48 protein-coding genes, 1 tRNA gene and 1 other RNA gene (2 of these 50 running past the window's edge) are annotated in these 57,671 nt (G+C 59.4%); 25 read left to right on the top strand and 25 right to left on the bottom strand.

Features of this window, described 5'->3' with window-relative positions; translation table 11 throughout:
- Nucleotides 1-330, top strand: partial view of a S9 family peptidase gene (locus DWU98_RS00945; protein WP_230474607.1) — the 3' portion only. It extends 1,632 nt beyond the left edge of the window; the window shows 330 of its 1,962 coding nt (coding positions 1,633-1,962); its start codon lies off the left edge, out of view; its stop codon occupies nt 328-330.
- Between the two features lie 109 nt (nt 331-439).
- On the opposite strand, the gene DWU98_RS00940 is transcribed toward DWU98_RS00945, so the two are convergent.
- A complete protein-coding gene (locus DWU98_RS00940; protein WP_115493604.1) occupies nt 440-1,552 on the bottom strand; it encodes a transglycosylase SLT domain-containing protein in 1,113 nt (370 codons plus the stop codon).
- A gap of 494 nt (nt 1,553-2,046) precedes the next feature.
- Between DWU98_RS00940 and DWU98_RS00935 the strand changes: the two genes are divergently transcribed.
- Nucleotides 2,047-2,757 carry a hypothetical protein gene (locus DWU98_RS00935; RefSeq protein ID WP_147293170.1) on the top strand — a complete coding sequence of 237 codons (711 nt, stop codon included), beginning with the start codon at nt 2,047-2,049 and terminating at the stop codon, nt 2,755-2,757.
- A 151-nt stretch (nt 2,758-2,908) separates the two neighbouring features.
- Here the strand turns inward: DWU98_RS00935 and DWU98_RS00930 are convergent.
- The 7 genes from DWU98_RS00930 to grxD all read right to left on the bottom strand — a co-directional run bounded on the left by DWU98_RS00930 (nt 2,909) and on the right by grxD (nt 11,283).
- Nucleotides 2,909-2,985 (bottom strand) — tRNA-Asn (locus tag DWU98_RS00930).
- A gap of 70 nt (nt 2,986-3,055) precedes the next feature.
- Nucleotides 3,056-4,456 (bottom strand): nucleotide 5'-monophosphate nucleosidase PpnN, encoded by a 1,401-nt coding sequence (gene ppnN, locus DWU98_RS00925; protein ID WP_115493602.1) that lies wholly within the window; start codon nt 4,454-4,456, stop codon nt 3,056-3,058.
- Nucleotides 4,457-4,667: 211 nt separating this feature from the next.
- On the bottom strand, nt 4,668-7,145 hold the full coding sequence (locus DWU98_RS00920) for a TonB-dependent receptor (protein ID WP_115493601.1): 2,478 nt from the start codon (nt 7,143-7,145) through the stop codon (nt 4,668-4,670).
- A 478-nt stretch (nt 7,146-7,623) separates the two neighbouring features.
- Nucleotides 7,624-9,336 (bottom strand): bifunctional ornithine lipid synthase OlsF, encoded by a 1,713-nt coding sequence (gene olsF / locus DWU98_RS00915; protein ID WP_115493600.1) that lies wholly within the window; start codon nt 9,334-9,336, stop codon nt 7,624-7,626.
- A gap of 200 nt (nt 9,337-9,536) precedes the next feature.
- Nucleotides 9,537-10,133: a YhgN family NAAT transporter gene (locus DWU98_RS00910; RefSeq protein ID WP_115494121.1), complete on the bottom strand. Its 597-nt coding sequence runs from the start codon at nt 10,131-10,133 to the stop codon at nt 9,537-9,539.
- A 53-nt stretch (nt 10,134-10,186) separates the two neighbouring features.
- Complete coding sequence (locus DWU98_RS00905; protein WP_115493599.1) at nt 10,187-10,960, bottom strand: SDR family NAD(P)-dependent oxidoreductase; 774 nt, start codon at nt 10,958-10,960, stop codon at nt 10,187-10,189.
- On the bottom strand, nt 10,957-11,283 hold the full coding sequence (gene grxD, locus DWU98_RS00900; RefSeq protein ID WP_115493598.1) for a Grx4 family monothiol glutaredoxin: 327 nt from the start codon (nt 11,281-11,283) through the stop codon (nt 10,957-10,959). Before grxD ends, DWU98_RS00905 begins: the two co-directional genes overlap by 4 nt.
- 105 nt (nt 11,284-11,388) lie before the next feature.
- Here grxD and DWU98_RS00895 point away from each other — a divergent pair, with 105 nt between their 5' ends.
- A complete protein-coding gene (locus tag DWU98_RS00895) occupies nt 11,389-11,970 on the top strand; it encodes a superoxide dismutase (RefSeq protein ID WP_115493597.1) in 582 nt (193 codons plus the stop codon).
- A gap of 85 nt (nt 11,971-12,055) precedes the next feature.
- On the opposite strand, the gene DWU98_RS00890 is transcribed toward DWU98_RS00895, so the two are convergent.
- Complete coding sequence (locus DWU98_RS00890) at nt 12,056-13,198, bottom strand: 5-(carboxyamino)imidazole ribonucleotide synthase (protein WP_425480201.1); 1,143 nt, start codon at nt 13,196-13,198, stop codon at nt 12,056-12,058.
- An 8-nt stretch (nt 13,199-13,206) separates the two neighbouring features.
- Nucleotides 13,207-13,710, bottom strand: a complete 504-nt coding sequence (gene purE, locus DWU98_RS00885; RefSeq protein ID WP_115493595.1) for a 5-(carboxyamino)imidazole ribonucleotide mutase — start codon at nt 13,708-13,710, stop codon at nt 13,207-13,209.
- A gap of 68 nt (nt 13,711-13,778) precedes the next feature.
- On the opposite strand from purE, the gene DWU98_RS00880 reads away from it, so the two are divergent.
- The 4 genes from DWU98_RS00880 (at nt 13,779) to DWU98_RS00865 (ending at nt 18,093) form a co-directional block, all read left to right on the top strand.
- Nucleotides 13,779-14,051, top strand: coding sequence for a Trm112 family protein (locus DWU98_RS00880; RefSeq protein WP_115493594.1), 273 nt, complete (start codon nt 13,779-13,781; stop codon nt 14,049-14,051).
- Between the two features lie 205 nt (nt 14,052-14,256).
- Nucleotides 14,257-16,566, top strand: a complete 2,310-nt coding sequence (locus tag DWU98_RS00875; RefSeq protein WP_115493593.1) for a DUF1631 domain-containing protein — start codon at nt 14,257-14,259, stop codon at nt 16,564-16,566.
- 214 nt (nt 16,567-16,780) lie between these two features.
- Nucleotides 16,781-17,644 carry a carboxylating nicotinate-nucleotide diphosphorylase gene (gene nadC / locus DWU98_RS00870; RefSeq protein ID WP_115493592.1) on the top strand — a complete coding sequence of 288 codons (864 nt, stop codon included), beginning with the start codon at nt 16,781-16,783 and terminating at the stop codon, nt 17,642-17,644.
- Between the two features lie 41 nt (nt 17,645-17,685).
- Entirely contained in the window at nt 17,686-18,093 is a 408-nt protein-coding gene (locus DWU98_RS00865; RefSeq protein ID WP_115493591.1) for a DUF3301 domain-containing protein, read from the top strand.
- Between the two features lie 141 nt (nt 18,094-18,234).
- Here DWU98_RS00865 and DWU98_RS00860 read toward each other — a convergent pair whose 3' ends face one another.
- Nucleotides 18,235-18,657, bottom strand: a complete 423-nt coding sequence (locus DWU98_RS00860) for a ClpXP protease specificity-enhancing factor (protein WP_115493590.1) — start codon at nt 18,655-18,657, stop codon at nt 18,235-18,237.
- A 209-nt stretch (nt 18,658-18,866) separates the two neighbouring features.
- On the bottom strand, nt 18,867-19,493 hold the full coding sequence (locus DWU98_RS00855; protein WP_115493589.1) for a glutathione S-transferase N-terminal domain-containing protein: 627 nt from the start codon (nt 19,491-19,493) through the stop codon (nt 18,867-18,869).
- A 132-nt stretch (nt 19,494-19,625) separates the two neighbouring features.
- On the opposite strand from DWU98_RS00855, the gene DWU98_RS00850 reads away from it, so the two are divergent.
- Nucleotides 19,626-19,703, top strand: a non-coding RNA gene (locus DWU98_RS00850) — sX9 sRNA.
- Between the two features lie 4 nt (nt 19,704-19,707).
- On the opposite strand, the gene DWU98_RS00845 is transcribed toward DWU98_RS00850, so the two are convergent.
- The 3 genes from DWU98_RS00845 to petA are packed head-to-tail and all read right to left on the bottom strand — an operon-like array spanning nt 19,708 to nt 22,353.
- Entirely contained in the window at nt 19,708-20,451 is a 744-nt protein-coding gene (locus DWU98_RS00845) for a cytochrome c1 (RefSeq protein ID WP_196239447.1), read from the bottom strand.
- Nucleotides 20,444-21,748, bottom strand: a complete 1,305-nt coding sequence (locus DWU98_RS00840; RefSeq protein WP_115493588.1) for a cytochrome b — start codon at nt 21,746-21,748, stop codon at nt 20,444-20,446. The genes DWU98_RS00845 and DWU98_RS00840 overlap by 8 nt, the downstream gene beginning before the upstream one ends.
- Nucleotides 21,748-22,353 (bottom strand): ubiquinol-cytochrome c reductase iron-sulfur subunit, encoded by a 606-nt coding sequence (petA, locus tag DWU98_RS00835; protein WP_115493587.1) that lies wholly within the window; start codon nt 22,351-22,353, stop codon nt 21,748-21,750. Before petA ends, DWU98_RS00840 begins: the two co-directional genes overlap by 1 nt.
- 235 nt (nt 22,354-22,588) lie before the next feature.
- On the opposite strand from petA, the gene DWU98_RS00830 reads away from it, so the two are divergent.
- Nucleotides 22,589-23,806, top strand: coding sequence for a S1C family serine protease (locus DWU98_RS00830; protein WP_115493586.1), 1,218 nt, complete (start codon nt 22,589-22,591; stop codon nt 23,804-23,806).
- A gap of 126 nt (nt 23,807-23,932) precedes the next feature.
- Here the strand turns inward: DWU98_RS00830 and DWU98_RS00825 are convergent, their stop codons facing one another.
- From DWU98_RS00825 to DWU98_RS00790, 8 genes are all read right to left on the bottom strand, one after another.
- Nucleotides 23,933-25,078 carry a lytic transglycosylase domain-containing protein gene (locus tag DWU98_RS00825; protein WP_230474606.1) on the bottom strand — a complete coding sequence of 382 codons (1,146 nt, stop codon included), beginning with the start codon at nt 25,076-25,078 and terminating at the stop codon, nt 23,933-23,935.
- Between the two features lie 66 nt (nt 25,079-25,144).
- Nucleotides 25,145-25,981, bottom strand: coding sequence for a uroporphyrinogen-III synthase (locus tag DWU98_RS00820; protein WP_115493584.1), 837 nt, complete (start codon nt 25,979-25,981; stop codon nt 25,145-25,147).
- Entirely contained in the window at nt 25,974-27,362 is a 1,389-nt protein-coding gene (gene cysG / locus DWU98_RS00815; protein ID WP_115493583.1) for a siroheme synthase CysG, read from the bottom strand. Before cysG ends, DWU98_RS00820 begins: the two co-directional genes overlap by 8 nt.
- Nucleotides 27,355-30,063 (bottom strand): nitrate reductase, encoded by a 2,709-nt coding sequence (locus DWU98_RS00810; protein ID WP_115493582.1) that lies wholly within the window; start codon nt 30,061-30,063, stop codon nt 27,355-27,357. Before DWU98_RS00810 ends, cysG begins: the two co-directional genes overlap by 8 nt.
- Nucleotides 30,060-31,289 (bottom strand): NAD(P)/FAD-dependent oxidoreductase, encoded by a 1,230-nt coding sequence (locus DWU98_RS00805; RefSeq protein ID WP_115493581.1) that lies wholly within the window; start codon nt 31,287-31,289, stop codon nt 30,060-30,062. Before DWU98_RS00805 ends, DWU98_RS00810 begins: the two co-directional genes overlap by 4 nt.
- A complete protein-coding gene (gene nirD, locus DWU98_RS00800; protein WP_115493580.1) occupies nt 31,286-31,636 on the bottom strand; it encodes a nitrite reductase small subunit NirD in 351 nt (116 codons plus the stop codon). Before nirD ends, DWU98_RS00805 begins: the two co-directional genes overlap by 4 nt.
- Nucleotides 31,637-31,639: 3 nt before the next feature.
- Nucleotides 31,640-34,204 carry a nitrite reductase large subunit NirB gene (gene nirB, locus DWU98_RS00795; RefSeq protein ID WP_329955393.1) on the bottom strand — a complete coding sequence of 855 codons (2,565 nt, stop codon included), beginning with the start codon at nt 34,202-34,204 and terminating at the stop codon, nt 31,640-31,642.
- Nucleotides 34,205-34,220: 16 nt separating this feature from the next.
- The gene (locus DWU98_RS00790; protein WP_115493578.1) at nt 34,221-35,558 is read right to left on the bottom strand and encodes an MFS transporter; all 1,338 of its coding nucleotides are present in this window, start codon (nt 35,556-35,558) and stop codon (nt 34,221-34,223) included.
- A 433-nt stretch (nt 35,559-35,991) separates the two neighbouring features.
- Here DWU98_RS00790 and miaB point away from each other — a divergent pair, with 433 nt between their 5' ends.
- The 7 genes from miaB (at nt 35,992) to DWU98_RS00755 (ending at nt 42,630) form a co-directional block, all read left to right on the top strand.
- Nucleotides 35,992-37,335 (top strand): tRNA (N6-isopentenyl adenosine(37)-C2)-methylthiotransferase MiaB, encoded by a 1,344-nt coding sequence (gene miaB / locus DWU98_RS00785; protein ID WP_115494119.1) that lies wholly within the window; start codon nt 35,992-35,994, stop codon nt 37,333-37,335.
- Nucleotides 37,336-37,450: 115 nt separating this feature from the next.
- Nucleotides 37,451-37,960, top strand: a complete 510-nt coding sequence (locus DWU98_RS00780; protein WP_115493577.1) for a GNAT family N-acetyltransferase — start codon at nt 37,451-37,453, stop codon at nt 37,958-37,960.
- Nucleotides 37,957-38,976, top strand: a complete 1,020-nt coding sequence (locus DWU98_RS00775) for a PhoH family protein (protein ID WP_115493576.1) — start codon at nt 37,957-37,959, stop codon at nt 38,974-38,976. Before DWU98_RS00780 ends, DWU98_RS00775 begins: the two co-directional genes overlap by 4 nt.
- Before the next feature lie 4 nt (nt 38,977-38,980).
- Nucleotides 38,981-39,448: an rRNA maturation RNase YbeY gene (gene ybeY / locus DWU98_RS00770; RefSeq protein WP_115493575.1), complete on the top strand. Its 468-nt coding sequence runs from the start codon at nt 38,981-38,983 to the stop codon at nt 39,446-39,448.
- Nucleotides 39,449-39,654: 206 nt separating this feature from the next.
- Nucleotides 39,655-40,494 carry a CorC family transporter gene (locus DWU98_RS00765; protein WP_115493574.1) on the top strand — a complete coding sequence of 280 codons (840 nt, stop codon included), beginning with the start codon at nt 39,655-39,657 and terminating at the stop codon, nt 40,492-40,494.
- A gap of 110 nt (nt 40,495-40,604) precedes the next feature.
- Entirely contained in the window at nt 40,605-41,336 is a 732-nt protein-coding gene (locus DWU98_RS00760) for an FkbM family methyltransferase (RefSeq protein WP_115493573.1), read from the top strand.
- A 61-nt stretch (nt 41,337-41,397) separates the two neighbouring features.
- The gene (locus DWU98_RS00755) at nt 41,398-42,630 is read left to right on the top strand and encodes a lipoprotein N-acyltransferase Lnb domain-containing protein (protein WP_115493572.1); all 1,233 of its coding nucleotides are present in this window, start codon (nt 41,398-41,400) and stop codon (nt 42,628-42,630) included.
- Here DWU98_RS00755 and DWU98_RS00750 read toward each other — a convergent pair.
- Nucleotides 42,619-44,622, bottom strand: coding sequence for an acyltransferase family protein (locus tag DWU98_RS00750; RefSeq protein ID WP_115493571.1), 2,004 nt, complete (start codon nt 44,620-44,622; stop codon nt 42,619-42,621). The genes DWU98_RS00755 and DWU98_RS00750 overlap by 12 nt on opposite strands.
- Nucleotides 44,623-44,767: 145 nt before the next feature.
- Here DWU98_RS00750 and corA point away from each other — a divergent pair, with 145 nt between their 5' ends.
- Entirely contained in the window at nt 44,768-45,736 is a 969-nt protein-coding gene (corA, locus tag DWU98_RS00745; RefSeq protein ID WP_115493570.1) for a magnesium/cobalt transporter CorA, read from the top strand.
- 125 nt (nt 45,737-45,861) lie between these two features.
- Complete coding sequence (locus DWU98_RS00740) at nt 45,862-47,544, top strand: tetratricopeptide repeat protein (protein ID WP_147293169.1); 1,683 nt, start codon at nt 45,862-45,864, stop codon at nt 47,542-47,544.
- A 59-nt stretch (nt 47,545-47,603) separates the two neighbouring features.
- Here the strand turns inward: DWU98_RS00740 and DWU98_RS00735 are convergent, their stop codons facing one another.
- Nucleotides 47,604-49,733: a S9 family peptidase gene (locus DWU98_RS00735; RefSeq protein ID WP_115493568.1), complete on the bottom strand. Its 2,130-nt coding sequence runs from the start codon at nt 49,731-49,733 to the stop codon at nt 47,604-47,606.
- 179 nt (nt 49,734-49,912) lie between these two features.
- On the opposite strand from DWU98_RS00735, the gene DWU98_RS00730 reads away from it, so the two are divergent.
- The 7 genes from DWU98_RS00730 to asnB all read left to right on the top strand — a co-directional run.
- Complete coding sequence (locus DWU98_RS00730) at nt 49,913-50,347, top strand: pilin (RefSeq protein WP_115493567.1); 435 nt, start codon at nt 49,913-49,915, stop codon at nt 50,345-50,347.
- Between the two features lie 315 nt (nt 50,348-50,662).
- Nucleotides 50,663-51,097, top strand: coding sequence for a pilin (locus DWU98_RS00725; RefSeq protein WP_115493566.1), 435 nt, complete (start codon nt 50,663-50,665; stop codon nt 51,095-51,097).
- Between the two features lie 86 nt (nt 51,098-51,183).
- On the top strand, nt 51,184-53,121 hold the full coding sequence (locus DWU98_RS00720) for a tetratricopeptide repeat protein (protein WP_115493565.1): 1,938 nt from the start codon (nt 51,184-51,186) through the stop codon (nt 53,119-53,121).
- A gap of 117 nt (nt 53,122-53,238) precedes the next feature.
- Nucleotides 53,239-55,176: a hypothetical protein gene (locus DWU98_RS00715; protein WP_115493564.1), complete on the top strand. Its 1,938-nt coding sequence runs from the start codon at nt 53,239-53,241 to the stop codon at nt 55,174-55,176.
- Nucleotides 55,177-55,181: 5 nt separating this feature from the next.
- A complete protein-coding gene (locus tag DWU98_RS00710; RefSeq protein ID WP_158544917.1) occupies nt 55,182-56,438 on the top strand; it encodes a lipopolysaccharide biosynthesis protein in 1,257 nt (418 codons plus the stop codon).
- Nucleotides 56,439-56,566: 128 nt separating this feature from the next.
- Nucleotides 56,567-57,550, top strand: coding sequence for a class I SAM-dependent methyltransferase (locus DWU98_RS00705; RefSeq protein ID WP_115493562.1), 984 nt, complete (start codon nt 56,567-56,569; stop codon nt 57,548-57,550).
- Nucleotides 57,538-57,671: the 5' end (the start) of an asparagine synthase (glutamine-hydrolyzing) gene (gene asnB, locus DWU98_RS00700; RefSeq protein ID WP_115493561.1), read on the top strand. It continues 1,801 nt past the right edge of the window; the window shows 134 of its 1,935 coding nt (coding positions 1-134); its start codon is at nt 57,538-57,540; its stop codon lies beyond the right edge, outside the window. Before DWU98_RS00705 ends, asnB begins: the two co-directional genes overlap by 13 nt.

Here is a 57,671-nt window from a genome sequence, read left to right as displayed (position 1 = left end):
TCGATCAAAGACGGTGACTTCGGCAAAAACTATCTGAAAGATGCCATCGGTACCGATCCGGCCGTACTCGATGCCAACTCACCCGACAAACTCGCCGACAAGATCACCGTGCCCGTGTTTTTGATTCACGGCGAAGACGACGAACGCGTTCCGCTCGCGCAAGTCAAGGCCATGCGCGCTGCACTGGACGCCGCACATAAGCCGTATGAGTGGCTTACCAAACCCGGCGAAGGACATGGTTTCTACAACGAGCAGAATCTCGTTGAAATGTATAACCGGATACAGGCGTTCCTGGAAAAAAACATCGGGCCCGGTGTGCAGCCCAATTGAAGCGATAGACCTCGAAGCTCAGTGATTTCACCGTCGTCCCGGCGAAAGCCGGGGCGACGATACGACGGATACTCATCAAGCCCTTTCCGAAGAAGGGCGCGCGCCGATCTCAGCCACCTTCGTGCATAGAAGACGATTTCTCCGACTCCAACGCCACCGCATGCGACGGTGAGCGCCCCATCGCCGTCTTCAACTCGCGATACACACTCAACACCAGCTGACCATAACCGCGCGCCAATGTTTGATCGTGACTGTGGTAGTAACCCACGCGCAGCACCGGGTCGCTTGTTTCACTCATGGCCTTGCGCAGCAAGCGCGTTCCCACTTCGATATTGCGCACCGGGTTGAGCAGTGCAACCGGATCAGGCTCGATATCGCGATGCATGGGGTAGTACACCTGCATGATACCTACGTCCTGCACCGGCACAGCCATCAGGTTAGCCAGCTCGATCGCATGCTCCGTTTCCGCACGCGTGCCGCTATGCAGGTGTCCATTGATACGAACGATCCATGGGCTCGGCGCCACTGAACCATCCGGTTGCACACCGCGCGTTTCCACCAGCGCCACCGCGTAAATAAGCACAGGGTCGATGCGATAACGCGCACCCGCCTTCGCCCAGAGGCTGGCAGGCGAGGTGATATCCAGATTCAAACCATTCGCATGACTGCTCAACGGTTGGGCTACCACCACGATAGTGCCATCATCCGACAGTCCTAGCGCCGTGTTCTCCGTCTTCGGCACGGATGCCGTTGCACGCTGCACCGGCTTGCTCGCGACAGGAAGTGTCGGCAACGCAGGCGGCTGCTCGGCCGGATGCGCCATCGCAACCGCAGGCGCGCTAACCGCGTGCGCAACAACGTGCACCGCCGGCTGCGCATGCCATGCATGCACACCCGCCATCACGATCGCCGCACCTGCAAGCAGGCCTGCAGCCATCACAGGAGCACGAGGTGATTGCGCGCGCTGCGTCATCGCGCGCAGCAACGTCGAAGGATCAAACGGAAGTTTTATGTGCCACGACGCGCGCGCTTGCGGACCCACGACACCCGCAACATGAGGGATCGCACTGGAGACCCGATGCCGCTGCGTGATTCGCCGATGCCTGGCCCACCCACGCGGATCGACCAGCAACACCCTTTCCCCCGCGCCCCCCGCACGCCGTTCCCGGAATGCGGCCGGCGCACTCAGATAGACCCGTTGCGTCACTTCTGGCCGCTTCATACGCCCCGCCCACCCACCACCGTACCGCCCCAAAGCGCGGGAGGTCCTGAAATAGAGCCTGGCACGGCAAGCGTTTGCAGCAACAGCACCTGTCGTCACCCGTTCATCGCCGGTCGGCGGAGCCCGCTAGACAAGCATAAATTGGGCCGCGAGCCAAGCGGCGGGGCGCCTTCGGTCATCGGCGATTAGAAAAATCACCCTTCTCTTTGAGGTTGATCCCGCCCTCTCATGCAAGCGCGATGTCTAGCCGCCCGGAAGGTGGATGTATCAAGGAAGGTTCAGTCGCCTTCCAGGTCATTCGGGCAAGTGACCCGGATTTCGATGACTTCGTCGACATCAACGTCGTCAGGGCACATGGCGTTTATGTCATTCCATGAAACTTGGTGCCAATGATTCACATCACGCCCATTTCAAACGCATAGCCACTACTGCCACCATGGCAGACGTAAAACGGTCGAAATACTCCAAAAAGTAGACATGGAGGATGCCGGGTCATGAACGCATCGCAAATGCTGCTGCCACCGATTAGCTGCGTTATCGATTGGCCCGGGACTGTAAGCGTAATCAGAGATATTGTCGTTACGGTCGGAACCGTTGCCGCCGTCATTATCATTTGGCGCGGCTTCATGCGTTGGCGAAAAATAGAACAAGGTAAAGCCAATTCCGACCTGGGTCGCCGCGTGCTTACGGCAGCATTCAAAACGCGGGACTGGATAAAGGATGCCCGCCGCCCCTTCATCCTCTTTGGCGAACGCCCAGAAAGCTACGATACGGCCACACTGCGTCAAAAACGCATGGCTGAGCTACGGCGCTACGCGGCTCGATTCAAACCTGTCCGCGACTGTTGCATTGAACTCGAATCGCTTCGTTGTGAGTGCGAAGCCATTTGGGAAGAGGGCATTGTCGGCCTCATCAGCGAGCTTATGATTTGCTGCCGCAAACTCGAACACGCCATGGAAATGAGCGTCCGCGTCATGGGGATTCCCAGCCTTGGGCTGGAACAAACTGACGAAGCGTTTGCTTACATCGTTGTCGACAATGGCGCCCAATTGAAGGCAGACGGCACCCGCAGCGATGAAAACAGATTCACCGCGGAAGTCAGGGCCGTGGTCGACAAAATCGAAACGTATGTGCGGGAAAAATTACGGAAAGAAATCACTCCGCGCCCCTCTTCCGAAGCGCCAGCCAATGAAACGCACCGATAGCCAAATCGGGGACAGGCACGCTTACCTGCAACCCGGCAGGTAGCGTCCTTCCCTATTCCAGGGCCGGCCATTTTGACGCGCCACGTGGAGCGTAGGCGAGCCAACTGTCAGGCAGCAAAAAGGCCCTGCATCGCTGCAGAGCCTCGAAATTTGGCGCCCGAAGTTGGACTCGAACCAACGACCCCCTGATTAACAGTCAAGTGCTCTAACCGGCTGAGCTATTCGGGCGGGGAGCTGCATAGTGTGCGGAATGGCCCCTTGGCTGTCAAGCCAGCCGGGACCGAATTCCGCCCGCTATTCAGTTCGTTAGCACGCGATAACACGGCACATAAGCGCTGCCGCCAGGGAGTTTCATGCGGTGTTGTTGGACGAAGGCCTGCAGCAGGCGGTCGAGGGCGCGCATGATCTGCGGTTCGCCGTCGATTTCGAACGGGCCGTATTTCTCGATGGCGTGAACGCCTTCGTCCTTCACGTTGCCGGCAACGATGCCCGAGAAGGCGCGGCGCAGGTCGGCGGCCAGTTCGTGGCGCGGGCGGTCGCGGTGGATGGCCAGCGCGCGCATGGCTTGGTGGGTGGGAATGAACGGCTGCTGGAAGGTCAACGGAATACTCAGCGACCAGTTGAAGAAGAACGCATCCTTGTTGTCCAGGCGGTGGTTGCGCACTTTATCCACACCACGCACGGCGGCATGCGCCACGGCGATGGGGTCGTCCACGATGATCTTGTAGTGCTGGGCCACATCCTCGCCCAGCGCCAAGCGCAGGAAGGTATCGATCTGTTCGAAGTACGCGGCCGATTGTTTCGGTCCGGTGAAGATCAGCGGGAACGGGATGCCGGCATTGTCCGGATGCAGCAGGATACCGAGCAGATACAGAATCTCTTCGGCCGTGCCGACGCCGCCAGGGAACACCACGATGCCGTGACCCATGCGCACGAAGGCTTCCAGACGCTTTTCGATGTCCGGCATGATCACCAGCTGATTCACGATCGGATTCGGCGATTCGGCCGCTATGATGCCCGGCTCGGTAACGCCGATGTAGCGATTTTTGCGACGACGCTGCTTGGCATGCGCAATTGTCGCGCCCTTCATCGGGCCTTTCATGGCGCCTGGGCCGCATCCGGTGCAGATGTCCATGCTACGCAGGCCGAGTTGGTAGCCTACGGATTTGGTGTATTCGTATTCGTCGCGCGAGATCGAATGGCCGCCCCAGCACACGATGAGGTTGGGATCGATCTGCGGTTTGAGAATGCGCGCGTTGCGTAGAATTTCGAACACCGCATGCGTAATGCCCACCGTTCCATCCAGATCAAACGCACCCTGCTCCAACTGCGTGGACACGTAGACGATATCGCGCACCACGGCGACCAACAGTTCGTTGATACCGCGAATGATGTGGCCGTCGACGAAGGCTTTGGCCGGTGCATGGGAAAGTTCGATCTTGATGCCGCGATCCTGCTGCAGCACTTGGATGTCGAAATTCGGATACTGCTCGAACATGCCGCGCGGATCGTCACCGACATCGCCTGAGGTAAGCACCGCCAGTGCACAGCGGCGCAGCAGGCTATGCAGACCGGAGCCGCTGGCGTCGCGCAGGCGCGCTACTTCGTTGCGGGAAAGAATGTCCAGGCCTCCAGCGGGCGAAACGCGCGCGCTTACCGTGGCTGGCTTACCTGTCTTGTCGATCTGCGTGTCGTTCATTCCAATCATTCTCCTGGCCGCTACTGCATGGCGGCGAAACGCCTGTACCGCGCAGGCGGCCGCCTAGCATCTCGCTTCCGGGGGCGTGCGGTCAATGCGCGCGAAAAACACGGGCGCCCCATAAAAAAGCTCCCCGCAGCGGACCGCGAAGAGCTCTTGGAGGTTCATCCTATCTCGCACCACCAAAAGTGGTGCGAGATAGCCGATCCGCTTAGCGGAACGACACGCCGAACGTCACCATGTACGTACGCGGCTGCAGCAGGCCGTAGTACGCCGTGCTGTTGTACAAGTTCAGCGCCTTGCCGACTGCCGCGCTGGACAGGACCGGCGCGGAGCTCACGTACGTGAACGCGCGATGGTTGGCGAGGTTGTCGATGTTGAGCTTCAGGTACGGGCTGGTGAGGAAGCTGTTCCAATCGGAGAAGCGATAGCCCGCGCTGAAGTTGAACGTGGTGAAGCCGCCCACCGACTCGGTGTTCATGTAGTCGCCGTACAGCGAGCTGGTGGCACGCGCGTTGATCGTCGCCCAGTAGTGCGTGTTGTCGTAGCTCACGCTGAGGTTGCCGATGTTGCGCGCGGTGTCCGGCATGGTCTTGCCGTCGGTCGGGTAGATGCCCGGGCCATCGCCGGTGTTGCTGTCGTACGGACCGCCGTCCAGATCGCCGCGGATCTTCGCCTGGGTGTAGGTGTAGGAGGTGTACACGTTCCAGTCTTTGGCGAACTTCCAGCTCAACTCACCGTTGAAGCCGCGCATATCCATGTGCGGGATCGTGGTGTAGAGCTCATCGTTGTTAGTCGGGTTGTAGCCCACTTCCTGCTTGTTGAAGTAGTTGCTGTTGTACAGGTCGGCGCTGGCGGAGATCGCGTCTCCGTAGTAGCGCCAACCCAGGTCCGTGTTCCACGACATTTCCGGCGCGGAGTTGTTCACGCCAGCCAGCGCGTCGAGGATCGCCGCCGTGTTGGACGGTACGCGGAAGGTCTTGCCGGTGCCGAGGTAGAACTGGTTGCGCTCATCCAACTGGAACTTGATGCCGGCCATCGGCAGGAACTTGTGCCAGTTGTTGTTGAAGGTCGCAAACGTCTGCGTGGTGGAACCCGGATAGTCGTAGCTGAAACCCGTGCGCGTGGCATACAGGTAGCTCACGCCGCCGACGAAGGTCCAGTAGTCGTTCGGCGTCCAGTTGTCGGTGACGAAACCTTTCTTCAGGTCGGTCGTGGTGTATTCCTCGTAGAACTTCTGCGTGGCGCCACCGGTCGGGTAGACCAGGAACGAGGAATTGCCCCATACGTCGCCCGGGATGCCCGTGTTCGGATCCACCAGGCCGTACGATTCGTTCTGGCTCTTGCGCGAACGCTCGTACCAGAAGCCGTACTCCAAGCTGTTGTCCATGCCGAAGTCTTGATTGAACTTCACCAGCACACCGGGACGATAGGTATAGGCTTCGGAATAGGAGTACACCGTGCCGCCGGAGAAATCGGTCTTGGTGCTGTTGGTCACCGAGCCGTTGCCGTTCAGATCGATATTGGCATACAGATACTTGTTGATCGGCGAATCGCTTTCCTGCGCCAGCGCACCACCGCCGCCACCGCCGCTACCCCACCACAAGTACGGGATCACCGTCGCGTGGATGCTGTCGCTCAGCTTGAACTCGCCATCCATGCTGAACATGTAGCTGGAGTACGGGTTGGTGTGCAACGCGTAGAAATTCTCGTCATTGGTTGCCGCCGTCTTGAGCGCAGAACCCTTCAGGCCGCTGAGCGGAATCCACGTGCTGTTGTAGTTGTAGAAGTAGCCCAACTGCTGCGCCTGGGTCTTGGAGAGCGAATCGTATTCGAGATTGCTCTGACGGCTGTATTGCAGCGACGCGCTGATGGAGTTGTTGTCGTCGATGGTCCACACCGACTTGCCATCCACCTTGGTCACGCGCAGGTCGCCCGCGCCGCGCCACATGTTGGCGCTGTTGTCGGAGAACGACACCCACGAACGCACCGGGCCCATGTCGCCGCTGTTCAGACGCACGAAGGTGCGGCGATAGTCGTTGTTGCCGATGGTCTGCGTGAAGTCCACGCCGGCCTGGTGGGACGGATCGATCGTCGCCCAGCCGATGTGACCGCCGCTGGCGCCGGAATCGGGCATGTCGATGTCGGGGATGCCCTGCAACACCGTGATGTCGCCCATGTTTTCGGAATCGCCGTACTCGGTGGCGTACACCGTATAGCTACCCGTATCGGTAATCGGCGCACCGTTCACCGTCATGCCGATGTCCGAGGAGTCGTAACCGCGCATGCTGTAGTGGCCGTTGGCCAGGCCGGTGACGTCGTCCGTCGCGGCATTCACGCCCGGAATGGAGCCGATCATCTGCGTGAAGTTGCTGCCCGGGCTGGCCTTTTCGATGGCGTCGCGGGTAATGGTCGATACCGCCTTCGGCGCGGTCTGCACCGACATCAATCCGCCGCCCAGCGACAGCGACTGGCCTTGCACCGTCACCTGCGACATCTGCTTCACGTCACGCTGCGTGGCGTTGGACGTGGTGGTGTTGGAGGTGCTGGATGCGTTGACGCGCTGCTGAACGGTTGAAGTGCCTTGGCTTGCCTGGGTCTGATCGTTGCCACTGGTTTGCGCCATCGCAACACCCGTGGAAATACAACAGGCCATGGCGATGGCCGCGGAAAGATGCGTTCGTTTCATGAAGAGCCCCGTAGTCCGGTTATAGATTTTTGAAATTTCTCTGGTACCGCTTTTTATGGCCGCCCGAACCTCTGGCGACACACGACATCAGCCAGCCCTCCTGGCCGTTTGCGACGCGGCGATCCTTCGACACAAAAAAGGCTTGAGCTCAGGTACTGCGTGAGCTGCTTGGCCTTTCTGGGAACCCTAGTTTTTTTGACCTGCATTGAGGCGGAGCGAAGGCTTCGGCCTCTTCTGATACAGCCTGGACAAAACACATGCGAAGCGACTGGTCCTTACCCTCACCCTGGTCATTGGCCTACTTCAGGCAAGGGGAAAGTTGTCATGTATCCTTAGCGATACCTTAGCACAATCCCACATAAGCTTTACATAAATTTTACAAAAATATCTCATTTGTGGAGAGGAGCAAGCGCTCACTTTCCACACAATGTGGCCCCCTTCCTTGCTTGGCAGGGAAGGGGCGAAGGGGGAATCGGGCTCAGGCGCCTTTGCCGAGATAACGCGCCCGCTTGGCGGGTTTGAGGCGGGAAAGATCGAGCATTACCAAGCCATCGACGCATCCGGAGAAACCGGGGTCTTCGCCAAAATCCAGGAACTGCACGCCTTCGGGTTCGACCAGATCCACGTACTGGCGATAGAGCACCGGCAGGCTCACACCCAGCGCATCCAGATGATTGCGCAACTTGCCCAATCCGCTGGCCGGGTCCAGGCCTTCCAGCTCACGGCGCACCCCTTCGAGTACGTCTTGGGACACCTTGAACGGCTGCCGTGCACACGCCAGGCCCGGCGCGCCAAAGTAATGCTGATGCGCCGCGGCAATCCATTCGCGTGCCTGTCGCGGCAGATGCACCGACATGCTCACGGGGCCGAACAGATAGTGCAGTTCCGGGTGGCGCTGGAGATAAAGGCCAATGCCCTGCCATAGCTGGTCCAACGCGCGCGAGCGCCAGTACGCCGGCGCGATAAAGCTGCGCCCCAATTCCAAGCCTTCCGCCAGACGCGATTCCAATGCAGGTGAATAGGTGAACAGGCTGGCGGTATACAACCCGCGCATGCCGCGCTCTGCAATCAGACGTCCGCCGTGGCCCAGACGATAGGAGCCAACGATGCGTACGGCCTTCGGATCCCACAGCACGAGATGTTCGTAGTGCGCGTCATACGCATCCAGATCGCGACGGGTATTGGTGCCCTCGCCAACTTTGCGGAACGTGAGTTCGCGCAAGCGGCCAATCTCTCGCAACGCCGCGCCATCGGTTTGTCCGCGCAATACGATGATTTGCTTGCCGTCCGACAAATCGGCAAGTTTCTCGCTCTGTGCCAGCTCCATCGCCACACGATCGGCCGGCTCCGGATGCGCCAGCGCCACCTGTCCGCCGAAAATCAAGCCGCGACGACGGCTGATGCGATACACGTGCCGACGCATCAGATCCGCCGCGCGTTGCGCGTTGTTGCCGCTGCGCTTGGCCATTTCGTCCGCACTCACCAGCGCGCCAACACTGAAGCCAATACGGCTAACTTGCGTGGCGACTGCTTCGCGCGGCAACATCGCCGTACTGAGCGGCTTGGCCAACATGGACAGTCCGTAGAAGATGGCCGAATTGCGCGCCGCGACGTGAATGGGCAGCACCGGCACCTTGCTGCGCATCGCGAGCCGCGCGAAACCATCCGCCCAGCGACCGTCGCGCACTCCGACCGGGCCCATGCGGGAAACCTCGCCAGCCGGAAAAATAATCAGTGCCTCACCACGATCAAGCGCGCGATAAATATTGCGCATACGCGAAGCCGCGCCACCACCGAATACATCGACTGGCAGCAGCAAAGGACCGAGTTGCGGAACGGCCGCCAGCCAGTCATTGCCGAGAATGCGCACGTCCTTGCGTACCGAACCGACCAGGTCCAGCAAGGCCATTGCATCGAGCATACCCAGTGGATGATTGGCAGCGACCAGTACGCCACCTTCGACGGGAATATGTTCCCGCTCGCGCTGTACGACGTGATAGCTGCAGCCCAGCAGATCCAGGACCTGCTCGACGAAGTCGAACCCCTTGGTGTCGGCAAGCCGATCCAGAACCCGATTGAACCCTGCTTCATCCGCCAGCCGGCCTAACATGCCGGCAACGGGTCTACGAATCATTGGATGCTGCGCAAGCCATGGCAGACGTTCGGTAAGGGCCTGTTCTACGTGAAGCATGACCGCCTCCCTTGGTTTTGATCCGTGTCGCCGATCTTTCACGCATGTTGCCGATCAAGTGTGACAACTGCGAGAAATCACGCGATCAAACTCACCCGAAGCGCAAGAATACACGACGATGGAACGAGGAGGCTTAAGAGCGTGTTCAAAGCGAACCATGACTCCCTTCCCGTACACGGAAAAGGAATCACGCCGTGAGGTCATACGGCCAAATGCAAGTACGCCGCAATGCCACCGAGAAACATCTGCACCGACAGGGCGATCAGCAACATGCCCATCACCCGCTCCAGCGCGGTGAGTACGCTCTCGCCCAGCCAGCGAAACAGATATGTGGAGCTGAGCAGGATCACGGCCGTTGCCAGCCACGCACACAGCAGTGCAATGGCCCAGTCCGCTGTGCGGCCCGGTTGCGTATTGGTGAGCAGCAATAAGGCGGCCATCGCCGAAGGGCCCGCTACACCGGGAATGGCCATGGGTACGATGAAAGGCTCGCCTTCGCCAGATTGCCCGAAGATGCCGCCTTCGACCGGTGGAAACACCATGCGAATGCCGATCAGGAACAGCACGATGCCGCCAGCGATGCTGATGGATTCCTCGCGCAGTTGCAGCAGCTTCAAGATCAACTGACCGCCCATTAGGAAGATCAGCAACACGCCCAGCGCGATCAGCAACTCGCGCACCATCACGGCACGGCGGCGTTTGGGCGGCACACCTTTGAGCAAGCTGAGGAAGATGGGAATGTTGCCGAGCGGATCCATGATGAGAAACAGCAGGATCGCCGCCGACAAGGTGGTCATCTGCGTTTCCATCCGTTCCCCTTCTGGTTAGTCGCGCAGCGTACTGCGCAGGATCATGCCACGCGCAAATCGAGTACACCGCCGCGCGCAGCAGTGGCCTGGTTGCTCAATAGATACACCACCGCGTTGGCCGTGGCGTCGGGCAGCGGATGCTGCAAGGTGTCTTCGCCGAAATACGCGGTGCGGCGCAAGGTGGTGCGCATCGGTGCCGGCAGCAAGGCATGCACGCGCAGCGCATCGTCATCGTGTTCTTCATGAAGAATCGTCACGAAGCGTTCCAGCGCTGCTTTCGATACGCCGTAGGCGCCCCAGTGGGCGCGCTGCACGAGCTCGGGGTTGTCCAGCACGAATACCACCGCGCTGTCGGGCGCAGCGGTGAGCAACGGCAAGCAGGCCTGGGTCAGCGCGAACGGCGCGGACACATTGACATGCAGGCTGCGCAGCCATGCATCGGGTTTGTGGGTGGATACCGGCATCAGACCGGCAAAGCTCGCCGCGGTGTGCACAATGCCATCGAGCCGTCCGAGGTCGCGCTGCAGACCTTCGGCGAGGGATTCGTAATCGCGCGGCGTCGCCGTTTCCATATCGAGCGGATGGATCACCGGTTCCGGCAAACCTGCTTCGACCATCGCATCGTAAAGCTGCTCCAACTGCCGTTTGCGCTTGCCGGTAATGACCACCGTTGCGCCGGCGCACGCCGCGGCGCGCGCGGTTGCACTGCCCAACCCACCGTAGGCGCCGGTGACAAGTACCACGCGGCCTTCCAACTCATTGGTGGTGGGTGTCCAGCTCGTGGGCAGTCGGTGCAGCGGCAGGTTCAAGCTCATGCGTGGCTTTCTCCGGCCACATCATTGGCCATGCGCGCCAGCTCACCGGAGACTTTGAGATCTTCCACGATGTCGCAGCCACCGATCAGCTCGCCCTGGATGAAAAGCTGCGGGAACGTGGGCCAGTTGGCGTAGTGCGGCAGCGCGGCCCGCATTTCCGGATCGGCCAGCACGTTCACCGCATGGAAGGTCGCGCCGGCATCGTCCAGCGCCTGCGCCGCGCGCGCGGAGAAGCCGCACATCGGGAACTGTGGCGCGCCCTTCATGAAGAGCACCATGGGGTGCTGCGCCAGCACCGCCTTGATTCGTTCGTTGACGTCCATAACTTCGGTTTCATCACTACAATGCAGCCAGCTTAGTAGTGTACCAGCCGTCCCGGCGCCCGGCCGGGCTCCCGTCATCCTTAGCCAAACGCCCAGGAGTTACCCATGGCGATCGAACTTCCCCCGCTGCCCTATGAAAAGAACGCGCTGGAGCCGAACATTTCGGCCGAAACGCTGGAGTTTCATCACGATAAGCACCACCAGGCTTACGTGACCAATCTCAATAACCTCATCAAGGGCACCGAGTTCGAGAACGCCTCGCTGGAAGACATCGTCAAGAAGTCCTCCGGCGGCGTGTTCAACAATGCAGCGCAGACCTGGAACCACACGTTCTATTGGCACTCCATGCGCTCGCCGAAGAAGGACAACGTCCCCGCCGGCAAGCTGTCGGACGCCATCAACAAGGCGTTCGGTTCCTTCGACAAGTTCAAGGAAGAGTTCGGCAAGTCGGCCGTGAGCAATTTCGGCTCGGGCTGGACCTGGCTGGTACAGCGTCCGGATGGCTCGCTGGGCATCGTCAACACCTCCAACGCCGCCACCCCCATCACCGGCAGCGACAAGCCGCTGTTCACCATCGACGTGTGGGAGCACGCGTACTACATCGACTATCGCAATGCGCGTCCGAAGTACGTGGAATCGTTCTGGGATCTGGTGAACTGGGATTTCGCAGCGAAGAATCTGGGTTGATTGTTGCTCTTATGCCCTCTCCCCTTCGGGGAGAGGGTTAGGTGAGGGGTCAACCTCGCCGTGATCTGCCTTATGGATTTTTGAGTTAGCCCGATAGTGCGCCAATACCGGGCGCCGCCTGCTCTTCCCGCTTCAACGCACGCGCAATATCACCGACGCGCTCAGCCAACACGTTCGCATCCTGAGCACACACCGTCGCATGTCCCACCTTGCGCCCGGGACGCGATTGCTTGCCGTAGTCATGCCAATGACCATCCACGGTGCTCAATACCGGTGTCGCGTCCGGCAACTCGCCGATCCAGTTGAACATCGCCGAAAAGCCGCGCGCCGAGGTATCACCGAGCGGCAAACCAAGCACCGCGCGCACGTGGTTTTCGAATTGGCTGGTCACGGCACCTTCGATAGTCCAATGACCTGAGTTATGCACGCGCGGCGCCATCTCGTTACCAAGCAACTGACCATCCTTGACGAACAACTCCAGCGCGAACACGCCCACGTAATCCAGACGTTCGGCCAGCGTGCGCGCCAAGGCTTCGGCGCGCGATTGCAACGCACCCACGTCCGGCGCTGGCGCAAGGCTCAAGCTGAGCACGCCTTCGGTATGCCAATTCTGCGTGAGTGGCCATATGCGGAAATCGCCATCGCGTGTGCGTACCGCCAACACGGAAAGCTCGCGTTCGAACGGCACGAAAGCCTCAAGGATCAGGCCATGTGCATTGGCGCCCAGCGCATTCCATGCCGCATCCGCATCGGAAAGCTGCTTGATGCGAAATTGTCCTTTGCCGTCGTAGCCGAGGCGGCGCGTTTTCAGAATGGATGGCGCACCGATGGTGGCGAGTGCACGATCGAGACCTTCGCGCGTGTCGACCGGCTCGAACGCCGGCGTCTGCAAACCGCATTCGCGAAACAGTGTTTTTTCGGCGAGGCGATCCTGCGCCACCGCCAGCGCGCGCGGATTGGGAAACACGGCGGCGCGCTCGGCCAGCCAGTGCGCGGTATCGGCCGGGACGTTTTCGAAATCGAAGGTGACCACATCCACGTCAGCGGCGAATTTTTCCAGCGCGGCGAAATCGGTCCAGTCGGCGATGCGCAGCGGCGCCACCTGGCCAGCGCAAGCGTCGGCGGCCGTGTCCACCACCAACACCTTCACACCTAGCGGCGCGGCAGCCAACGCCAGCATGCGGGCCAACTGGCCGCCGCCGAGGATGCCCAGTACGGGTTGTTTCACGCGTGCGCTCACGAACGGGGGTCCGGGTTATCCAGCACGGTCTGGGTCTGGCGGCTGCGATAGGCATCCAGCGCCTTGGCCAACGCCGGATCGTGCAGCGCGAGCACGGCGGCGGCCAGTAAGCCGGCATTGACGGCGCCGGCTCGACCGATCGCCAACGTGCCTACCGGAATGCCAGCCGGCATCTGCGCGATGGAAAGCAGGGAATCCATACCGTTCAGCGCCTTGGATTGAACCGGTACGCCGAACACCGGCAGGCGCGTCTTGGCAGCCAGCATACCCGGCAGATGAGCGGCACCGCCGGCACCGGCGATGATCACCTGGATGCCTCGCCCGACGGCCTCTTCGGCGTACTGAAACAGGAGATCCGGCGTGCGGTGCGCGGAGACTACCCACACCTCGTGCGGCACACCCAGCTCCGCGAGCACATCGGCCGCGTGCGTCATGGTTTCCCAGTCAGAACGCGATCCCATCACCACACCTACTCGCGGTGCCGAAGCTGTATCCGTCATGGTCCGGTCGTCCAAAAGGGGATATTGTACGGGCTTCGCCGCATTGCAACGATACCCACGGTTTTTCTATGGATAAACGCCTGCTCGACATCCTCTGCTGCCCGGTAAGCAAGACGCCGGTCCGCCCGCTCAACAGCAGCGAACTGAGCGCACTGAACCGCGCGATCGATGGCGGCCAAGTGCTCAGTGTGTCCGGCGAAACCGTTCAAAACCGGCTGGCCGAAGGCCTCATCACCACCGACCGCAAGGTGATCTACCGGATCGATGACGGCATACCCGTGATGCTGCCCGAAGAGGGCATCGGCACCACCCAATTCACCGACTTCCCGGCTGCGGCCTAACAGGCATCCTGAACGGCCTCACAGGGCTTGCACAGGGACTACACAAAAGCATGACGCGGGGCATGGCGGTGAAGGCGATTTTCGCTTATGTTCCACGAACTGGCGGCATCCCTGTTGCAACCCTAGGCGGTTGCCAGAGGCGACCGGCTGCCTTCTTCGGCAGCAGTCAATAGCGGCCTAGCCAGCCAACCACAGGGGTGTGGCGATGAACGAAGCCAACGAGTCATCCAACATCGTCAATCTCAGCCAGCGGCTGGACCCTTCCAGTGGCCGCGGTGGTGACCTGTTGAACGCGGTGCGGAACATCGCCTCCCGCCGCCTGCAGCAATACGTCGGCAACATGTTCGAGCACGTCGACGACGCGCTGTTCGACCTCGCCGAGAAAGCCGAAAACAACGCCGCGCAGATGCATTACTTCGACGGCATGCGCGAGGTGCGCAAGCGCCGGCCGGTGATCGAACGCGGCTTCCTGGCGCAGGTGTCGCGCGAGCTCAATGATTTCGCCAGCGGCACCCGTTCTTCGGCAGGCTCAAGCGGCACATCCACGCCCGTGCCCGGCTCGGTCGAACTGTCACTGGTCGCCGATAACGAGTTGGAAGAATCGCTGGCCCTTACCAGCATGATCGGCAAAAACGAAACGCGCCTGTCGCGCGAGCTGTTCGCCGTCAACCAACGGCTGTCGGTCATCTGCGGCGGCACACGCATCGAAGACGCCACCAACCCGGTGGGCCCAGCCTTGCTTGCCCAGGCATTCCGCCAGGCGATGCGCGAGCTCAGCGCCGACATGCGCGTGAAGCTGATCATCTACAAGCTGTTCGATCGCTACGTGATGGCGTCACTGGAAGAGCTGTATCAGGAAACCAACGCCGAACTCATGCGCGCTGGCGTGTTGCCGCAACTTCGCCACGAAGTGGTGCGCAATACATCCGGTGGTACAGGCACCGCAGCCGGTAGCGCTGCCGCGTCCGCTGTCGACGTATCCGCGCCGCTGCCCACCGACGACAGCGAAGCCTCTGCCGAACTCCTGCAAACCTTGCGTACGCTGTTCAGTGCGCGTCGTGCGCATCCGACCGTGCCGCTCTCGGCGATGACGGCAGGCCCGCTGCCCACTGCCAACGAGTTGATTGGCGCGCTGAGCGTGCTGCAGAGTCAGGCTGCCATGGTGCCGATGGCGCCGGTACCGGCCGCGGCCACGATGAGCACGCTGGATATCGCCGAACAGGTGCTGCACCTGAAAGAACAGTTGTTCACGCAGCTCGGCTCTTTGCGCGGGCAGCGTCCGGGGCAGATCGCCACCATCGATGAAGACACCATCGACCTGGTTGGCATGCTGTTCGAGTTCATCCTCGAAGACCGCAACCTGCCGCCGCAGATGCAGGTGCTGCTCGCACGTCTGCAGATTCCTTATCTCAAAGCGGCCATCCTCGATCGCAAGCTGTTTGCACACCGTCAGCACCCGGCGCGCCGTCTGCTCGATGGTCTGGCAGATGCCGCCAAGAGCTGGTCGGAGGAATCGGACCGCGATGGCCGTCTGCATGACACGATCAAGGCCATCGTCGAACGCCTGCTGCAGGAATTTGACGATGACATGACGATCTTCGATCGTCTCTCCGCCGAGCTGCAGCAATTCCAGGAAACCAACCGCCGCCGTGCGGAACTGGCCGAGCAGCGCGTAGCCGAATCCACGCGCGGCCGGGAAAAACTGGAACAGGCGCGTCGTCGCGCCGCGCGCGAAATCCTCAACCGCCTCGGCGACCATTCCGTTCCGCCGCTGGTTCATGGGGTACTGTCGCGCGCTTGGGCCAATTACCTGGTGCTCACCATTCTTCGCAAGGGCGAGGAATCCAACGAGTTCCGCGAAGCGCTGCGGTTCGTCGACGCCTTCATCGCCAGCACCAAGCCAGCGCGCACGCCCGAAGCGCGGCGCGAGTTGTTGCAGTTGTTGCCCGGCATCGAGCGCGCACTGCGCAAGGGCTTGGCGAATGTCGCGTTCCAGGACGCCGACATCGAGAAGCTGCTGGCCCAGTTGCACATTTACTATCGCCAACAACTGGGCGAAGCCCCACCGGCACCCGAACAAGCGCAGCTCGTCGACGCCGCGCCGGCCCCGTTGCCCATTCCGGAAAGCATCCAGCCGCTCACCGAAACCATCGCCGACCTGGAAGACGAGGCGGCCCATGCGGAGCCGGCCGAGGAGGCCATGCCCGCCGATGTGCGCGACGAGTTGGAACGCGTGAAAGCGCTCCGGCCTGGCACCTGGCTGGAATTCAGCAGCGAGGAAGGCCATTTCGAACGCGCCAAGCTGTCGTGGGTCAGCCCGATGAGCGGCCGCTATTTGTTCGTCAATCGCCGCGGCCTGAAAGTGGCCGACTACTCACCCTACGAGCTGGCGGTGGTGATGGCGGAAGCCCGCGCACGCGTCCTCGCGTCGAACGCTTTGTTTGATCGCGCGATGGATGCCATTGTGGATCGGTTGAGTCATGAAGAGACTCGGCCGGGCGAGCCCTCGCCCTAATCCCCTGACGAAACACGGCGCAGCGCTACCCCTCCCCTGCCTGCAGGGGAGGGTCGAGGCGGGGTTGCACGCGCTTGCTACACAACATGCCCCCGGCGCAGCCCTACGACACGCAGGTAAAGCAGCCGGTCTGCGCGATGATTTAGCTTGAAGCTCCCAGCTGCGGAACCCATGCATGTAGCATCCGCGCACCGCCGCCCTCCACGGATCAATCATGTCCGCCCCCCAAGCCTTTCGCTTCGCCCCGCCCGACCCGCGCCTGATCGACGCCGATGTGACGCGCGCCTTCGCCGAAGATATCGGTCACGGCGATGCCACCGCCAGCTTGCTGCCAGCCGATGCGCAGGCTTTCGCCGCACTCACCTGCCGTGAAGAGGCGGTGATCGCCGGCATACCGTGGTTCGACGCGTGCGTGCGCAAACTCGACCCGCATGCGCAGATCACTTGGCGCGTGACCGATGGCGATCACGTCACGCCGGGTGCGGTCGTTTGCGAAATGCATGGCAACGCCCGCGCCCTTGTGACGGCCGAGCGTTCCGCCCTCAACTTTCTGCAAATGCTGTCCGGCACCGCCACCATCACGGCCACGTACGTGGCGGCCGTTGCCGGTACATCCACGCGCGTGCTCGATACACGCAAGACCGTGCCGGGGCTGCGCCTGGCACAGAAGTACGCCGTGCGTTGCGGTGGCGGCCACAATCATCGCATCGGCCTCTACGATGCGATCCTGATCAAGGAAAACCACATCATCGCCGCGGGCAGCATTCCCGCCGCCGTGCAGGCCGCGCGAAACCTTCATCCCACGCTCTTGTTGGAAGTGGAGGTGGAAAACCTCGACGAACTACAGCAGGCGCTGGATGCCGGCGTGGATCGCATCATGCTGGACAATTTCACCCTGCCTCTGATGCACCAAGCCGTTGCACAAGCCGACGGCCGCGTACCACTGGAAATTTCCGGCAATGTCGAGCTCCCCACTATTGCCGACTACGCCCGCACCGGCGTGGATTACATTTCGGTGGGCGCGCTGACCAAGAACACGCGGGCGATCGATCTTTCGCTACGGCTCAAGGTGCTCTGACCGGACTTGCGGCGTACCACGGTCGCCCACACACTGCAGACATGGGCGACCTCGCTACCCTTTTTCTGCTGATTGTCGTATTGGCCATAGTGGGTATCTGGCTGGTACTTAGCCGCGCCCGCGACCGCGCCATCCACGAAGCGCGCCAGCGTTGCCAGCAACATGGCTTGCAGTTGCTGGATGAAACCGTGGGTTTGAGTGGAGTGCGTCTGCGGCATTTTCGCGGCAGACGGGTGCTGGAGCGACGCTACAGTTTTGAAGTAAGCATCGACGGTGATGATCGCGAAGCCGGGCATCTGTGGATGATCGGCAACGTGTTAACCGCGTTGATTCTTCCGACGATCGAGTTGTATACGCCCGAATATCCCGAGGACGCTGCGACCTCTGCTGACGACAGCAATGTCGTGCCGTTTCGGCGCCAGTATCGCGATAGAGATATCAGGCACTGAGAATGCACTCCTTCCCCTGCTTGCGGGGGAGGGGCAGGGCGGGGTTGTTCGAGCTTGCCGCACAGAATGAATGCTTCGCGAGACTAAAGACTGCACCCCACCCCCTACTGCACGTAGGGGAGGGTGTCCAATATCGCGCTGTTACTTCACGACCCGCAAATGCGAACCGCCCCGCTTGGGTTTGTCGCCATCACCCGACGGCGGCTCCGGTTCGGGTGGAGCGGGCGGCGTATCGCTCGGCGGTTCGTCACCGTCTTCGTCGGCAGGAAACATCATGCCCTGCCCGTTTTCCTGTGCGTACAAGGCCAGCACGGCAGGCACCGGAATTTGAATGCTGTGGCTGACGCCGGAAAAACGTGCCTGGAAACTGATCCACTCGTTGCCCAAGTCCAGATTGGCCACGGCACGCATGGCCAGATTGAGCACCACCTGACCGTTCTTGATCACGTGCGGCGGCACGCGCACACCGCTGCGCGTGGCATCGACCAGCATGTACGGCGTGAGGTTGTTGTCGCTGATCCAATCGTAAATCGCCCGCAGCAAATACGGACGGTTGGAACTCATCGTGGGCTGTTGCTGCTGGGTCACCAGAAGGCGCTCTGACCGATGTTGCGTGGATGTCACCGGCCCTGTTCGCGAACTACCGGGGCGTCGGCGAAGGCAGGCTGGCTGTCACGACGATGACCCGAAGGTATGCGGACAGACAGGGCCGGCCCCCGCGTATTGAATGGGAAAGGACCGGGTATGTCCAGAAGGGTCTGGGCCACGCTCGGTCAGAGCGCTCTCAGCGCCCGTTCTTCCGAGGTCAGGCTGCGCGCATACCCTTGGCTGTGGAACAATCGCTCACCGTAATCCATGATCGGTTTACCTTCGCGCCCCAGGTCCACGCCCAGGGAAGGCAGGCGCCATATCACCGGTGCCACCAGGCAATCGGCTAGGCTCATTTCCGGGTTGAGGAAGAACTTGGAGGCTTTGAACAGCGGCAGCGCCGCCAGCAGATGCTCACGCAGATGCTTACGTGCCGCCTCCGCCGGACGGCCGCCGGCCTTGATATGTGCCACTTCCGCCAGCCAGTCATGCTCGATGCGCACGGCCGCCAGGCGCAACCGGGCGCGTGATAGTGGATCGATAGGCATCAAGGGAGGATGCGGGTAGCGCTCGTCCAGGTATTCGCACACGACCGAGGTGTCATAGAGCGTGAGCTCGCGGTCCACCAGGGTGGGAAGCGTGGCGTAAGGGTTCAGATCGAGCAGATCCTGCGGCGGCTTGGCCGGGTCGACCACGACCACGTCGTAGGTTACTCCTTTGGCTGCCAGCACCAGCCGTACGCGATGACATTGAATGTCATCGCCGGCGGTGTACAGGGCGAGTACTGTCCGGGAACGAGCGTTCTGGACCATGCACTTGGCTCCCCTTTTGGATGGCCGCAAGAATGGCGTTTACCACCTGCGGCCACAAGTCCTTTGTTTTAGCGCCGCCACCAAACGACTATGCGGCCGCCGGGCCGGGCGCGTTCGGTGCTCGGGATCCCCATGTACGCCTCAGTACACTGCGGTTCCTGCGGCGCCCCCCGCACCCGCTGGACGTCCGCTCGCTACGTTTTGCCCGCAGCGCTTAGTGGACGTCCTTCCAATACTCTTTCTTGAGCAAATAGGCCAGGAAGGTGAATCCCAAAAGGAACAGCACCACCCAGATGCCGTAACTGCGGCGCTGCAGGGCGGCAGGTTCGGAGACGTACTCAAGGAAGTTGGTAACGTCCCGGGCCGCCTGCTGATACTGCTCGGGCGTGAGCGTGCCCGGATGCAGCAAGCTCAGCTTTTCGATCTGCGGATCGTCGCCCGGCTTGGCCGGCGCCATCACCGGCACCTGCACGCCTTGCAGCTCCCACAGCGGGAACGGCATGGCCGCATTGGGCAGCACCGTGTTGTTCCACCCGATGGGGCTCTTGGGATCGAGGTAGAACGAGTTGAGGTAGGCGAATACCCAATCGGCACCCTTGGCTGACACTTCCAGCGAAAGATCCGGCGGTGCCTTGCCGAAGAACTTCTGGGCGTCATCCGCCGGCATGTGCGAAATCACTGGATCGCCGAACTTCGCGCCGGTGAAGTTGAGGTTGTTCATCACGTCGTCCTCGGTCAAACCGAGATCGTCCGCGATGCGCTCATAGCGCATGTACTTGAGCGAATGACAGCCCACGCAGTAGTTGAAGAAGATATGCGCACCGCGACGCAGCGATGCAACGTCGCGTAGATTGTTGCCGGCCGCGGGCAGTGCCGGGCTCTCCTGGGCGATGACCGCCGCGGCGCCGAGCATCAGCCCGAACGCCAGCGCAAACAAGGATATATAGCGCTTAATCATGCGTCGTCACCCGTTCCGGAACTGGCTTGGTCTTTTCCCAGCCAAGATGCGTGTACAGCCACAGGAATACGAAGAACCCGAAGTAGATCAGCACCATCACGCGGCCGAAGAGGTTCTCGATGGCGGTTACATCCACATTCGCGCCGAAGAACATCGGGATCAGTTCGGCGGTGGAATCGGTGCCGATCAGCATCAACCCGAAGAACGCCAGCACGAACAAAGTGAGCGCCACTTTAAAGCCGGTGCCGCGATAACGGATGGAACGCACCTTGCCGGCATCGATCCAAGGCATCAGGAACAACAACACGATCGCGCCGAACATGCCCAGCACACCCCACACGGCCGTGCCCAGGGCTGACGGAATCATGCGCACGATTGCGTAGAACGCGGTGAAGTACCACACCGGCTTGATCTGCGCGGGCGTCACCAGGTTGTTGGCGGGAATCGAGTTGTCGTGCTCGAGGAACCAGCCGCCGAACGTCGGCTGGAAGAAGATGATGAAAGCGGCGATGGCAAGGAACAGCCCCACGCCGACCAGGTCCTTCACCGTGTAGTACGGATGGAAGGGAATGCCATCGGCCGGTTTGGTGGGATCCCAGCGATTGCCCTTGGGACCATGCTTGACGTCCACGCCGTCCGGATTGTTCGAACCCACTTCGTGCAATGCAGCCAGATGCAGCACGACCAGCAGCAGCAGCACCAGCGGCAGCGCAATCACGTGCAGCGCAAAGAAGCGGTTGAGCGTGGCGTCGGCAGGCAGGAAATCACCCATGATCCACTCGACCAGATCCTTGCCGATCACCGGGATGGTGCCGAACAGCGACACGATCACCTTCGCCCCCCAGAACGACATGTTGCCCCAGGGCAACACGTAGCCCATGAACGCTTCGGCCATCAGCACCAGGAAGATCAGCATGCCCAGCAGCCACACCAGCTCGCGCGGCTTCTGATAGGAGCCGTAGATGATGCCGCGGAACATGTGCAGATAAATCACCACGAAGAACAGCGACGCACCCGTGGTATGCATGTAGCGGATCAGCCAACCCCACTCCACGTCACGCATGATGTACTGCACCGAGTCGAACGCACCGCTCGCGCTCGGGTCGTAGTTCATGGTGAGGAAGATGCCGGTGACGATCTGGTTGACCAGCACCAGCAATGCCAGCGAACCGAAGTAATACCAGATGTTGAAATTCTTCGGCGCGTAGTACTCGGTCATGTGCTTGCGATACACCGGCATGAGGCCGGGTGCGCGGTCAGTGACCCATTCGCCGATATTCGAGAAGACGTTCGCCATTACGCTGCCCCCTGCGGATCCACGCCGATCTGCACGGTCGTGTCGTCGACAAAGTGATACGGCGGAATCACCATATTCTTCGGTGCCGGCACGCCTTGATACACGCGCCCTGCCATGTCGTAGCGCGAGTGATGGCACGGGCAGTAGTAGCCGCCCTGCCAGTTCGGATCGAACGGCTCGGGCTTCATCTCGCCCACGTAGTTGGGCACACAACCCAGGTGCGTGCAGATGCCAACCATCACCAGCCACTCGGGCTTGATGGAGCGCGTCTGGTTCTGCGCGTACTTGGGCTGCTGATCGGCGGAGGCGCCGTTCGACCCCGGGTCCACCAAGCGGGAGTCCTGCTTGGGCAGCGCGTCGAGCTGCGACGGTGTGCGGTTGACGATGAAGACCGGAAGGCTACGCCAGGCCACGATCAGCTGCTGACCAGATTCGATCTTTTTCAGCGACTGCGTAACCGGAGCGCCGGCGGCCTTGGCTCTTGCACTGGGTTCCCACGACTTGATGAAAGGCACAACTGCCGCCACCACGCCCACTCCCCCCACCACCGAAGTTGTCGTGGTGAGAAAGCGGCGGCGGCCTAGATCGACGACTTCGTTCGCCATCAGGCTCTCCGGTACTTGCATGCCATTGACACTGCAGAAACCAGATTCTGCCGCTGCGGACGAGCTAAGGTTACGCTTCGCCGACCGCCCCAGGATCGTGCCCCTGCAAAATCGCGCTACCTACAAAAATCGCGTTAGTCTAGCCTCAGGTGAATAACCCTACAATAAAACGTTACAGGCGGTCACGTCGCTCCGCCACACTCACGCACTTCACTCGCACAGACTGCATTACGACATGAAGCATGCCGCCGGCATCGTCGCCTTTGTTGCCCGATTCGTGATACTCGGGTTGGCGATTGCGTTTGTAATCAGCCTGGTCTGGCCAGGTGTTGGCGATCGCCTGCGTACGCATTTGGGCGTCACGCAAGCAACGGCACCCGCATCAAGCGCTGCACCCTCGACACCGCCACCCGGCAACGCACCGATTTCCTATGCGGACGCAGTGGCCAAAGCGGCGCCATCGGTCGTCAACATCTACGCCAACAAGGTCATTACCGAACAAGCCGTGCGCATGTTCACCGATCCGCTGATGCAGCAATTGTTCGGCGGCACGCCCGTTGGCACGGTGAAGCGACGCGAACAAAATCTTGGCTCCGGCGTGATCGTCAGCGCAGACGGCTACGTACTCACCAACAATCACGTGATCGCCAACGCCGACGACATCCAGGTACTGCTCTATGACGGACGCGTAGCGAAAGCCAAGCTGGTTGGTGCGGACGAAGAAACCGATCTTGCGGTGCTGAAGATTGTCGACGCCGGCAACCTGCCGGTGATCCACATGGCCGATCCGAAAAAACTGCGCGTGGGCGACGTGGTTCTGGCCATCGGCAACCCGCTCAATCTCAATCAGACAGTGACCATGGGCATCATCAGCGCCATCGGCCGTCAGTTGAGCAACAGCAGTCCGGAAGATTTCATCCAGACCGATGCCGCGATCAACCTCGGCAACTCCGGTGGCGCACTGGTCAACAGCAACGGTGACCTGGTCGGTATTAACACCCTCCTCATCGGTAAGGCAGCTAATGCCGAGGGTATCGGTTTTGCCATTCCGGTCGATACGGCCACCAACGTACTGCGACAATTAATCGCAACCGGCCACGTGATCCGCGGCTGGCTGGGCGCCAATTACGGCTTCGTTCCGGTGGCGGCCGACAGCGGGCTGCCAGCCGCTGCTGCGCGCGGTGCGCAGGTGACCGATGTCTATGCCAGCGGCCCGGCCGCCGCGGCCGGCATCCAGCCGCACGACATTCTCTTGCGCCTGGGTGACGACGATATCCGCGACCCCGCCGATCTCAGCCGCCATGAGGCCGCACTCAAGCCAGGAAGCCACGTGGAAGTCTCAGGCCTGCGCAATGGCGTGCCGTTCCACGTGATGGTGAACGTGGTCCAGCGTCCGCCGCAGATCGCCGCGGCGACGTCGACGGCAAACACCGGCAGCGACGTCGAAGGCTGAGAAACCGCTGCGCACATCCTGCTTCACCGCCGCCCCGGCGAACGGACTGAGCGATTTTCGGGCAAGTGAGCAAAACTACTGGCCCCGGTGTTCATCGGATGATCAGCCGGCACATTGCCGCGCAGCTTAAAGACTTGCCGACAACGGCGGATGCAACGCCTTCGTATAGCGTTGCAGCAACTCACCCACGCGTTGCACGTACACCTGCGTTTCCGCGTACGGGGGTACGCCGTTATAGCGCTGCACGGCCGCGGGCCCGGCGTTGTACGCCGCAGCCGCCAGGCGGACGTTTCCGTTGAAGTTCCTCATCAACAGGGCAAGGTAGCGCGCGCCACCACGAATGTTCTGCGTTGGGTCGAAGGCATCCAGCACGCCCATGTTGTTGGCCGTGCCCGGCATCAACTGCATAAGGCCCTGTGCACCCTTGAGCGACATGGCGCGCGGATTGAACGCGCTTTCGGCGTGGATGATGGCGCGGATAAAGGCCTCGTCGACACCCGATTCAAGGCTCGCCTGATGGATCACGTCCTTGTACGCATCCAGGTTCAGCGCAACCGTGCCCCAGTTGATATTCGAATGCAGATTGCACGCCATGCACGTGGCGATGTAGCTGAAAAGCCGCGTGACATTGTCCGCGCGCCCCCCGGCTGGCGGGATATTGGTGTACTCCACGCTGCCGTCGTGATGAACGACCCGGTAGACCGCGCCGCGCAGTACACGGTCGCTCGGTGAGTCCTGCACGTCGCCAGCGGCCAGCGCCGACGGCCCGGCATTGCGCGACTCGTTGTAGGTCCACTGCCCGGGCTTGCCGGAAAAAGGCGATGGCGGCACATGCGCGGTGGTTTCCACGCCGGCTGTCACACGCGCGAGCGATATCACGATGGGTGCGATCGGCGTGGCCGTGGTGTCCGCCCATCCGCTGACCCAGGCCAGCGACGTCATGGCTTTCGACGTCACCCGCTTGCGCCCGGCTTGCGGCACGGGCGCCGAATAGGACGCCAGTTGCTGGCAATGCTGGTAACCCACCTGGGTGCCTGTGAACACCACCTCGCCCTGCGTGCCCGTGCAACGGTAAAGCGCACCCGCGCTCGCCGGCCGTGCCGCCAGCAACAGGGCGCATCCCAGCACCACCAGCAAAAGGGCGGAAAGAAACGAGGGGAGGCGCGTTGCCGAAGGGCCGTTGCCTCCCCTTTGGCGTACGGCAGCGAACATGGCGGCCAGTTTGCCCCCACCTGCCGCTGTCGCCAAGCCTGAGGCGGCAATTCCGTGCACCAGAACATACCTCTTGTCCTTGCGGCCCCTGACCGTCGGGTCCAGGAGATCAAAGAACATTGTCGGTCAGTGGGAGGACGAACGTCCCAGCCGCTCGATCAGCGCCTGCGTCAACGGCTTCAAGAAAAACCGACCTTCCGGCATGACCTGTGGCGTCACGCCATGCGCGCGCAGCGCATCGCCCACCACCGGCCCGATCGCCGCCACCAGCGTGCACGCCAGCGCCTGCTGCAAGCGACCGGCGCCGATCAGACGAGACAGCCGCTCCACCTGCTGCAGGCTGGTAAACGCTATGGCATCGATGCGTCCCTGCTGCATCGCCTCGATCAACCCCAACGCTTCGGCATCAGCGGCAGCATCGGCGTATACATAAGGCCACACGGGCAGCGCCTGTGCGCCAGCGCAAGCGAGAGCATCCATCAACGGCGCATTGGGCTCGCTGCCGTACAGTTGCACGCCAACGCAATGCCCCTTCAGATCCAGCGTCTGCAGCAACGCGACCACACCGGGTGTCGTGGCGGGGTCGGCGATCAACGCGGGTTTCAAGCCGAGTTCGCGCAACACGCGTCCGGGCTTCGGGCCCCGCGCGATGATGCGCACACTGGCAAGCTGCTTGACGAACGGTTCATGCAGATCGGGGGCGTGATGTTCGATCAGGCTGAGCAAGCGATGCAGGCCTTCGCCCGTAAATAGCAACAAATCGTCGCAGCCGCCTGTGCAGAACATGCGCAGCCATGCGAGCACGGGAACGGGGTCAGGCGCATCGCGAATATCAATCAGCGGACAACGCAGCACGACAGCTCCGCGGCGTTCAAGCAGTGTCGCGAACAGATCCAGCTCGCGCGACTCGGGGATCGCGATCCGGCGTCCCTGCAATGGGCGACCGGAATCCAAATCAGTCATGGATGGCTCCAAACCACGGCTGAGCCATGGCAGCCACTTCGCCAATGATCAACAATGCCGGCGACTGAACACCGCGTTCCTTCGCGCGCCGTGGCAACTCGTGCAGCACGCCGCGTAACACGCGCTGCTGCGGTAGTGTTCCATGCTCCACGATGGCGAACGGCGTATCGGCTCGCCGACCATGTCCGAGCAAACCGCGCATGAGTTCATCGAGCTTTGCCACGCTCATATAGACGGCCAACGTCTGGTGATCCTGTGCCAGCGCAGGCCAGTCCATCCCATCGAGCGACTCCTTGCAGTGACCGGTAAGCAGATGCACTGAGCGCGCCCGTTCGCGATGCGTCAGCGGGATACCCGCATACGCGGCGCACGCTAGCGCGGCAGTGATGCCGGGAACGATCTCGCATGAAATACCATGTTCGCGCAGAAATTCCATTTCCTCGCCACCGCGACCGAAGACGAACGGATCACCGCCTTTCAGGCGCACGACGCGGCGTCCGGCCCGCGCCTGTTCGAGCAACACCCGATGAATCAGTTCCTGCGGCGTATGGCGCCCGCCGCAACGCTTGCCGACGTCGATACGCTCCGCATCGCGGCGAGCCAACGCAAGCACGGCATCGCTGACCAACGAGTCATGCACGATCACATCGGCCTGGTTGAGTGCGCGCAACGCACGCAGGGTCAGCAGACCGGGATCGCCAGGACCTGCACCCACCAGCATCACGGCGCCACTGGACGACACCGCCTCGTTCGCGCCCAATGCATCCAGCAAAGCCCGTTCGGCATCATCCGGGCGGTCGCTGCGCAGCAGCGTCATGACTGATCCGTCATACAGTCTGTCGTAAAACGCGCGACGCTCTGCGAGATTTGGCCAGCGCTGCGCGATGCGTGACCGATACCGTTGAACGAGCGCCGTGAGCGGTCCCAGCGCGTGGTCGAGTTCGCTTTCCAGCGTTTCGCGCACGCGCCGCGCAATGACCGGCGCCGCGCCACCAGTGGAAATGGCAACAGTCAGCGGTGCGCGGTCTACCACCGCTGGAACCTGAAAGCGCGACAGCGCCGGATCGTCCACCACGTTTGCGAAAATACGACGCTCTTTCGCGAACGCCGCCACCTGGGCGTTGAGCGTGCGATCGCCGGTCGCGGCGATAACCAGCCACACATCATCCAGCCAGGCGGACCGGAAGGTGTCGCCAACATGCTGGATTTCCCCCTCTTCCACCTGGCGTGCCAGCGTGGCGGTGAGGAGCAGCGCGCCCACGCGCACCTGTGCGCCGGCGGCGAGCAGCGCGGTGACCTTGCGTTCGGCGACATGGCCACCGCCCACCACCAACACGGGCAGCGCAGTCAGGTCAGCGAACAGTGGATACAGGTCAGGCATCGGCCTGGCCCTGCACTTGCGCAATCAACTGCCGCAACTCCGGCACGCATGAGCCGCAGTTACCGCCGGCACGCAAATGCGCCGTGATCTGCGCAGGCGTTTCAAGGCCGTGCGCGCGAATCGCCTCGCAAAGAGTGTCGCGGCCGACACCAAAGCAGGAACACACCGTCGGACCGGTTGCAACGCCCGGTTCCGCCGGCTCGCCGATCAGCAAGGCCATGCGATCGGCTTCCTCCAACTGATCGCGCACGAACAGGCTGGCCAGCCAATGCCGCGACGGCAAATCCGCTCGCGATGAAAGAAACATACACGACTCGATACGGCCTTCGATCACATACGCCGCGCGGTACACGCCCGTGCTGCGATCCTCATATTCCAGCCAATCGGCCGCATCCGGATCGCTCACGCCAAGCCACGTACGCGCCCACGCACCGCATTCCGGAGGTCGTTCACGATGAGCCAATTCATAGCGCCGAAAACAATCACCCTGGATGGATGTCCAATAACTCAAACCCTCCGGCGCCAGTGCACGTCGACTCAGTGCGAAGCCGTACCAACGCACGGGAAACGGCTCAACCTGTACCGGTGTGTGCTTGAACTCCGGTTCGCCGGAAATGGGATCGACCACCGGATTGACCAAACTTCCCACGCGCGCATCGGAGGCAAATTGCCCACTCCAGTGAATCGGTACGAAGACGTTGCCCGCAAGCACACCACCACTTTGCTTTACCCGCGCCACCATCGCCCCCCAACGCGACTGCACCCGTGCCAGCTCGCCTTCGCGCACACCACAGCGCAACGCGTCATGGGGATGCATGTCGATAAACGGCTCAGCAATATGCCCGGTCAGACGCGGCGCCTTGCCGGTACGAGTCATGCTATGCCACTGGTCGCGCACGCGGCCCGTGTTGAGGATGAGCGGGTAGTGGCGATCCGCAGCATGCGCTGGCATGCGGGCAGGCGTCGGCACAAAGCGCGCGCGGCCATCTACATGCGAGAAGCGACCATCGGCAAAGAGGCGAGCAACTCCCTCGCCGTCCGACGTAACCGGCCATTGCACAGGTGACAGTGACGCGTAGGCCTGACGATCCACATGTGCCAAGCCTTGCAGATTCAATAACCGCCGCGTCGCAGGCAATCCATCGGCCTGTACGTCGTGATTGCGAAATGCCGTGAGCCGCGCGTGCTCGACAAACACCGCATGCACGTCTTCGAATTGGAAGCCCTGGGTAAAGCCAAGGCGTCTGGCGACTTCGCATACGATGTGCCAATCGGCTCGCGCTTCACCCGGCGCGGGCAGAAAGGCGCGCTGACGCGAGATACATCGCGCTGAATTGGTAACCGTGCCGTCCTTCTCACCCCAGCCTAGCGCAGGTAGCAACACGTGCGCGAAAGCGTTGGTATCGGTATGCGTGACGATGTCGGAACTCACCACGCATTCGCAACGCGCCAATGCCCTCTTCACCTGATCGGCATCGGGCAGGCTCACTACCGGGTTGGTGGCCATTATCCACAGCGCCTTGACCCTTCCCTCTTCAATCGCGCGGAACAAATCCACCGCTTTCAACCCAACCCGTTCGGCCATGCACGGCGACTGCCAGAACGATTGCACGATCTGGCGATGCATGGGGTTATCCAATTCCATGTGTGCGGCCAGCATGTTCGCCAGTCCGCCCACCTCGCGCCCGCCCATCGCATTGGGCTGTCCGGTCAGCGAGAACGGCCCCATACCCGGCTTGCCGATGCGCCCGGTCAGTAAATGGCAATTGATGATGGCGTTGACCTTGTCCGTTCCACTGGATGATTGGTTTACACCCTGCGAAAACAGCGAGACGGTACGTTCGCACCGCGCGAACCAGGCGTAGAACGCCAGCAGATCGACAAGCTTTACGCCGCAAATGCGCGCCACCTCGGCGGGATCACCCGCATCCGTCTGCGCCGCCGCCAACGCCGCTTCGAAACCTTGTGTATGCGTATCCACGAAGTGCGTGTCCATGGCACCGTGCTGGAACAAAAAGGCCACAAGCCCGTTGAACAGCCACACGTCCGTACCGGGTTTGATCGGCAGATGCAGATCGGCCGACTCACACGTGGCCGTATGACGCGGATCGATCACGACCACGCGCGGTGGCGCGCTGCGTTCCTTCGCCTTGGCGATACGTTGATAAACAATGGGATGACACCAGGCGGTATTCGAGCCGACCAGCACGATCAACTCGGCGAGTTCCAGATCGTCGTAACAGCCCGGAACGATGTCTTCACCGAACGCACGCTTGTGCCCTGCCACGGCGGATGACATGCACAGCCGCGAATTGGTGTCGATATTAGCCGTGCCGATGTAACCCTTCGCCAATTTGTTGACGACGTAGTAGTCCTCCGTAAGCAACTGTCCGGAAACATAGAACGCTACTGCATCCGGACCATGCTGCTCGATCACTTTGCCAAAGCCTTTGGCGACACGATCGAGCGCATCGTTCCAGCTCGTACGCCGCAAGCTGCCACCGGACGTACGCAGCAGCGGGTGCAGTAGCCGGCCGCGCAGATCGACCGTTTCTGCCAAGGCCGAACCCTTGACGCATAGACGCCCATGATTCGCCGGATGCCGGGCGTCGCCCTCCACCTGCACGGCGCCGCTGGCATCGATGCGCGCCAGCAGGCCACAACCCACACCGCAATAGGGACACGTCGTGGCGACATTCATCGCGCGCCCCCTGTTTGCTGGCAGTAATGCTTGCCAAACAGCAGGCGCTCGCGAATCGGCGAAATATCCGTACCGTTTTCGATCAACTCGAAGTACCAGCCACCATCATGCACATCGCCATACAGCACGGTGCCGACAACTTGGTTATCCTTGAGCACCAATCGCTTGTAGATGCCGCGACGAAGATCGCGGAGCACCAGATCCTCCGTGCCGGCGCCCCCCATGAAATCGCCAGCCGAATAAAGATCGATGCCGGTCACCTTCAGCTTGGTGGCCGTGCGGGTGAAGCGATAGCGACGATGTCCCACGCGCGCCAAATGCGAGGCGCAGACACGCGCCTGCTCCCACACCGGTGCCACCAGGCCAAAGGTCAGGCGGCGATGCTGCACGCATTCGCCGACCGCGTAGATGTGCGGGTCGTATGTCTGCAGGGTGTCGTCGACCACAATGCCGCGCTCGCAGTGCAGTCCGCAGGATTTCGCCAGTGCGACGTCCGGACGCACACCCACTGCCATCACCACCAGATCGGCCTTGATGCGACTGCCGTCGGCGAGCACGATACCTTCCACCCGCTCACGGCCGTACAGCTCCGACGTCTGGGCATTTAGCAGCACGTTCAAGCCGCGCCCCTTCAAATTGTGCCAGAGCAATCGCGATGCGTCGGCATTGAGTTGTTGCTCCATCAGCACGTCAGTACGATGCAGCAAGGTCACCTGCATGCCACGACGCAAAAGACCATTGGCGGCTTCGATGCCAAGCAGGCCTCCGCCGATCACTGCCGCATGCGGGTAGTTATCGGCGGCTTGCACCATCTGCTCTACATCGTCGACGCTGCGGAAGCCGATCACACCGGGAAGATCGCTGCCGGGCAGCGGCAAGATAAACGGTTGCGAGCCAGTGGCGATCAGCAAGCGATCGTAGGGCACGTCCACACCCTTGCGCGATCGCACACGCCGACGCCTCCGATCGATCGCCACGACAGGGTCGCCGGCATGCAAGGTGATGCCGTGCTCGGCATACCACTGCGGCGTGTTGAGCATGATCTGGTCGGCGCTCTTTTCACCACTCAACAGCATCGAAAGCATGATGCGGCTGTAATTGCCGTAAGGCTCCGCACCCAACACGGTGACGTCGTACAAGTCAGGTGCCAGTTGCAGCAATTCCTCCACCGTACGCATGCCGGCCATGCCGTTACCGATCACGACCAGGCTGGGTCGCGCACTCATTGCAGCGGTGGCCCTAGCAGAATGCACTCATCCTGCAGCTTGACCTGCCAGGCCCGCACGGAATGTTCAGGCGCTTGCAGACATTCGCCCGTGCGCAGATCGAAATGTTGCTTGTAGAGTGGCGATGCAACGACGAGGCGCCCACCCACCGTGCCGATGAGGCCACGCGACAGCACCGATGCGTTCGCATTCGGATCGTAATTGTCGAGCGCATACACCTCACGCTCACCCACGCGAAAGATCGCCACCTGCCCCTCGTCGATCAACGCGCACACGCCGGTGTTGGGCACGATGTCCTTCAACTCGCATACCAGAATCCAGCCTTGCGCGGTCACGGTATCCTCCATCGCTTACTCCGTCGTCACCCGTATCGGTATGGGTCGCACGCGTTTTTCGTCCAGCGTGGCCGGTCGTATTTGGCCGCGCTCGGGCACGAACATCACGTTGCTGTCGGGCGCATGGCTGTTGACGAAGTGCTGAAAGCGTTTGCGCGTGTGCGGATCGGTGACCGCCTTCTTCCACTCGCATTCATAGGTATTTACGACGTGCTGCATCTGCGCCTCCAGCTCCGCGGCAAGGCCCAAGCGATCATGGATGACGACGTCCTTGAGGTAATCCAGACCACCCTCCAGGTTGTCGCGCCACACGCTGGTGCGCTGCAGACGATCAGCAGTGCGGATGTAGAACATCAGGAAGCGATCGATGTAGCGGATGAGCGTGGGCGCATCCAGATCCACCGCCAGCAGCTCGGCGTGGCGCGGCTTCATGCCGCCGTTGCCGCATACGTACAGGTTCCAACCTTTATCGGTGGCGATCACACCGACGTCCTTGCCTTGCGCTTCCGCGCACTCGCGCGTGCAACCGGACACACCGAACTTCAGCTTATGCGGTGCGCGCAGGCCCTTGTAGCGATTCTCCAGATCGATCGCCAGGCCGACCGAATCCTGTACGCCATAGCGGCACCAGGTGGACCCCACACAGGATTTCACCGTGCGCACCGCTTTGCCGTAGGCATGGCCCGATTCAAACCCGGCAGCCATCAGCTCTTCCCAGATCAGCGGCAGTTGCTCCAGGCGTGCGCCGAACATATCCACGCGTTGACCGCCGGTGATCTTGGTATACAGACCGTATTTCTTCGCGACGGCGCCCACGGCCATCAAGCCATCCGGCGTCACCTCGCCGCCGGCCATGCGCGGCACGACAGAGTAGGTGCCGTCTTTCTGAATGTTGGCGAGGAAGTAATCGTTGGAATCCTGCAGCGATGCGTGCTCCTTCTGCAGCACGAATTCATTCCAGTGCGACGCGAGGATGCTGGCCACGGTCGGTTTGCAGATATCGCAGCCCAGCCCCTTCCCGTGGCGCGCGATGAGCTCTTCAAAGTGCCTGACGCGTTCGACGCTCACCAGGTGATAAAGCTCCTGGCGCGAATACGCGAAGTGCTCGCACAGGTGATTGTTCACCGCCAAGCCTTGCCGCTTCATGTGCGCTTTCATCACCTGCGTGATCAATGGCACGCAACCACCGCACGTCGTGCCAGCCTTGGTCATACTCTTGAGCGCGCCAATGGACGTGGCACCCGCGGCCACCGCGTCGCACAACTGACCATTGGATACGTTGTTGCATGAACAGATCTGCGCGGACGCTTGCAGCGCATCCACGCCAAGGCTCGGTTTGGCTTTGCCGTCGGCGGACGGCAGGATCAGGAACTCCGGTTCGTCCGGTAGTTCAATATCGTTGAGCAACATCTGCAGCAGCGTGCCGTATTCGCTGGCGTCGCCGATGAGCACGCCGCCCAACAGATGTTTGCCGTCTTCGGATACCACCAGTTTCTTGTAGATTTGCCTGCGCTCGTCACTGAATTGATAGCTGCGCGCACCCGGCGTGGCGCCGTGCGCATCACCAATGCTGGCCACGTCCACACCCATCAGCTTCAACTTGGTGGACATGTCGGCGCCGGCAAATTCCGGCAGTTGCAGTGCTGCCTTGCGTTCCAGCAGCGCGCTCAGATGGGCCGCCACGACGCGTGCCATATCGTAACCGGGCGCGACCAGACCAAACGTCTTGCCACCCCAATACGCGCATTCGCCGATCGCATAGACGTCCCAATCGCGCGTGCGGCAGTAGTTGTCCACGTGGATGCCACCGCGCTCGCCCACACCGAGCTCGCACTGGCGCGCCAGTTCGTCGCGCGGGCGAATGCCGGCGGAGAACACGATCATGTCCACATCCAGATGGCTGCCGTCCGCGAAGCTCATGCGATGGCACGTGGCGTGGCCATCGACGATGGCCTTGGTGCTCTTGCCGGTATGCACGGTCACGCCTAGCGCTTCGATCCTTCGCCGCAGCATCGAGCCGCCGATGTCGTCGACCTGCACAGCCATCAATCGCGGCGCAAATTCCACGACGTGTGTTTCCAGCCCCAGATCGCGCAGTGCCTTGGCGCATTCCAAGCCAAGCAAGCCGCCGCCCACCACGACGCCAACTTTGGAGCGGGCTCCCCACGCCTGGATGGCAAGCAGATCATCGATGGTGCGATAGACAAAGCAACCAGGACGCTCGTTACCTGGAATCGGCGGCACGAATGGTTTGGAGCCGGTGGCAAGCACCAGCTTGTCATAGGCGATGACTTCGCCGGCCACGGTGGTCACACGCTTGTGCTGGCGATCGATGTGCGCAGCCTGCGTGGCAAGACGCAGATGCAAACCTGGCCGTTCGAAAAAGCCGGGCGTGACGAGCGAAAGGTCGGCGGCGCTCTTTGTGCTGAAGAAATCGGATAAGTGCACGCGATCATAGGCAGGCCGGCTCTCCTCGCACAACACGGTAATGTCCAGGCCACGCGGCTGGCGCTCCTGCAGTGCTTCGAGCAGTTTGTGCCCGACCATGCCGTTGCCGATGATGAGCAGTTTCATTGTCATCGCTCTCACTCCCCCCTCATGCAGCCGGCTGTGGAGCCGCCTGGTTTTGGCCGATTGCTTCGCGATAAAGCTGTTCTTCGCGCGCCGTGTGCTCCGCACTGAACCGCACCGCCAGCGCACACAAGGAGCCAACGATCACGAAACCGCCGAGCAGCGCGAAGGTGTGTGGCACCGAGCCGGTGCCCTTGAGCAGAAATCCCGCCATCACCGCGCCGACATTGCCGCCCGCGCCAACGATGCCTGCCACACCACCCAGTGCCGTGCGATCGATGAACGGCACCAGCGCATACGTGGCGCCGCACGCCATATGGGTGAATACGCCGAACGCGAGCATGGCGACGATGGCAACGCTGGCCGTCTGCGTGCCGGAAAACCACAGCAAACCCATCCCTTCGCCGAGCAGCAACGCACTCAGCAACCCACCGCGTGCCGCCAGCCCGCGTCGAAACGCAAGTCGATCCGACGCGATGCCGCCCAACGCGCGCGCAAACAGCGCCAGCACGCCGAAGCTTCCGGCCGCCAATCCCGCGTGCCCGAGATCCATGCCGAAACGATCGACGTAATAGCTGGCCGCCACACCGTGGACGAACAACTCGATGCCAAAACTACCCGCGTAAGTGATGAACAGCATCCACACGCGGTAATTGCCGATTGCCGCACGTACGACTTGCCAGCCACCCGCGTTGCCAGCCTTAGGCAAAAAGCCCTGTGCACGCAGTTCGGAATAATTGCCCTGTGGACAATCCTGCGCGTAGCGCCAATACAAACGCGCAACTATCAGCATCAGCGCGCCAGGCACGAACATCGCCGCACGCCAGCCCAAAACCTGCGGCGCGCCCAATGCAACCGCTGCTGCAAGCACCCATGGCATCGCCGATTGCGCGATGCCGCCACCCGCATTGCCCCACCCCGCGACGGTCGCGTTGGCGGTGCCCACCACGTTCGGCGCGAACATCACCGACGTGTGGTATTGCGTGATGACGAAACCCGCACCCGCGATGCCGATGGCAAGTCGGAACCACAGGAACGATGCATAGCTATGCGCAAAAGCGATACCGAACACCGGCATGGCACCGATCACCAGCAGCCACGTATACGTGCGTCTGGGCCCGAAACGGTCGCACAGCGGCCCTACGAGCAGGCGCCCGAACACGGTCACCGCCACGGCGGCAATGCTGATGTTGGCGAGTTGATCGTTGCTCAGATGAAGTTCGCCCTTGATCAGCGGCATCAGCGGTGCCACCGCAAACCAGGCGAAGAAGCAGGCGAAAAACGCCAGCCAGCTCAAATGAAACGCACGCATCTGTGGCGTTCGCAGCCCGCCCAGTTCGATCCGCGTAGCTGTGCTCGACATGCCCTAACCCCGCGCTGAAGACGTGCCCTGCATGGCGGCCCGTCCGTCGCCCAAAGAGGCTAATCGGCAGGCCTTGTTATGTGATGCGGTGCATCATTTGTGCCACGGGCAAAAAGCCATGCCCAACAAGAGCTTGGCAATGAAGAAGCCTCATTGAGCATGTGTCAGCGCACCAGCGGGGGGCTAAGTAAGCGGGGTTTGCACCGCTGCAGTGCAGCACATTGATGCATCGCGATCACGCGTGGGGGAAATGGCTCGGCACCCTGGCTCAGCGCACCCAACCCGCTGCCGGCGCGTAGCCGTCCCCTTCGACCCCGACGCAAGTGCTTGATCCGGCTACACCCGTCAGTGGCGGCCGACTCTCCTGGCTAGTAAAATGCGCGGTTCGGCGCACGCGGCGCGCCACCTTTCGATTTCCACGGTACCCCACGCCATGAGCGGCAAGCTTTTCATCAAGACCCACGGCTGCCAGATGAACGAGTACGACTCGGCCAAAATGGCGGACGTGCTGAAGGCATCGCATGGTCTGGAGTTGACGCAGGACGAGTCAGAAGCGGACGTGATCCTGGTGAACACCTGCTCGATTCGCGAAAAGGCGCAGGAAAAAGTCTTCAGCCAACTCGGCCGGTGGAAGGAATACAAACAGGGCGGCAAGCCGGTGCTGATCGGCGTGGGCGGCTGCGTGGCGTCGCAGGAAGGCGAGGCGATCATCAAGCGCGCGCCGTACGTGGATCTGGTCTTTGGCCCGCAAACGCTGCATCGCCTGCCCGAGCTGATCGAGGCCAAGCGCGCCACCGGCAAGCCGCAGGTGGATATCAGCTTTCCCGAGATCGAAAAATTCGACCGCCTGCCCGAACCTCGCGCCGAGGGCCCGACAGCTTTCGTCTCGATCATGGAAGGCTGCTCCAAGTACTGCTCCTATTGCGTGGTGCCGTACACGCGCGGCGAGGAAATCAGCCGTCCATTCGACGATGTGATCGTGGAAGTGGCGCAGCTCGCCGAGCAAGGCGTGCGCGAAATCATTCTGCTGGGCCAGAACGTCAACGCGTATCGCGGGCCCACGCATGATGGCGGCACGGCGGACTTGGCCGTTTTGATCCACGCCATCGCGCAGATCGAGAGCATCGGTCGCATCCGCTTTACCACCTCCCACCCGCTGGAATTTTCCGACTCGCTGGTGGAGGCCTACGCCAACGTACCCAAGCTCGCCAACTTCCTGCATCTGCCGGTGCAGGCCGGTTCCGATCGCATCCTGACGGCGATGAAGCGCGGCTACACCGCGCTGGAGTTCAAGCAAAAGATCCGCAAGCTGCGCGCGGTGCGTCCGGATATCTGCATCTCCTCCGATTTCATCGTGGGTTTCCCCGGCGAGACGGATGCGGATTTCGAAAAGACCATGAAGTTGATCGACGACGTCGGCTTTGACCAGAGCTTCTCCTTCATCTTTTCCTCGCGCCCCGGCACGCCGGCTGCAAATCTTGCCGACGACACGCCGACTGCGGTGAAAAGCGAGCGTCTGGCACGCCTGCAGGCCGTCCTCAATGAGAACGCCCGCAAGATCAACGATGCCATGCTCGGCACCACGCAGCGCGTGCTGGTGGAAAAGCCCAGCAAGAAGAACCCCAACGAACTCACCGGCCGCACCGAAAACATGCGTTACGTGAACTTCCCGGGGCCATCGCGGCTGATCGGTCAATTCGTGGATGTGATCATTACCGAAGCGATGACCAATTCATTGCGCGGGCGTGTGGCAAGCATGGACAGTGAAGCGGCGTGATTGGCCGTTACCGCATTGGTATCACGAGCTTGCGCAAGGCCTGCATCCCTAGTCGCCGTTCCTGCGAAAGTGGCAACGACGACAAAGGGAAATGCCGTAGCAGGTACACCCCTCAATGAGCGCTTCGGCAACGTCGGCTGACCTATTGATCCGGGAAATCCGCGCTGATGAATTCCATCGTCTGTGGCCCCTCTTTCAAGCAGTCATCGCTCCAGGCGACACCTACAGCTACCCGCCCGACCTCACGATGGAACAGGCCTGCGAGTGGTGGACCACGCCACCTTCCCGCTGCTTTATCGCAGAAAGCAATGGCGAGATACTTGGTTGCTACATGCTGCGCCCCAATCAACCGGGGTTAGGTGATCACGTGGCCAACGCAGGCTATATGGTGTCGCCCGCAGCACGCGGGCAAGGCATCGCCGGCATCCTGTGCGAGCATTCCCTGCAACAGGCACGCGAGGCCGGCTTCACCGCCATGCAGTTCAACTTCGTGGTATCCACCAATAATTCCGCGGTGCGTGTGTGGCAGCGCCACGGTTTCACCATCGTCGGACAGGTGCCGGGAGCGTTTCGCCACGCGACACTGGGGCCCACCGACATTTACGTGATGCATCGTTACCTATGAACAATGGTTTGAACCAACGCGATTTTGCGCTCGATCCGGAAGACAACGCCCGGCTCGCCAACCTGTGCGGGCCGTTCGACGAACACCTGCGGCAGGTGGAGTTGCGCCTGGGCGTGGAGATCGATCACCGCGGCAATCTGTTTCAGGTGATCGGTGAAGAAGCCGCCGCGCGCGCCAGCGAAAAAGTGCTGCGTGCGCTTTACGCGGCCACCGAAAACGAATCGCTCACCGGCGCAAAGATCAACCTGCACCTGGGTGAATCGGGCATCGACGCCATCACCGAAGAAGCAGCCGAAAGCGCGCAAGAAGTGATGATCAAGGTCAAGCGCGGCGTGATCAAGGGCCGCGGACCGAATCAGGCGCGCTACCTGCATGCGATCACCACCCACGACATCAACTTCGGCGTTGGCCCTGCCGGCACCGGCAAAACCTATCTTGCCGTCGCCAGTGCGGTAGAAGCGCTGGAAGCCAACCGCGTGCAGCGCATTTTGCTGGTACGCCCGGCGGTGGAAGCAGGCGAAAAGCTGGGCTTTCTACCTGGCGATCTGTCGCAAAAAGTCGATCCGTATTTGCGCCCGCTGTACGACGCGCTGTACGAGATGCTCGGCTTCGAGAAAGTCGCCAAGCTGATCGAACGCAACGTGATCGAGATTGCACCACTTGCGTATATGCGCGGCCGCACGCTCAACGATTCGTATGTGATCCTGGATGAAGCGCAGAACACCACCGTCGAGCAGATGAAGATGTTCCTCACGCGCATCGGCTTTGGCTCGGTGGCGGTGATCACCGGCGATGTGAGCCAGATCGACCTGCCCCGCCACGTGCGTTCCGGTCTACGTCACGCGGTCGAAGTGTTGCGCGGCGTGGATGGCATCAGCTTCACCTTCTTCACCTCGCGCGACGTGGTGCGCCATCCTCTGGTGGCCAAAATCGTGCGCGCCTACGAGGCGTTCGAGGAAGCTGGGAACGAGGACCCGCAAGCGGGCAGCGCGAACAAGCCAGGACGCGGGAGCTGAGCGCATGACCGAGTCCCTGGCGACCGTACATCTGAGCTATGGCCACTCCCGCGCCGGCCTGCCCGCGCCCGTGAGCTTCCGCCGCTGGGTGAATGCCGCGCTGGCCGGTGCACGCCACCGCCGGCCAGCGGAGCTATCGATACGCATCGTAGGCACGCGTGAAGGCCGTACGCTCAACCGCACCTATCGCGGGAAGGATTACGCCACCAACGTGCTCTCCTTCCCCACCGAGCTGCCACCGGGCATGCGCCTGCCGCTGCTTGGCGACATCGCCATCTGCGCGCCGGTGGTGCGCCGCGAAGCCTCCGAGCAGGGCAAGGAGGCCACCCATCATTGGGCCCACCTTACCGTGCACGGCGTGCTGCACCTGCTGGGCTACGACCACATCGTCGAAGCCGAGGCCGTGCGGATGGAGGTGCTGGAGACGCGCATCCTCAAGGGTTTGGGCATTGCCGATCCCTATCAGGCTTGACCCATAGCTCGTCGCCCCGGCGAAAGTCGGGGCCCAGTGACGTTCCGCTGTAAGCCGCTGGGTTCGCCCGGGACGACGGGCATTCGCAGCCGCGGCTTCCGTAGCGCGATTTCGTGCGGCAGCCCACTTTCCCTAAGCTCTGAATTGTCACGGTTTTTCCGCTAAACTGATTTTCCCGCCCACCGTGGGCTGTCTTTTCAAGAGTAATGAACGAGGACCCTGGCAGTACCAGCGGCCCGGTCCACCGAAAATGGTGGGATCGACTGGGCCATCTGTTTTCCGGCGAACCACGCAACCGCGAAGAACTGATCGACGAGTTGCGAACCGCCCAGGCCAATGGCCTGCTTAGCGCAGACACCCTTCCCATGCTGGAAGGCGCGCTGCGAGTCACCGAGCTCAACGTCGACGACGTGATGGTGCCCCGCGTACAGATCGTGATGATCGACGTGGATTCGCCGCTCCCGGACATCCTTGCCGCCGTGGTCGAATCGGGCCATTCCCGCTTCCCCGTGCACGGCGAAGACAAGGACGACATCCTGGGCATCCTGCTCGCCAAGGACCTGCTCAAGTACGTCGGCGACGGCAGCGGTTTCGACGTGCGCGCGATCTTGCGGCCCGCCGTGCTGATTCCCGAATCGATGCGCCTGAACGTGCTGCTGGCCGAATTTCGTCGCAGCCGCAATCACATGGCCTTGGTAGTGGACGAATACGGCGGCGTTGCCGGCCTCGTCACCATCGAGGACGTGCTGGAGGAAATCGTCGGCGAAATCGATGACGAACACGATGACGAGGAAGACCTCAACCTCGTGCGCGCCCAGGCCGACGGCGAGTGGATCGTCGACGCCCTCACGCCCATTGCCGACTTCAACGAAGAGATCGGCGCCGCCTTCTCCGACGAAGAATTCGACACCGTCGGCGGTATGGCTACTGCGGAGTTCGGCCACCTGCCCGAAGTCGGCGAAATCATCGCCATCGGCCACTTCGAGTTCCGCGTGACGCAGGCGGATGATCGTCGCGTGCAGCAATTTCGCGTAGTGCGGCAGTAGCACAACCATGAAATTCGAATAGCAATGCGCAATTAGGCTGCGTTTACCCCGCATAGTGGACCTGCGGCGAAGACAGTTGCGGCAGTTAGCAATTACGGTGAGGTGGAAAAATGAGTCGAGCACGAAACGCGCTTAAAGCCCTCCGACGTGAAGGATTGCCAGCTCTTATTGATCGTCTAGTGTTAGCAAAAGTACGCAAATACTTTGCTTTACAAGCTGCCCGCAAGGACGGCGCCACATTGAAATCCAATGTAGGCCCCTCACGGGGACTATTTCTCGATTGCGGCTCAAATCTTGGACAGGGCTTCTCAACTTTCAAGCAATTTTTTCCACCTGATAAATTCGATTATATCCTTATCGAACCAAATCCCCACTGCGAAGTCACGTTAAGGCAGATAATGTCTGTGGATAATAGCCATATTGAACTGATAATGGCCGCCGCGGCAACTGAAGAAGGCACCTGTCAACTCTTCGGACTTGTCGAAGATCAACGCGGCAACAAATCCGATGGCGCATCCATTTTGAAAGACCATAACAGCGCTTTTTACGCGCCAAATGTCGAACAGGCAATTACCGTCCCTAAATTTTCACTAGCGAACCTAATTCTCGCTAAAGCTCGCCAATATGCTGTCATCGTCATGAAACTTGATGTGGAAGGAGCAGAGTACGAGATATTGCCGGACCTTATGGAAAAGGGAGCGGCGGATTGCTTGAGCGCGATATACGTCGAATTTCATTCTCAGTACATGGTCGAGCCCAACAGACAAAAATATAAGAATATGGAAATTGAAATTACGAAGCACTATCGATCTCAAAAAATACCTCTCCGACTCTGGATCTAACTTCTTAAGCCAGATAATGAGTGACAGATGTCGCGAATTATACGACCATGCTCAAGCGACCATGAATCAGACCAGACGCACTATTCTTTTTTTTCTCCTTGTGCTGCTATGTAGCGCTGCGACTTCTACCATGGCGGGTGTCGCCGATACTGCAGGAGAGAATCTGGAGATATCCCTCATCACCTACGGTCCCGGCGATATCTATTGGGAACGCTTCGGCCACGACGCCATCGAACTGCGCGACACCGCCAGCGGCGAAGAAGTCAACTTCAATTACGGCGTCTTCAACTTCGACGAAAAAAACTTCATCTTCAACTTCGCCCGCGGCCGGATGCATTACCTCATCGATGCCGAGCCCACCACTGATGAAGAAAATTTCTACGTCCAAGCCGGCCGCTCCATCACCAAGCAGCGCTTAGCGCTCACCCCGCAACAGGCTGCCGCATTGCGCGATTTCCTGTTCTGGAACCTGCGCCCGGAAAACGCCGTCTACAACTATGACTACTACGTCGACAACTGCACCACTCGCGTGCGCGATGCACTCGATCGCGCGCTAGGTGGCGTCATTAAGGCACAGCTCACAAAGCTCCCCGGCGGCATGACCTACCGCCAACAAACCATCCGCTTAATGAGTGCACAGCCTTGGCTGATGCTGATCCTCGACCTCGGCCTGGGACCCTACGCCGATCAACCGCTCAACGCCTGGCAGGAAAGCTTCCTGCCCGATGAGCTGCAGAAAAATATCAGCGGCATCACCCTTTCCGATGGTCATGGCGGCACCCAGCCACTCGTGCAAAACGAAACCCTGCTCTCGCCCAATCGGCTCTCCGTACCACCCGTCACACCACCGGATTTGCGCATCCCGCTCGGCATCGCCGGCCTGGTGTTCGCAGCCTTGCTCATTGCAGCACGACGCTACGCGCCACTCGTCTATGCATTACTCGGCAGCCTGTTCCTGCTGCTGGCAGGCCTCGCCGGCGTGGCGATGCTGATGCTCTGGACGCTCACGACTCATCACTCTGCATGGGCCAACGCCAACCTGCTGCTCTTCAACCCGCTTGCGTTCTTGCTACTGCGCTCGGTTTGGCGTTCGCGTCATGTCGCTCCCACGCGCCTGAGCAACATCGTTCTGCTACTGCAGCTGATAGCCATACTGATCGCACTGCTCATGCATGTATTGCCTGGTGTCACACAACAGACCCAACCGTGGATACTGTTCGCGTTACCTTGCTGGTTGGCGCTGGCGTGGGCGTTACGGCAAACCGAGTCTATAAGTGCAGCATCACTTCCCTAGGCTGGCCTTTGCTGGATAAGGTTCTGCACTTATCTGCAACTGCGTAATGAGCACCGGCGCAAGGGATGCCGCAAAGGTGGCTGTCATATGTTGCGAATCTCGGAAAACAATGGTCCCATTCAACTCGGCGGCGCAAAGCTCGTTCGGGCAAATGTCGTCATTCATATCCAAAAGGTGCACGTTCTTGAGACCTTTTGAAGCCTCCTCAAGCGAGGTATAAACCGTATCAGCATGTTCATCCTTCGCTGATGAGGCACATGGCCTGCCGCGCAACAACCATCGTGGCAATGTGGATTGCCCTGCCAGACAATCCGGTCCGTCGAACGGTAGATGAGGCGTAGCGCGCAGCACGTAGACCGCGTCAGCCGCCTCGCTAAGCGGCTGGATGATGCGCCTGGAACTATTCGCCCATTGATTTTCGTCGACAGCAGAATTGACCACCGAACTCATCAAAACGACGTCCGGTCGCATCTGGACGATGCGTTGCACCACCGCTTTTCGCCATGTATCGCATTCTCTGTAAACACGCCCTATTCGCGCATAAAAAAAGGATTGATCCGCCATCGGACAAGAGGATTTGGTAAATACCACCAATCGCCAGTCGGGCCGATCGAACACCCTCCAGACAGCAGGAAACCACTGTCCCGCAATACTGTCGCCGAGAAGTACCGCCGTATGCGTCGCGTGGGCGTCGCCAAACACGCAAGGCCTGACTGTGGCGCTCCTGTACCAATCGTCACATCCCATCGCATAAATGACAGGCGCATCGCCATGCGAGGCCGCAATGCGCTGCTGCCCAGGACTGTGGCTGGCCGCAACGGCGCTCGCATACCAATGCAGCATCGTCACTGCGCTCAGGAGCATGACGGATAGAGCGGTATAAAACGCAAAGCGCTGATGGATCATCCACCAGCGTTGTTTGCGAATCGGTGACTCTACAAACCGATAGGAAACAATAGCCAGAATGAGGGAGGCCGCAATGCAAGCGATACGGCAGACAGGCGCATGGGAGCCAACCAATGCATAGCCCAACAAGAGCATTGGCCAATGCCACAAATACCAGGAATAAGAAATCCGGCCAATCGATTGCAGAGGCGAAACGGAAAGCAAGCGTTGCGCGCCGCCTGCCTGCCCAATGCTTCCCGTGGCAAGCACAAGCGCAGCCCCTGCTGTTGGAATCACAGCATAGAAACCTGGGTACGGCTTATTTGCGTTCAGCAGACACCCGGACCCCAGAATCATCAACAATCCAAGCCACCCGAGTGTGGCGCTTACTCCGGCGCTAGCGATCCGCGCAAACAGCCAGCCAGATCGTTCGCGAAATTCCAGCCACACGAGCGCTCCCATCGAAAATTGCCAAGCACGCAAAGGCATCATGTAAAACGCAAGCTGGGGATAGCCATAGGTAGCCACGATGCAAGCCGTCAAGCTGAGCACCGCCACCGCCAGCATCCATCCACGCAATCGCTCTAATCCCTCCCCGGCCGATTTACGCAAAACGACATAAATCAACACCGGCCAAACCAGGTAAAACTGCTCTTCCACGCCCAGCGACCAGGTATGGAGATAAATGTTGGTTTCTGTTCCGGGGGAAAAATAGTCCGCTTTCTGGAACGCGAAGTGCACATTGCTTAGCCAGGCCGTGGCACTCAGGCCAGACATCGCTTGGGATATTTGTGTATTGGGAACCAATACCAACGCCGCCAGAGCGCTGCACACCAGCAGCATGGCTATCAATGCCGGAAGCAACCTTCGCAGACGACGAATATAGAAGCTTGTAAAACTCAGGCTTCCGGTTTTCGTAAATTCCTGAATCAGCAGTCCCGTGATCAGGAAGCCAGATAGGACGAAAAACGCGTCGACCCCGACGAAGCCACCAGAAAAGCCAGGGACAGCCGCGTGAGCGCCGATAACCAGGAGAATGGCCAGCGCTCGAAGCCCTTCGATATCGCCTCGGTAGCCAAGGCGGTAGTCATCACATTGGACGCTCATCCCCGTCCCTTAACCCCTTAGCCCCACCCGCGGGACCCTTTTAACATGGTAATTGGAAGTTTGCGCCGCGTCCGTGATCGGCGGCATCATGTGACGATATTTCGCCACTTGTCCGGCAACAGCGATGTCAAATGCGTCACCCTCCATGATAGTGAATAGTGTGGCGTACCACACCGACGGCTCCCGCCTGCGCGACATCGACGTCGATGACATTAGCGAGATAGTGAAGCAGCCCGATACGTTCGTCTGGATCGGCTTGCATGAGCCCGATGCAGCGCTTTTGATAAAGCTGCAGGAAGAATTCGACCTACACGACCTTGCCGTCGAAGATGCGCAGCAGGCCCATCAACGCACCAAGGTCGAAGCCTATGGAGATTCACTGTTCATTGTGGTGCAAACAGCGCAGCTCATTGATGGCCACATCGCTTTTGGCGAGACGCACATCTTTTTGGGCAAACGCTATCTCATCACCATCCGCCACGGGGCATCGCTCTCTTACACCCCGGCCAGACACAGTTGTGAAAAAAACCCGGAGCTGTTGGCGCTCGGTCCCGCATATGGACTGTATGCCGTGCTCGATTTCGTCGTCGACAATCTGTTCCCTATTGTGCGCGATTTTCGGGAGGAGTTGCAGACGCTCGAGAAGGACATCTTCGCCGAAACGCGCAACCGCGATACTGTCCGCCGACTTTACGACATGCAGCGCGATCTGATGAGTCTTCGCCTCGCCGCCGCACCGATGCAGGACGTCATCAACCAGCTTGTGCGCCTGCATCCAGAGCTGATTCCGGATGAACTGCGCGCCTACTTCCGAGACGTTTACGACCACGTCTTCCGCGTCAACGAATCCATCAGCGCCATGCGCGAAATGCTTACCGCTGCGATCAACGTCAACCTTTCCCTGGTCACCTTCGGCCAAAATGAGGTAATGAAGAAGCTTGCCGGCTGGGCCGCGATGCTCGCCGCCCCTACGCTAGTGACGAGTTGGTATGGCATGAATTTCACACATATGCCGGAGCTCAACCAGCCGTGGGCGTACCCTATGATAATCGGCGTGGTGGCGGTCCTGGTGGGAAGTATTTACTTGGCGCTAAAACGCGCCAAATGGCTATAGCATCGACTTGCAAGAATGGCAAAAAGTACCTGCAACTGTCCGCCCAGGGCTCTGGCAAACCGTCGTTTCCACAATTGGGCGAGCACGACCAACTAATTATGAGAAGGCAGCATTCAGGGGAAAGCATGTCCAAAACTCTCGTCTATTTCCTTTCCGGCATTGTGCTACTTGTTGTAGCCGTAGTTTATTGGCCGATAGTCCACGCAAATTTTGTCTGGGACGATTGGCAGAGCTTTCGTGATTACCCCTGGCTGACTCAGGGCGATCAGTGGAAGCACGCCATCTTCCGCGGCTTTAACTTTTGGACGTACTATTTTCGCCCACTTGTGGTTGCTTTTTTTGCGCTTCAAGTACACCAGTTTGGAAGCACACCCGGCCCCATGCATGTGGTTTCGCTGGCGATACACGTTGTCAACACTGCGCTCGTTGGCACGCTTGCGTGGCAGCTCACTACGGACACTCCCTTACCTTTTAAAGGCCGGACATGGGTTGTCCCGCTTTGCATGGCGCTTTATGGCCTCCACCCAGCACTTATCGAGCCCGTAGCATGGATTGGGTGTCAATTCGATCTTATCTTGACCATGCTCATGCTTATAGGCTTGATTTCTAATATCAGTATTCGACAGCAGGTCATACGCGCCGTTAGCCTCACGATCTTTTTTTTTCTAGCAGCATGCGCAAAGGAATCGGCCATTTCATTTCCGCTCCTGGTTCTAGTGTGCGATTGGATACTTATCAAGCAAGCGGGCAAACAGCCCACCGCTTCGGCCCTACGAGTGCTCATTTATCGAAATGGGCTCGCGTATGCCGGCATGTTTCTTTCTGGGTGCGCATATGTCATTTTCCGGCACTGGGCGCTCGGCAGCATCGCTGGTGGCCTCAAGTTCGATTCAATTTCGCTTTTTTCTAGGCTGCAGGAAGCCTGCTTTGTCTACTTGCATTATTGGAAAATCATCCTTTGGCCGACTGCTGATCTGAGCCCCATTCATCCCGTCAGCATAGCAATCTTCGATACTTGGTCTTTGGTATCGTTTGCCATGGCGGGAGCTGCATTAGGCATTCCTGCGTTTGGAGTCTATGCAGGTATCAAGCACGCCTCACCACTTGGCTTGATTATCCTTGCGGTAACCGTCGCACTTTTGCCGGTAGTGCACATCATTCCTGGCCATTTTGAACTCAGCCTTTACCATGAACGTTACGCAACAATGGCCATCGCGGTGATGTGTGCCATGCTCCCTTTGCTGTATCGACCGCTTCGACTGCCTTCGTATCATGCCAAAAGCGCCGTCCTTTTAGGCTCGATGACTGCCGCGTCGCTGTGGCTTGCGCTTTCCATCGTAACCATTCGCTTAACACTTCCACTCTGGTCGAACGATGTAACCCTTTGGCGCTGGGCGCTAGCAAAAAACCCCGAAGCGTCTCAAGCCAAGAGCTCCTTGTTACTTGCTTACATCAAATATAGAGATTTCGACGCCGCGACTAAACTTGCCGATGCTGAGTTGTCAGATCCAACGCCCTGCTTCTCTTGTATGGTCGGCATCGCCCAGTTTGCAACGGCCAATGATGACATTTCACGTGCAACCCTGGCTTTACAGCGAATGAGAAGTTCTGCCTTCCTTGCAAAGGAAAAGGGCCAGCTTCAGGTTTATTACTTGCTAAGCGGCCGATTATTAATGCAGGAAAACAAGTTGGATGCCGCTGAACGGACGGTTCGCATGGGAATAGCTGTTGACCCTGCAAACCAAAAGGCGAAGGAATTACTCGAAGAAATTCTTGCGCGTAAAGGGCAACCTGGATCTCCCCAATGACGTGGCCCACCTTAAGCTCGACCAGCCAATCGCCTGATCGAGCTTGATTGGGGCTCTGCTCAATTAGATGGAGCAACTCCATCTTTGGCCGTCCACTTCTTTAGCCACGCATTGACCGTTTCATGCCATAGCACACTGTTTTGCGGCTTGAGTACCCAGTGATTTTCGTCCGGAAAGGTTAGGAATTCACTGGGAATACCTTGACGTTGCAGTGCCGTGAAAGCACCAAGGCCCTGCGTGATCGGGATGCGGAAATCATGGCCGGAATGCACAACCAGCATTGGCACACGCCAGTCCTTGACGTGATCGATTGGATTGAATTTTTCGTAGTTCTCTGGCGCATTGAACTGCGCACCGCCATTCTCGTGTTCTTCAAACCACAGTTCGTCAGTGGCGTAATACATCATGCGCGCATCGAATACGCCATCATGATCCACCAGACATTTCCAGGGTTTGTTCCACACACCGGCAATCCAGTAGGTCATATAGCCGCCATAGCTCGCGCCGAGTGCGCAAGCGCGATCACCATCCAGGAAATGATATTTATCCAACGCAGCTTGCCAGCCGAGCTTCAAATCCTGCAGCGGCTTGCCGCCCCAGTCACCTGAAATGGAATCGGTGAACGCTTGGCCGTAGCCGGTAGATCCGTGGAAGTTGATGGTGACTACTGCAAAACCTTGGCCCGCGTAGGTTTGCGGATTCCAGCGATAACTCCACTCGTTGCTCATGGCACCCTGCGGGCCACCGTGAATAATGAAAGCGACGGGATAAGTGCGGCCTGCCTTGTAATCGACCGGCTTCACCACATAACCCTGCACCGTTTCATTATTCCAGCCCTTGAAGGTGAAGAATTCCGCCTCACCCATCTTGGCGTTTTTCAGACGTTCCGCGTTGAAGTGCGTAACCTGTTTCAAATGCTTGCCTTCCGCCGTAACCGTGTAGAGGTCGGAAGGACGCTTGAGATCATCGCGTGCCAGCAAGATGCGCTTGCCGGCGATGGAATAGCTGCTTATAGCGCCATCGCTCACCAGGGTGTCGACCTTGCCGCTGGCAACGTCCACAGCAAAAAGCGGATGCTGACCTTCGTCGTCCGCCGTTACGAATAACGTCTTGCCATCGGCGCTGATCTGCATGCCGCCGGGCGAGCGATCCCAGGAGGGATCAACTTCATGCACGCTACCGGTTGCCAGATCCATCGCCATGATGGCGAAACGGTCTGCTTCGAAACCGGGTGTCTTCATCGCCAGGTAGTAAAGCGTTTTACCATCGGGTGACGGCACGGGATAAGCATCCCACGCCTTGTTCGACGCCGTGAGGTCCTGCGGCATGGAACTGCCGTCCGCCGGCACTTTATAGATGTCGAAGTTGGTCGACCACGGCTCGCTGTTGCCTGCGATGCGCACATCGAAATACACCGTATTCCCATCGGGTGAATAAGCGAATTCGCTCTCATCGCCGAACGGCTTGCTGGGAATGTCGCCGTCGATGCCACGGCTTAGCAATGTCGGCTCAGCCGGCAAATTGCCATCCGCACCGAATCGCGCGATGTAAAGCTGGTTGCGGCGCCCGTCGGCCCACGTATCCCAGTGGCGCACGAACAGCTTCTGATAAAGCGTGCCGGTTGCCTTGTTCTTGGCACGGCCATCGAGGCGCTCCTTCGTACAGGCAAGATCACTGCAATCGGCGAATACAGCGTAGGAAAGCAGAACGCTTTTGCCGTCCGCGGAGAGCTTGTAGGCCTCGATATCCAAGGGGCCATGGCTTACTTGCACGGGCTTGGCGGCATTGATATCCAATGCGCCTTGAACCGTGGCGAAGTCCAGGCGCCAAAGCTGACTCGTTTCTCCTGCTGCCGCCAGGTAATAAAGCGCATGACCGTCTGCAGACCAGCGCGGCGAGGAAGCGCCTTTTAGCGGGAGTTTCACCAGCTTACTGCCGGACTTGGCCAGGTCCTCTATGTAGAGTGCATTCACCCCTTTGTTGGCCGCGTAATCCGTGCTCCGCACACTGAAGGCCGCGTAGCGTCCGTCTGGCGAAAGCTGCGGATCGCTCACGCGATCCAGCATTACCAGGTCATGCACATCGAAAGGGTGGCCGGAGCCGGTTTCGATAGGTACGCCGGGCGAGGAATCCGTGGCCATCGCTGGCACCACCAGCGCCAACAGCAGGGCAGCGAGCAGAAGCTTCATGAAGAACTCCCAAGGATTGCGAAGCCCAGGACGGTAAGGGGGTATCCGGCTGCGTGCAAGTCAGGCATCGAAGTGGCCGCCCCAGTGGCCCGTCCAAAACAGCGGCACGCATCACAATCCAACCAAGAATTTGGCATAGAACGTGCCCCATCTGTCGTGAATATCCAGGGGACTACGCCATGCCAAGCCAGCGCGCATCTGCGGGCTTTACGTTGATTGAGCTGATGATCGTGGTGGCCATTGTTGCCATCTTGGCGGCTATTGCCACCCCGCTATACCAGGTCTACGTTGCCCGATCGCAGTTGACGGCGGCGCTGGCCGAGATAAGCCCGGGTCGAACCGCCTACGAATTGCTCTTTGATGAGGGGATACAAACAGGCACCTCTTACGCAAATGTCGACAACCTAGGCCTCCCGGCGAGCACTCCTCGTTGCAACATCTCAGCGCAGGCACCAACAAATGGTCAGGGGGTCATTCAATGCACCCTCGTAAATTCATCGACCCTCCTCAGCAATGGCACTATCAGCTGGCAACGGAGCACTAGTGGGGACTGGGATTGCGTAACCTCTAACATTCCCAGCGAGGTACTTCCCGCCGGTTGCATCGCAAACTGACCTAATGGGCGTGACCAAGAGCGTCACTCATTGCCCTAGCGCGTCATTGGCAAAATTCCTATCCGACGGAGTCCACATTTCCGGCTTTTCCATCCCATTGGGAGCTTGCTGGGTACTGAGACCCCATGCACAATCCCATAACCTTCGGTAATCCCCGAGGTATGGGGCGAAGGAATGGCACATTTAGTGCTGCTTTCATCGAGAGCTTCCTGATTGTTCCTGACCTCGTGTTGGGGCCGGTTCCGAAATAGGGAACCCGGGCGGGGCGCAGGGGGCGTGAGAAACGGTCATTTCGACCTAAACAGAGGAACCATCATGAAGAGCATGCAGAAGGGCTTTACCCTGATCGAACTGATGATCGTGGTTGCGATCATCGCCATCCTGGCGGCTATCGCCATTCCGCAATACCAGACCTACGTGATCCGTTCGCAGGTGACCCGCGCGATGGGTGAAGCCGGTGATCTGAAAACCGCAATTGAAGACTGCTTGAACAACGGCCTGAGCAACTTCGGCACCGCCAGCTGCGTAGATACCGCTTCCTCTTCGGACATTTTGAGCCCGGGCTTTCCGGTAGTTGCATGGACCGCCACTGGTGCCGGCACAACAATCACTGCCACGATGGGCGGTCATGCAAATGCCAAGATCCAGGGTGGCACGGTCATATGGACTCGCGGTACGTCGGGCGGTTGGACATGCGCGACGGACGGAACGAAGATCACCACCCAATACGCGCCAGCGAGCTGCCAATAAGCTTGCTTTCGCAACTTCGCTGTATTGCAATCAAGGCCGCCGCAAGGCGGCCTTTGATTATGTAAAGAGAAAAAAGCGTCGACTGCATGACAGACTCAAAAACACCAGTCCTGAGAACCACGTTACTCGCGCTGACGCTTTGCGTATTGACGGCCCTTATGTTCTGGCCCGCAGTGTCTGGCGGCTTCATCTTCGATGATTACCCTGTATTTGCTGAAAACCCCGCGGTGCATATCTCCCATTGGCACTGGGAAAAATGGCAGGCTTTATGGATTTGGTCACAAGCCAACATTCAGCGTCCCTTGGCGATGTCAAGTTATGCCTTGAACTACGCATTGGGTGGCAGCGAATTTAGCTTCAAAGTTACCAATCTCTGCATCCATCTCTTCAACGCATTCCTGGTATTTTTACTAGCACGCCATCTGCTAAGACGTTGCTGGAATATGCAAACGTCTTTGCCAAAGCGGCTGGACTACTGGTCCTTAGGAATTGCTACGGCATGGGCTGTACACCCATTACAGGTCTCAGCCGTGATGTACGTTGTTCAGCGCATGGAGCTTCTGGGCTTCACCTTTACACTACTCGCGCTGCTTGCGTACTCCCGAGCAAGGCAACGCCAGATGCGCAGAGAGCACGCGTGGCCATGGCTATTGCTCTGCATAACAGCTGTCATCATCGGCTATAACTGCAAGGAAACGGTGATCCTGGTCCCCGCTTACGCATTGTTACTGGAGTTGACCGTATTTCGATTTGAAGCACAACAGGCCGCAATTCATCGTGCCTGGAAACTTGGTTACACCGTTGGTACCGCGTTAGGTTTCGTCGTAGTAGTTGCATATCTGCTGCCTCATTACGCTTCGCCGGTCTACTACGTTGGGCGCCATTTTGATGCTACGCAGCGGGAATTCACGCAGTTGCGCGTGCTCTGCATGTACTTGGCATGGGCAGTGCTCCCACTTCCCAGGGAACTCCACTTCTATTACGACAACTACCCAGCCTCCACAGGACTTTTCGACCCCCTCAGCACCTTATGGAGTGGCTTGTTTTTAATTGGCTTGGCCGGATTAGCTATCACCTTGCACCGGCGCCGCCCCCTATTTGCGCTTGGTATTGGGTGGTTTTTCCTTGCCCATGCATTAACCAGCAGTACGCTGTCGTTAGAGCTTGTGTTCGAACATCGCAATTACCCAGCACTCTTTGGTGTCTCGCTGGCAATAGCCGACCTTTTTTGGATAGCTAGCCAACGTCTGCGTTCGAACGTACCCGCTGCTGTAGCGATCATGTTTATGCTAAATCTTTGCTTTTTGACGTTGCTGCGCGCAGCCACATGGGGCAGCCCATTTCAGTTGGCGCTTTCCTTAGTTCAAAGCAATCCGGGATCGGCCAGAGCGGCGGAAGACCTGGCACGCCGGTACGTAGCCATGTCGAACGACAACCCAACCAACCCGCTTTACGCAATGGGTATAAGAGAACTGGAACGGGCCACCCAGCTGAACTCCGCAACTGCGTTACCTGAAGAAGCCTTGCTCAGCCAGATCGCCCTTCATCCCGGCCCTAGTCCAACGCCCTGGTGGATAAGCTTGCAGCACAAGCTGCAAATTCAACCCATCAACGCAGAAAATTACCGCGTTCTTTATAACCTGATGGAGTTGCGGCTCAGTCCAAACCCGAGCCTTGACGCTTACCAGCTCGCTAAAGCCTATAAAATTGCCATTGCGCGCGATCCAAGCCGAATTAGCCTGCACGCGCAATACGCTGAGCTGGCCGCTCGCGCTCTAAACGCACCGGCAGTTGCGATCGAACAATGGCGCCAGGTCGTGTTGCTGGAAAAAGCCACCCCCGACTACGTTGAGCAGCTAACCGCTTATCTGGCCAATAACCATCGCATTCAGGAAGCGGCGGCTGTCCTTGACGAAGCCGAAAATATCCAGCCAAGCCTGCGGGGCACGCCAGCTATCACCATGTTGCAGGCGAAAGTGAATGCAGGCTTGGAAAGCGCTGGTCAACGACGTCCATCGAGCTGATCGACCCATCCGGGACTCTGCAGTCACGGCCGGTTATCATCCCTCCATGACCAGCAAATTGCCCATCCGATCAAATAGGCACTCCATTTCGCAAGAATTTTGCGGTGCCACCGCCTCATGAACTTCACGCGCCTGATCCGCAGCGGATATGTTGCCCTCTTTTTCGGCCTGATCATCACCGCTTTGGTGTATTGGCCCGGCCTTCATGGCGGCTGGCTCTTTGACGACTATCCCAACATCGTAGATAACCCTGGCGTGCAGCCCCATCACTTCGGGCTCGCCGCGATGATCCGCGCCGCGCTGTCTTCTCCCGCTAGCGACTTCAAGCGGCCTCTGGCTTCGCTCAGCTTCGCTGCAAATTATCTAATGTCTGGCTTGGATCCATTCGCGATGAAGCTGACCAATCTGGTCATTCATCTATGTAATGGCTGGTTGGTTTTTGTTTTGGCGCGTCTACTGCTGACGACTGCACGCTGGCGCAGTGACATACAGATGCGCGCAATAACTGCTGCGTTGGTCGCCACAGCATGGATGTTACTTCCCATCAACCTCACTTCCGTTCTGTATGTGGTACAGCGCATGGAAAGCCTGGCCAACTTGTTCGTCTTGTCTGGCTTGATAGGTTATGTATGGGTTCGCCAACACATGTCAGCCCGGCGCCCCGGCATCGCCATTGCTTTGTGCTCAGTCAGCCTGGTGTTACCAACAGCGTTAGGGATTCTGGCTAAAGAAACAGCTGTAATGCTGCCCTTGTATGCCTTTACGATTGAAGCATTGCTGTTCGGCTTTCGAACAACTTCGCGCGGGCGTGATAAGGCGCTCATCACGCTATTTTTCATAGTGCTCGCGTTGCCGGCAATACTAGGCACGGCTTGGTTGCTTCCAAACCTGTTGAACCCGGGAACGTGGGCTACTCGCGATTTCACCCTGGGAACCCGGCTACTCACCGAAACACGTGTAGTAGTTGATTATGTCATATGGACACTGCTGCCAACTCCGCACGCCTTATCGTTTTACCACGACAATTTCATTCCTTCTTCCAGCTTGGTTTCACCATGGACGACACTAGCCTCCATCTGTGTTCTGGTGGCATTGATGGCTGGAGCGTTAGCACTGCGAAAACGCGCCCCTCTCGTCGCTTTGGGCATATTGCTATCTCTAGGCTGCCAGCTGCTTACGGCGACCATTCTCCCTCTGGAGCTCGTATACGAACATCGAAATTACTTCGCGAGCTTCGGACTAATGCTCGCGATCGTGCCAGTGCTCGATTATTGTCAACCCGCTTTATTTACGTACGCCGGCCGCGTATTGCTCGGTGGTCTTATGCTGCTGTGGACTGCCGAAACGGCCGTGTCGGCGAATGCCTGGGGTGACCCGCTCAGACTCGCGCAAACGCTGGCCGAGCGCGCGCCGGATTCACCTCGCGCTGAATACGAGCTGGGGCGCACCTACATTATTTATTCACATTACGATCCGTTATCTCTCTATACAAGACTCGCCTATGCTCCCCTTGAGAGAGCTGCGGCATTGCCCGAATCATCTATCCTCCCCCAACAAGCTCTTATCTTCATGAATTCGCGCATGCGCCTCCCCCTCAAGGAGAGTTGGTGGGACAGCATGATTAGCAAACTCGCCATGCGCCAACCTGGCGTTCAGGATGAAAGCTCGCTAGCCGCGCTGTCGCAATGCGCGCGCGATGAACTATGCGAACTACCAAAGCAACGCATGGTAGCTGCTTTTGATGCAGCACTTTCTCATCCCAACCCAAGCGCACGCTTGCTTGCGACCTATAGCGACTATGCATGGAACGTGATGGGAGAACAAACCCTCGGCAGGCAGTTAATACAACGAGCGATCGGGGTCGCCCCAAATGAACCCGCTTATCGCATCACACTTATACGGATGCTGATTGCCAGCCGGCAATGGGACGAGTTACCTTCCCAAATGGAAGCGCTACAACGCATGAATATCGGCGGACGTCTCACCGATGGCATTCAATCGCTGCAAAGGCAGATAGACGCCGCCAACTCCCCCGCGAACTCTGATCGCGGATGAGTTTTATGCGCGCGCTGCTACGACATATCCCAGCCGGGAACCTCGCAAAAGACACTTTATATGTCGCTTTCTGGCAGGGCGTTCGCGTGGCCGGTCAGGCGCTATGGGTAATCGTGATTGCTCGCATATTGGGTGCCAAAGGCTATGGCACATTTACTGGCATGGTAGGACTCGCTACGGCCATCGGAGGTTTCACTGGCCTAGGGCTAGGCCTTTTAATGCTGCAGGATGCAGCCCGCGATCCATCGCTCTTCGCGGACCGATGGTATAAAGCTCTCATCGCCTGTCTTGCCAGCGGCACAATTCTAGGTGTCTTGTTCATTCCAATCAGTGGATGGTTGTTCAATAGTTACGCGGCATGGCATCTTGGAGTCCCGATCGCGCTTTCAGAGATAGCGCTGCTTCCAATTGTCTCGCTGGCGGCATTTGCGTTTTCAGCGCGTCAACTCATGAGTATTGCTGCTGCATTGTCGGCTCTGATGGCATCTTTTCGCGTCCTAGCCGCGCTAGCGTTCTGGTGCTTTGTAAATCAACGCACGCTAGAAACCTATGCCTGGCTCCACGCTTGCGCGAGCCTGATGTGTGCCGCCCTTTGTGTGCTGTGGGTAAAAATGCGGCTGCACCCTGGACGCACCTCCTTTACCTTGACCCGCAGGGATGTCACCGAAGGATTAGGCTTTTCGATGGTTTGGATGGTCAATAATGCATTGGCATCGCTCGATAAGACCCTGGTGCTACGGCTGGCAACATCTGAAGTGGCGGGTTTCTACGCAGCCTTCTATCGCTTTGCCACCGTTTTGGCGCTACCAGTGGAGGCGCTAACCATGGCGGCGGGACCACGTCTGTTCCGCCACGGTGGCGGTGTGGAAAAGCATCCCCTATTAATTGTCCATCTATTGACCAGCGCTCTGGTTTGCGGGCTCTTAATGGGAGCCTTCTTTTGGGCCTTTGCAGGTATTCTCCCATGGCTCCTGGGCCCTACTTTTGAGCCCGCCGTACCAGTTGCTCGCTGGATGGCTCTATTCGTACCCTGCTACGGATTACGCGTGCTGGGGAGCAACATTTTGATCACGCACGACAAAAAGCGGATTCGCGTACTAATCGAGGGCTGCGGACTAGTCACCTTAATTCTCACTGCCGTGCTTTGGATACCCCATTACGGTCTACGAGGTGCCGTAGCAATGATCACTACTACAGAGGCCGCGTTAGGCGTTGCGACCTGGCTAGTGGTTTGGGCCCTGCAAAAAAAGCAGTCGACTTAGCTTGGCTTTTTCACAATTGCGTTCAATTTCCAAGTGATTGGCCTTTAGACGGTAGGTCTATCAAATTTAACGTTTATGGCACCGTTATAATCCATTCACAACTACTGCTATGAAATCCCAAACCACCTATGTTCTCTAACGTCACAGATCCTCACGGCAATAAGGTCACTCACAAGGATAGCGTGCTGGTCTCATCTACCGGAGAGAGTTACCCCATCATCCGCGGGGTTCCGCGATTTGTTTCATCCGAAAATTACGCCAATGCCTTTGGAGACCAATGGAATCGATTTCCAAAAACACAACTGGATTCCTATAGCGGTCTTACTTTGTCAGAAGACCGCCTCGAGCGGTGCATGCAAGGACAACTGAAGAGCCTTGCGGGCAAACGTGTGCTTGAGGCGGGGTCCGGCTCCGGTCGATTTACTGAAATATTGCTCAAATATGGATCCATTGTGGATTCGTTCGACTATTCGTCTGCAGTAGATGCCAATGCGAATAACAATGGCTCTTGCGATCGACTGACGCTCGTACAAGCTGATATACGATACATCCCCTTTGTCAAAGCAAGTTATGACTATGTCGTATGCCTGGGTGTGCTCCAGCACACGCCAGATCCGGAGGAAAGCATTCGCTCGTTGTGGCAGATGGTGAAGCCTGGGGGGCGCCTGGTCATTGATCACTACCGCTGGAAGTTCCGCAATTTTCTCCCACCTCCACTTGGCGTAGCTGCGATAGCTTATCGACATTACTTTTTGAAGCTACCCAAAGAAAAACAGTTCGGCGCCGTAAAACGCATTTTCGATTTTTGGTTCCCTATGGTTTGGGCATTTCGCAAATCCAAAATCATCCAATTCGCTCTCAGCCGACTTACCCCGATCATGAATCACTACCCAAGCTTTGGGTTACGGGATCGCGACATGTACTACGAGTGGATGCTCCTGGACACACATGACGCCATGACTGACGTCTATAAACACCGACGCTCTCCAAAACAAATTCACAAAACCCTGAGCGACCTAGGTGCAATTAACATTGTCGTCGTCAAGGGAGGTAATGGCGTGGAGGCGTTTTGCGAGAAGCCAAAAGTAGATTTGGCGTCATGTGCGGTATAGCTGGGCTAGTCAGCGAACGTGCCGACGCTCAAACTGCGCTGGCGAGAATGCTTGGCAGCATACGGCATCGGGGCCCTGACGACATTGGTATGTGGTCAGGCGGAGGACTGCTGCTGGGGCA

The sequence above is a fragment of the Dyella monticola genome (assembly GCF_003363155.1).
GTDB classification, from domain to species: domain Bacteria; phylum Pseudomonadota; class Gammaproteobacteria; order Xanthomonadales; family Rhodanobacteraceae; genus Dyella_B; species Dyella_B monticola.
The sequence above is the reverse complement of the archived record's forward strand: the minus strand, read 5'-3'. Positions and strand labels throughout refer to the sequence as shown.

Bases quoted from the DNA above. Each gene is read 5' to 3' on its own strand.
- DWU98_RS00940 (WP_115493604.1), bottom strand. From the start codon at position 1,552: ATGAAGCGGCCAGAAGTGACGCAACGGGTCTATCTGAGTGCGCCGGCC.
- DWU98_RS00935 (WP_147293170.1), top strand. From the start codon at position 2,047: ATGAACGCATCGCAAATGCTGCTGCCACCGATTAGCTGCGTTATCGAT.
- ppnN (WP_115493602.1), bottom strand. From the start codon at position 4,456: ATGAACGACACGCAGATCGACAAGACAGGTAAGCCAGCCACGGTAAGC.
- DWU98_RS00920 (WP_115493601.1), bottom strand. From the start codon at position 7,145: ATGAAACGAACGCATCTTTCCGCGGCCATCGCCATGGCCTGTTGTATT.
- olsF (WP_115493600.1), bottom strand. From the start codon at position 9,336: ATGCTTCACGTAGAACAGGCCCTTACCGAACGTCTGCCATGGCTTGCG.
- DWU98_RS00910 (WP_115494121.1), bottom strand. From the start codon at position 10,133: ATGACCACCTTGTCGGCGGCGATCCTGCTGTTTCTCATCATGGATCCG.
- DWU98_RS00905 (WP_115493599.1), bottom strand. From the start codon at position 10,960: ATGAGCTTGAACCTGCCGCTGCACCGACTGCCCACGAGCTGGACACCC.
- grxD (WP_115493598.1), bottom strand. From the start codon at position 11,283: ATGGACGTCAACGAACGAATCAAGGCGGTGCTGGCGCAGCACCCCATG.
- DWU98_RS00895 (WP_115493597.1), top strand. From the start codon at position 11,389: ATGGCGATCGAACTTCCCCCGCTGCCCTATGAAAAGAACGCGCTGGAG.
- purE (WP_115493595.1), bottom strand. From the start codon at position 13,710: ATGACGGATACAGCTTCGGCACCGCGAGTAGGTGTGGTGATGGGATCG.
- DWU98_RS00880 (WP_115493594.1), top strand. From the start codon at position 13,779: ATGGATAAACGCCTGCTCGACATCCTCTGCTGCCCGGTAAGCAAGACG.
- DWU98_RS00875 (WP_115493593.1), top strand. From the start codon at position 14,257: ATGAACGAAGCCAACGAGTCATCCAACATCGTCAATCTCAGCCAGCGG.
- nadC (WP_115493592.1), top strand. From the start codon at position 16,781: ATGTCCGCCCCCCAAGCCTTTCGCTTCGCCCCGCCCGACCCGCGCCTG.
- DWU98_RS00865 (WP_115493591.1), top strand. From the start codon at position 17,686: ATGGGCGACCTCGCTACCCTTTTTCTGCTGATTGTCGTATTGGCCATA.
- DWU98_RS00860 (WP_115493590.1), bottom strand. From the start codon at position 18,657: ATGAGTTCCAACCGTCCGTATTTGCTGCGGGCGATTTACGATTGGATC.
- DWU98_RS00855 (WP_115493589.1), bottom strand. From the start codon at position 19,493: ATGGTCCAGAACGCTCGTTCCCGGACAGTACTCGCCCTGTACACCGCC.
- DWU98_RS00845 (WP_196239447.1), bottom strand. From the start codon at position 20,451: ATGATTAAGCGCTATATATCCTTGTTTGCGCTGGCGTTCGGGCTGATG.
- DWU98_RS00840 (WP_115493588.1), bottom strand. From the start codon at position 21,748: ATGGCGAACGTCTTCTCGAATATCGGCGAATGGGTCACTGACCGCGCA.
- petA (WP_115493587.1), bottom strand. From the start codon at position 22,353: ATGGCGAACGAAGTCGTCGATCTAGGCCGCCGCCGCTTTCTCACCACG.
- DWU98_RS00830 (WP_115493586.1), top strand. From the start codon at position 22,589: ATGAAGCATGCCGCCGGCATCGTCGCCTTTGTTGCCCGATTCGTGATA.
- DWU98_RS00820 (WP_115493584.1), bottom strand. From the start codon at position 25,981: ATGACTGATTTGGATTCCGGTCGCCCATTGCAGGGACGCCGGATCGCG.
- cysG (WP_115493583.1), bottom strand. From the start codon at position 27,362: ATGCCTGACCTGTATCCACTGTTCGCTGACCTGACTGCGCTGCCCGTG.
- DWU98_RS00810 (WP_115493582.1), bottom strand. From the start codon at position 30,063: ATGAATGTCGCCACGACGTGTCCCTATTGCGGTGTGGGTTGTGGCCTG.
- DWU98_RS00805 (WP_115493581.1), bottom strand. From the start codon at position 31,289: ATGAGTGCGCGACCCAGCCTGGTCGTGATCGGTAACGGCATGGCCGGC.
- nirD (WP_115493580.1), bottom strand. From the start codon at position 31,636: ATGGAGGATACCGTGACCGCGCAAGGCTGGATTCTGGTATGCGAGTTG.
- nirB (WP_329955393.1), bottom strand. From the start codon at position 34,204: ATGACAATGAAACTGCTCATCATCGGCAACGGCATGGTCGGGCACAAA.
- DWU98_RS00790 (WP_115493578.1), bottom strand. From the start codon at position 35,558: ATGTCGAGCACAGCTACGCGGATCGAACTGGGCGGGCTGCGAACGCCA.
- miaB (WP_115494119.1), top strand. From the start codon at position 35,992: ATGAGCGGCAAGCTTTTCATCAAGACCCACGGCTGCCAGATGAACGAG.
- DWU98_RS00780 (WP_115493577.1), top strand. From the start codon at position 37,451: ATGAGCGCTTCGGCAACGTCGGCTGACCTATTGATCCGGGAAATCCGC.
- DWU98_RS00775 (WP_115493576.1), top strand. From the start codon at position 37,957: ATGAACAATGGTTTGAACCAACGCGATTTTGCGCTCGATCCGGAAGAC.
- ybeY (WP_115493575.1), top strand. From the start codon at position 38,981: ATGACCGAGTCCCTGGCGACCGTACATCTGAGCTATGGCCACTCCCGC.
- DWU98_RS00765 (WP_115493574.1), top strand. From the start codon at position 39,655: ATGAACGAGGACCCTGGCAGTACCAGCGGCCCGGTCCACCGAAAATGG.
- DWU98_RS00760 (WP_115493573.1), top strand. From the start codon at position 40,605: ATGAGTCGAGCACGAAACGCGCTTAAAGCCCTCCGACGTGAAGGATTG.
- DWU98_RS00755 (WP_115493572.1), top strand. From the start codon at position 41,398: ATGAATCAGACCAGACGCACTATTCTTTTTTTTCTCCTTGTGCTGCTA.
- DWU98_RS00750 (WP_115493571.1), bottom strand. From the start codon at position 44,622: ATGAGCGTCCAATGTGATGACTACCGCCTTGGCTACCGAGGCGATATC.
- corA (WP_115493570.1), top strand. From the start codon at position 44,768: ATGATAGTGAATAGTGTGGCGTACCACACCGACGGCTCCCGCCTGCGC.
- DWU98_RS00740 (WP_147293169.1), top strand. From the start codon at position 45,862: ATGTCCAAAACTCTCGTCTATTTCCTTTCCGGCATTGTGCTACTTGTT.
- DWU98_RS00735 (WP_115493568.1), bottom strand. From the start codon at position 49,733: ATGAAGCTTCTGCTCGCTGCCCTGCTGTTGGCGCTGGTGGTGCCAGCG.
- DWU98_RS00730 (WP_115493567.1), top strand. From the start codon at position 49,913: ATGCCAAGCCAGCGCGCATCTGCGGGCTTTACGTTGATTGAGCTGATG.
- DWU98_RS00725 (WP_115493566.1), top strand. From the start codon at position 50,663: ATGAAGAGCATGCAGAAGGGCTTTACCCTGATCGAACTGATGATCGTG.
- DWU98_RS00720 (WP_115493565.1), top strand. From the start codon at position 51,184: ATGACAGACTCAAAAACACCAGTCCTGAGAACCACGTTACTCGCGCTG.
- DWU98_RS00715 (WP_115493564.1), top strand. From the start codon at position 53,239: ATGAACTTCACGCGCCTGATCCGCAGCGGATATGTTGCCCTCTTTTTC.
- DWU98_RS00710 (WP_158544917.1), top strand. From the start codon at position 55,182: ATGCGCGCGCTGCTACGACATATCCCAGCCGGGAACCTCGCAAAAGAC.
- DWU98_RS00705 (WP_115493562.1), top strand. From the start codon at position 56,567: ATGTTCTCTAACGTCACAGATCCTCACGGCAATAAGGTCACTCACAAG.